General features: G+C 68.6%; 50 protein-coding genes and 2 tRNA genes. 22 read left to right on the top strand and 30 right to left on the bottom strand.

The annotated features are described in order from the left end of the window. Positions 1-1,127 precede the first annotated feature (1,127 nt). The 10 genes from OXS27_RS15225 to OXS27_RS15270 form a co-directional block, all read right to left on the bottom strand. Positions 1,128-1,361 (bottom strand): hypothetical protein, encoded by a 234-nt coding sequence (locus tag OXS27_RS15225; protein WP_267357148.1) that lies wholly within the window; start codon positions 1,359-1,361, stop codon positions 1,128-1,130. Further along, positions 1,354-1,533 carry a hypothetical protein gene (locus tag OXS27_RS15230; RefSeq protein ID WP_267357150.1) on the bottom strand — a complete coding sequence of 60 codons (180 nt, stop codon included), beginning with the start codon at positions 1,531-1,533 and terminating at the stop codon, positions 1,354-1,356. The genes OXS27_RS15225 and OXS27_RS15230 overlap by 8 nt, the downstream gene beginning before the upstream one ends. Further along, positions 1,530-1,727 carry a hypothetical protein gene (locus OXS27_RS15235; RefSeq protein WP_267357155.1) on the bottom strand — a complete coding sequence of 66 codons (198 nt, stop codon included), beginning with the start codon at positions 1,725-1,727 and terminating at the stop codon, positions 1,530-1,532. The genes OXS27_RS15230 and OXS27_RS15235 overlap by 4 nt, the downstream gene beginning before the upstream one ends. Positions 1,728-2,070: 343 nt before the next feature. Then, positions 2,071-2,146 (bottom strand) — tRNA-Val (locus tag OXS27_RS15240). 58 nt (positions 2,147-2,204) lie between these two features. After that, the gene (locus OXS27_RS15245) at positions 2,205-2,930 is read right to left on the bottom strand and encodes an aspartate/glutamate racemase family protein (RefSeq protein ID WP_267357156.1); all 726 of its coding nucleotides are present in this window, start codon (positions 2,928-2,930) and stop codon (positions 2,205-2,207) included. Positions 2,931-3,002: 72 nt separating this feature from the next. Continuing rightward, on the bottom strand, positions 3,003-5,429 hold the full coding sequence (lon, locus tag OXS27_RS15250; RefSeq protein WP_243918198.1) for an endopeptidase La: 2,427 nt from the start codon (positions 5,427-5,429) through the stop codon (positions 3,003-3,005). 248 nt (positions 5,430-5,677) lie between these two features. Beyond that, complete coding sequence (gene clpX / locus OXS27_RS15255; RefSeq protein WP_243918200.1) at positions 5,678-6,949, bottom strand: ATP-dependent Clp protease ATP-binding subunit ClpX; 1,272 nt, start codon at positions 6,947-6,949, stop codon at positions 5,678-5,680. A gap of 185 nt (positions 6,950-7,134) precedes the next feature. Continuing rightward, positions 7,135-7,761: an ATP-dependent Clp protease proteolytic subunit gene (locus OXS27_RS15260; RefSeq protein WP_243918202.1), complete on the bottom strand. Its 627-nt coding sequence runs from the start codon at positions 7,759-7,761 to the stop codon at positions 7,135-7,137. 125 nt (positions 7,762-7,886) lie between these two features. Then, complete coding sequence (gene tig / locus OXS27_RS15265) at positions 7,887-9,323, bottom strand: trigger factor (RefSeq protein ID WP_243918211.1); 1,437 nt, start codon at positions 9,321-9,323, stop codon at positions 7,887-7,889. A gap of 133 nt (positions 9,324-9,456) precedes the next feature. After that, a tRNA-Leu gene (locus OXS27_RS15270) sits at positions 9,457-9,541 on the bottom strand. A 147-nt stretch (positions 9,542-9,688) separates the two neighbouring features. Here OXS27_RS15270 and OXS27_RS15275 point away from each other — a divergent pair. Further along, positions 9,689-11,173: a multicopper oxidase family protein gene (locus OXS27_RS15275; protein WP_267357159.1), complete on the top strand. Its 1,485-nt coding sequence runs from the start codon at positions 9,689-9,691 to the stop codon at positions 11,171-11,173. Positions 11,174-11,189: 16 nt separating this feature from the next. Here the strand turns inward: OXS27_RS15275 and OXS27_RS15280 are convergent, their stop codons facing one another. Next, complete coding sequence (locus OXS27_RS15280) at positions 11,190-12,701, bottom strand: NAD(P)H-hydrate dehydratase (RefSeq protein ID WP_267357161.1); 1,512 nt, start codon at positions 12,699-12,701, stop codon at positions 11,190-11,192. A gap of 193 nt (positions 12,702-12,894) precedes the next feature. Between OXS27_RS15280 and OXS27_RS15285 the strand changes: the two genes are divergently transcribed. Both OXS27_RS15285 and OXS27_RS15290 read left to right on the top strand, forming a co-directional pair. Continuing rightward, positions 12,895-13,233, top strand: coding sequence for a P-II family nitrogen regulator (locus OXS27_RS15285; RefSeq protein ID WP_003600526.1), 339 nt, complete (start codon positions 12,895-12,897; stop codon positions 13,231-13,233). A gap of 172 nt (positions 13,234-13,405) precedes the next feature. Then, the gene (locus OXS27_RS15290) at positions 13,406-13,585 is read left to right on the top strand and encodes a DUF2735 domain-containing protein (RefSeq protein ID WP_243918217.1); all 180 of its coding nucleotides are present in this window, start codon (positions 13,406-13,408) and stop codon (positions 13,583-13,585) included. A 165-nt stretch (positions 13,586-13,750) separates the two neighbouring features. Here OXS27_RS15290 and OXS27_RS15295 read toward each other — a convergent pair whose 3' ends face one another. Continuing rightward, positions 13,751-14,785, bottom strand: a complete 1,035-nt coding sequence (locus OXS27_RS15295; RefSeq protein ID WP_243918226.1) for a glutamine synthetase beta-grasp domain-containing protein — start codon at positions 14,783-14,785, stop codon at positions 13,751-13,753. A gap of 337 nt (positions 14,786-15,122) precedes the next feature. Here OXS27_RS15295 and glnA point away from each other — a divergent pair, with 337 nt between their 5' ends. Both glnA and OXS27_RS15305 read left to right on the top strand, forming a co-directional pair. Beyond that, positions 15,123-16,532, top strand: a complete 1,410-nt coding sequence (gene glnA, locus OXS27_RS15300; RefSeq protein ID WP_243918229.1) for a type I glutamate--ammonia ligase — start codon at positions 15,123-15,125, stop codon at positions 16,530-16,532. A 139-nt stretch (positions 16,533-16,671) separates the two neighbouring features. Next, positions 16,672-17,310, top strand: coding sequence for a VOC family protein (locus OXS27_RS15305; protein WP_243918230.1), 639 nt, complete (start codon positions 16,672-16,674; stop codon positions 17,308-17,310). Positions 17,311-17,335: 25 nt separating this feature from the next. Here OXS27_RS15305 and OXS27_RS15310 read toward each other — a convergent pair whose 3' ends face one another. Continuing rightward, on the bottom strand, positions 17,336-17,959 hold the full coding sequence (locus OXS27_RS15310; protein WP_267357202.1) for a ribonuclease D: 624 nt from the start codon (positions 17,957-17,959) through the stop codon (positions 17,336-17,338). Between the two features lie 84 nt (positions 17,960-18,043). Between OXS27_RS15310 and OXS27_RS15315 the strand changes: the two genes are divergently transcribed. Next, positions 18,044-18,472 (top strand): cupin domain-containing protein, encoded by a 429-nt coding sequence (locus tag OXS27_RS15315; protein WP_267357203.1) that lies wholly within the window; start codon positions 18,044-18,046, stop codon positions 18,470-18,472. On the opposite strand, the gene OXS27_RS15320 is transcribed toward OXS27_RS15315, so the two are convergent. The 5 genes from OXS27_RS15320 to OXS27_RS15340 form a co-directional block, all read right to left on the bottom strand. Continuing rightward, positions 18,469-19,350, bottom strand: coding sequence for an EamA family transporter (locus tag OXS27_RS15320; protein WP_267357205.1), 882 nt, complete (start codon positions 19,348-19,350; stop codon positions 18,469-18,471). The two genes, OXS27_RS15315 and OXS27_RS15320, sit on opposite strands and share 4 nt — an antisense overlap. 474 nt (positions 19,351-19,824) lie before the next feature. Then, positions 19,825-20,064: a hypothetical protein gene (locus OXS27_RS15325; protein ID WP_267357207.1), complete on the bottom strand. Its 240-nt coding sequence runs from the start codon at positions 20,062-20,064 to the stop codon at positions 19,825-19,827. Positions 20,065-20,085: 21 nt separating this feature from the next. Then, positions 20,086-20,379: a hypothetical protein gene (locus OXS27_RS15330; protein WP_267357209.1), complete on the bottom strand. Its 294-nt coding sequence runs from the start codon at positions 20,377-20,379 to the stop codon at positions 20,086-20,088. A gap of 685 nt (positions 20,380-21,064) precedes the next feature. After that, on the bottom strand, positions 21,065-21,793 hold the full coding sequence (gene phbB, locus OXS27_RS15335) for an acetoacetyl-CoA reductase (RefSeq protein WP_267357211.1): 729 nt from the start codon (positions 21,791-21,793) through the stop codon (positions 21,065-21,067). A 115-nt stretch (positions 21,794-21,908) separates the two neighbouring features. After that, positions 21,909-23,093 (bottom strand): acetyl-CoA C-acetyltransferase, encoded by a 1,185-nt coding sequence (locus OXS27_RS15340; RefSeq protein WP_243918244.1) that lies wholly within the window; start codon positions 23,091-23,093, stop codon positions 21,909-21,911. Positions 23,094-23,411: 318 nt separating this feature from the next. Here OXS27_RS15340 and phaR point away from each other — a divergent pair, with 318 nt between their 5' ends. Beyond that, a complete protein-coding gene (phaR, locus tag OXS27_RS15345; RefSeq protein WP_243918246.1) occupies positions 23,412-23,999 on the top strand; it encodes a polyhydroxyalkanoate synthesis repressor PhaR in 588 nt (195 codons plus the stop codon). Positions 24,000-24,094: 95 nt separating this feature from the next. After that, positions 24,095-24,409 (top strand): hypothetical protein, encoded by a 315-nt coding sequence (locus OXS27_RS15350; RefSeq protein WP_243918248.1) that lies wholly within the window; start codon positions 24,095-24,097, stop codon positions 24,407-24,409. A gap of 16 nt (positions 24,410-24,425) precedes the next feature. Here OXS27_RS15350 and rpmF read toward each other — a convergent pair whose 3' ends face one another. After that, positions 24,426-24,614 carry a 50S ribosomal protein L32 gene (gene rpmF / locus OXS27_RS15355; protein WP_147910024.1) on the bottom strand — a complete coding sequence of 63 codons (189 nt, stop codon included), beginning with the start codon at positions 24,612-24,614 and terminating at the stop codon, positions 24,426-24,428. A 311-nt stretch (positions 24,615-24,925) separates the two neighbouring features. Here rpmF and OXS27_RS15360 point away from each other — a divergent pair, with 311 nt between their 5' ends. Further along, positions 24,926-25,291, top strand: coding sequence for a helix-hairpin-helix domain-containing protein (locus OXS27_RS15360; RefSeq protein ID WP_267357217.1), 366 nt, complete (start codon positions 24,926-24,928; stop codon positions 25,289-25,291). A gap of 106 nt (positions 25,292-25,397) precedes the next feature. Here the strand turns inward: OXS27_RS15360 and OXS27_RS15365 are convergent, their stop codons facing one another. Together OXS27_RS15365 and OXS27_RS15370 are read right to left on the bottom strand one after the other, a co-directional pair. Next, positions 25,398-26,069 carry a hypothetical protein gene (locus OXS27_RS15365; protein WP_267357219.1) on the bottom strand — a complete coding sequence of 224 codons (672 nt, stop codon included), beginning with the start codon at positions 26,067-26,069 and terminating at the stop codon, positions 25,398-25,400. Next, positions 26,066-26,383 carry a hypothetical protein gene (locus OXS27_RS15370; RefSeq protein WP_243918255.1) on the bottom strand — a complete coding sequence of 106 codons (318 nt, stop codon included), beginning with the start codon at positions 26,381-26,383 and terminating at the stop codon, positions 26,066-26,068. Before OXS27_RS15370 ends, OXS27_RS15365 begins: the two co-directional genes overlap by 4 nt. Before the next feature lie 117 nt (positions 26,384-26,500). Between OXS27_RS15370 and OXS27_RS15375 the strand changes: the two genes are divergently transcribed. Further along, entirely contained in the window at positions 26,501-29,380 is a 2,880-nt protein-coding gene (locus tag OXS27_RS15375) for a phosphoenolpyruvate carboxylase (protein ID WP_267357221.1), read from the top strand. 283 nt (positions 29,381-29,663) lie between these two features. Here OXS27_RS15375 and OXS27_RS15380 read toward each other — a convergent pair whose 3' ends face one another. From OXS27_RS15380 to OXS27_RS15395, 4 genes are all read right to left on the bottom strand, one after another. Then, positions 29,664-31,373, bottom strand: coding sequence for an ATP-binding protein (locus OXS27_RS15380; RefSeq protein WP_346733010.1), 1,710 nt, complete (start codon positions 31,371-31,373; stop codon positions 29,664-29,666). Further along, positions 31,370-32,887, bottom strand: a complete 1,518-nt coding sequence (locus OXS27_RS15385) for an ATPase domain-containing protein (RefSeq protein ID WP_267357223.1) — start codon at positions 32,885-32,887, stop codon at positions 31,370-31,372. Before OXS27_RS15385 ends, OXS27_RS15380 begins: the two co-directional genes overlap by 4 nt. Positions 32,888-33,158: 271 nt before the next feature. Continuing rightward, positions 33,159-33,608, bottom strand: coding sequence for an NfeD family protein (locus OXS27_RS15390; protein ID WP_243918260.1), 450 nt, complete (start codon positions 33,606-33,608; stop codon positions 33,159-33,161). A gap of 3 nt (positions 33,609-33,611) precedes the next feature. Continuing rightward, positions 33,612-34,586 carry an SPFH domain-containing protein gene (locus OXS27_RS15395; RefSeq protein WP_267357226.1) on the bottom strand — a complete coding sequence of 325 codons (975 nt, stop codon included), beginning with the start codon at positions 34,584-34,586 and terminating at the stop codon, positions 33,612-33,614. 297 nt (positions 34,587-34,883) lie between these two features. On the opposite strand from OXS27_RS15395, the gene OXS27_RS15400 reads away from it, so the two are divergent. From OXS27_RS15400 to OXS27_RS15410, 3 genes are read left to right on the top strand one after another with little or no spacing between them, the layout of a single operon-like run. After that, on the top strand, positions 34,884-35,978 hold the full coding sequence (locus OXS27_RS15400) for a glycosyltransferase family 4 protein (RefSeq protein ID WP_267357228.1): 1,095 nt from the start codon (positions 34,884-34,886) through the stop codon (positions 35,976-35,978). Position 35,979: 1 nt separating this feature from the next. Then, positions 35,980-37,059 (top strand): glycosyltransferase, encoded by a 1,080-nt coding sequence (locus OXS27_RS15405; RefSeq protein WP_267357230.1) that lies wholly within the window; start codon positions 35,980-35,982, stop codon positions 37,057-37,059. Beyond that, positions 37,056-38,099: a glycosyltransferase gene (locus tag OXS27_RS15410; RefSeq protein ID WP_267357232.1), complete on the top strand. Its 1,044-nt coding sequence runs from the start codon at positions 37,056-37,058 to the stop codon at positions 38,097-38,099. The genes OXS27_RS15405 and OXS27_RS15410 overlap by 4 nt, the downstream gene beginning before the upstream one ends. A 60-nt stretch (positions 38,100-38,159) precedes the next feature. On the opposite strand, the gene OXS27_RS15415 is transcribed toward OXS27_RS15410, so the two are convergent. Continuing rightward, positions 38,160-38,342, bottom strand: coding sequence for a hypothetical protein (locus OXS27_RS15415; protein WP_244007172.1), 183 nt, complete (start codon positions 38,340-38,342; stop codon positions 38,160-38,162). Between the two features lie 176 nt (positions 38,343-38,518). On the opposite strand from OXS27_RS15415, the gene OXS27_RS15420 reads away from it, so the two are divergent. From OXS27_RS15420 to OXS27_RS15440, 5 genes are all read left to right on the top strand, one after another. Beyond that, complete coding sequence (locus OXS27_RS15420) at positions 38,519-39,814, top strand: efflux RND transporter periplasmic adaptor subunit (RefSeq protein ID WP_267357237.1); 1,296 nt, start codon at positions 38,519-38,521, stop codon at positions 39,812-39,814. A gap of 9 nt (positions 39,815-39,823) precedes the next feature. Then, positions 39,824-42,961 (top strand): efflux RND transporter permease subunit, encoded by a 3,138-nt coding sequence (locus OXS27_RS15425; protein ID WP_267357238.1) that lies wholly within the window; start codon positions 39,824-39,826, stop codon positions 42,959-42,961. A 74-nt stretch (positions 42,962-43,035) separates the two neighbouring features. Next, positions 43,036-43,593 carry a DUF4337 domain-containing protein gene (locus OXS27_RS15430; RefSeq protein WP_243918284.1) on the top strand — a complete coding sequence of 186 codons (558 nt, stop codon included), beginning with the start codon at positions 43,036-43,038 and terminating at the stop codon, positions 43,591-43,593. A 120-nt stretch (positions 43,594-43,713) separates the two neighbouring features. Further along, the gene (locus OXS27_RS15435) at positions 43,714-44,241 is read left to right on the top strand and encodes a phosphate-starvation-inducible PsiE family protein (RefSeq protein WP_243918287.1); all 528 of its coding nucleotides are present in this window, start codon (positions 43,714-43,716) and stop codon (positions 44,239-44,241) included. A 51-nt stretch (positions 44,242-44,292) separates the two neighbouring features. Continuing rightward, the gene (locus OXS27_RS15440; protein WP_267357242.1) at positions 44,293-44,766 is read left to right on the top strand and encodes a coiled-coil domain-containing protein; all 474 of its coding nucleotides are present in this window, start codon (positions 44,293-44,295) and stop codon (positions 44,764-44,766) included. A 19-nt stretch (positions 44,767-44,785) separates the two neighbouring features. Here OXS27_RS15440 and OXS27_RS15445 read toward each other — a convergent pair whose 3' ends face one another. Then, positions 44,786-45,307 carry a TspO/MBR family protein gene (locus OXS27_RS15445; protein WP_267357355.1) on the bottom strand — a complete coding sequence of 174 codons (522 nt, stop codon included), beginning with the start codon at positions 45,305-45,307 and terminating at the stop codon, positions 44,786-44,788. An 82-nt stretch (positions 45,308-45,389) separates the two neighbouring features. On the opposite strand from OXS27_RS15445, the gene OXS27_RS15450 reads away from it, so the two are divergent. Continuing rightward, positions 45,390-46,595 carry an aminotransferase class V-fold PLP-dependent enzyme gene (locus tag OXS27_RS15450; protein ID WP_267357244.1) on the top strand — a complete coding sequence of 402 codons (1,206 nt, stop codon included), beginning with the start codon at positions 45,390-45,392 and terminating at the stop codon, positions 46,593-46,595. A gap of 344 nt (positions 46,596-46,939) precedes the next feature. On the opposite strand, the gene OXS27_RS15455 is transcribed toward OXS27_RS15450, so the two are convergent. Continuing rightward, on the bottom strand, positions 46,940-48,613 hold the full coding sequence (locus tag OXS27_RS15455; RefSeq protein ID WP_267357246.1) for a methyl-accepting chemotaxis protein: 1,674 nt from the start codon (positions 48,611-48,613) through the stop codon (positions 46,940-46,942). Between the two features lie 366 nt (positions 48,614-48,979). Between OXS27_RS15455 and OXS27_RS15460 the strand changes: the two genes are divergently transcribed. The 3 genes from OXS27_RS15460 to OXS27_RS15470 all read left to right on the top strand — a co-directional run bounded on the left by OXS27_RS15460 (position 48,980) and on the right by OXS27_RS15470 (position 51,810). Beyond that, the gene (locus OXS27_RS15460) at positions 48,980-49,444 is read left to right on the top strand and encodes a hypothetical protein (RefSeq protein WP_267357248.1); all 465 of its coding nucleotides are present in this window, start codon (positions 48,980-48,982) and stop codon (positions 49,442-49,444) included. A 95-nt stretch (positions 49,445-49,539) separates the two neighbouring features. Next, a complete protein-coding gene (locus tag OXS27_RS15465; RefSeq protein WP_267357357.1) occupies positions 49,540-50,469 on the top strand; it encodes an AEC family transporter in 930 nt (309 codons plus the stop codon). A 111-nt stretch (positions 50,470-50,580) separates the two neighbouring features. Beyond that, on the top strand, positions 50,581-51,810 hold the full coding sequence (locus tag OXS27_RS15470) for an acyl-CoA dehydrogenase (RefSeq protein ID WP_267357250.1): 1,230 nt from the start codon (positions 50,581-50,583) through the stop codon (positions 51,808-51,810). 268 nt (positions 51,811-52,078) lie between these two features. Here the strand turns inward: OXS27_RS15470 and OXS27_RS15475 are convergent, their stop codons facing one another. Next, on the bottom strand, positions 52,079-52,570 hold the full coding sequence (locus OXS27_RS15475; protein WP_267357252.1) for a VOC family protein: 492 nt from the start codon (positions 52,568-52,570) through the stop codon (positions 52,079-52,081). 109 nt (positions 52,571-52,679) lie between these two features. Then, a complete protein-coding gene (gene addB / locus OXS27_RS15480; RefSeq protein WP_267357254.1) occupies positions 52,680-55,844 on the bottom strand; it encodes a double-strand break repair protein AddB in 3,165 nt (1,054 codons plus the stop codon). Positions 55,845-56,066 lie beyond the last annotated feature (222 nt).

Below are 56,066 nucleotides of genomic sequence, written 5' to 3' on the forward strand. Positions count from 1 at the left end.
GCTAGGCTGGGTCGATAGCAGCCGTTATAGGTGTCGATCCGAGGGGCTGGACCATCACGGCTTACGCTTGTCGCGCTGAACCCGTTGATGCTCCGGCTCACTCCTAGGCCGCGTGCGCTTCTTCGCGGCAATCACCTCGTCGAGCCAAGCGATGGCGGAATCAAGCACTGACCTCTAATAGACGTCCGATCCCTCAGGGGCATCGGGCCGGCCTACGTCCGGCTGATCGTCCGGCACATCTTGCTGAAGTGGCCTCGACTTCGAGCGCAGTTTGCTCGCCGGCGACTCGATAGAATGCGTCGGATCTCCGCGCTTCGCAGCTACGACTGAGATATCCATCGGCCGTGGTGGCGGTAGCGGCGGATGAGGGATCGGTATTGCTGCGCTCGTCGCAACCGACTGCGGAGCGGCTGGCGTTGGTGATGTCAGCGCATTAGTCGTCTCTGGCAACTGTGGAGCTGTGAGGGCCATGTCGTCTGTACCGACGGGCGGAGCTGGCGCTGTTAAATTCTGTCTGGGCGGCCGCTTACCGGGGCTGAAATTTGATACGGCTGGAATTGATGTCGGTGCCTTCGACGTCGGTTCACAGATCTCGCCGCACTGCTCAACCTTCGCGGTAATCGTCCGATCGCCGATTGTCGCTCGAACGACGCAGCCCACGGGGTAGTAGGCCAATTCAAACTGAAACTTGCCCTTATCGTCCGACTCAGTCGTGAAATGACCCTCAAGGGACACGCTTGTATGAGGCTGGTCGGTAGTGCCGAAAACGTAGAGGCGACCGATTGCGATAGCTGCGCTGGCTGATGCCGCGTGCGCAGAGCCGTTGAGGACCGATGCGAGAAGTCCGCCAACGGTGAGAACCCAGTGTCTTACGGCCAATCGATCAATCCCGAAGCTGTGTCGCCTGACGCTTGGCGGTCGGCCACCCGCGACAGGCCTAAGTAGTCGTTTTACGAGGAGTGACCGGGATTGGCGAGGATCGCGCGGGGTCAGCAGCACGTCGAGCCAGGCTTAAGCAGACTCGTGCACCTGGATCGTCTGGACGTCGCCGAGTGCCTGACCAATCTGCCAACTATGATAGGAGCGCACGTCGGACAGCGCCTGGATGTAGACCTGCTGCTCGGCGGTCACGATGAGCCGCCCATGATCGCGGCCGTCAACGCCCGGGCGATCACCTTGGCGGCCTCGACGCCCTCTGCCGGCGAGAGACGCCTCGTCTGGACCTGCCGCTCTCGCCCGGCAGCGACGTAGATGTAGGCCGCGACTCGGTCACCTGTGTCCATCACCTTCACGGCTTCCTCCAGCTGCACGATCCGCAGCGGCAGCGCGAGGCCGAACGGGTTGGGCGCTTCGTCAGCCATCGCAGGCCTCGACGAGCCCGCGGCTCTCGGCCAGTCGGAGCAGCTCCGCGTCGGAGAACGTGAAGCAGCCGATCTGCCAGCGGTCCAGTTCCTCGCCGATCGGCACCACGGTGATGCCGGAGGCCCGCAGCGCGTCGACGGCATCAAGGATAGGGTCTGTGTCGTCGATCATGCCGACGCCATCAGCATCCAGTTGCGGGCTCGTGCCAGCCGGTCATCGTCCGGAGCGAGCGGCATGTCCTCGATTACGCGGTTGACGATGTCACGGGTGGTCGGCTCGTCCAGCCCGAGCCCCTGCGCGAACCCGTAGAGCTGTCGCATCAGGCGAGCGACGACGACCTCGTGGTTCTGGTCGGCCGCGTTCATCCCTGAACCGGGAAACCCATGATGACGGCGGTCTTCACCATCGTCCGGCGCAGGCCCGGCTTGGTCGCCTTGTCGGCCAGGAGCCCTTTCGCCTGCGGGTGCATCTCAATCGCCTTGGCGACGTCGATGGTGTGGCCGGACTTGAAGGCGAACGGCTTGGCCGATTCGTCCGCGAGATAAGGCGGCTGTGGCGGCCTCGATCTCCTCGTCCGTCACCTCGGACTTGCGGCGCAGGTCACCGACAGAAGGGATCTCTTTCGCCATGATGCTTACTATGGGCTTACCGGTGAACTACGCTGGTAAGCAGAACATCTGCGAAACGAGCGTAAGTCCCTGATACTATTGGTGGGCGGTGAGGGACTCGAACCCCCGACCCTCTCCGTGTAAAGGAGACGCTCTACCAACTGAGCTAACCGCCCCGTGACCGACCGTTACGGCATGCGGCCGGTCAGGCGCAAGATCCGCTGCCCGGGAGCGCTACCCACGATCGGCCATCCGTGCCGCCAGGGCCGGCGCGAGACCCGTAGTCTCGACCGGTGCCGGAGCCTGTCGCAGTTGCGCAGACCCACGCGCTGCCGCCAAGACAGACCGGGTCCCGGCCTCGATTGAGCAGATCAACGGGCACGGGACGCGCGATGCCAGGCGCGACGCGAGGCCGGCGAGCCCGGCGCCCCCCAGGATCACGGTGGCGGCGCCAGCCTCCGCACAGGACCCACAGGCCTCGGCCAGCCCGGCCAGCGCGGCATCCGGATCACGGGCGATCGCAGCGCCGCTCGCGGCGACGGTGCGGATCGCGGCGAGGCGATCGGCGAGCCCCAGCGCGGCAACGAACTCCCGCAGCATCGGCTCCCAGGCGGCCCCGCCGGTGACGATCCCGAACGGGCCCCGCGCCGCAGCCTCCTGACAGGCAGCTTCCGCCATGCCGACCACCGGTACCCGGGCGATGTCGCGCAGGGCGAACAGGCCGGGATCGCCGAAGCACGCGAGATAGACGGCGTCGCACCCCGCCTCGTGCTCGGAAAGAGCGTCGAGGGCCGCATGACCCGCGATCGCCGCGGCGCTGCGGCTCGCGATGTAGCGGGCCCCGAAACGCCCGGTGACGGCGCGCAATGCGGCCTGGTCCCCGAGCTGAGCACGGACATGCCCGGCGACCAGATCGGTGATCGCCGCGCTGGTGTTCGGGTTGATCAGCAGGATGCGCATCCGGCCCTCGCACACGAAAAAGCCCCCAGGGACGATCCCCGGGGGCTTTCTTGACACGTCAGGCTGAGAGGGTCAGTGGGCCACGAAGGTGGCACCGTCCTCCTCGGTCCGGGCGGGCTTGGCCACGGGCAGCGGCTCCTCCCACTCGATCGCCACCGGAACACGCACCAGCGCCTTCTCCAGCACCTGATCCATCCGCGCGACCGGGATGATCTCAAGCCCGTTCTTCACGCTGTCGGGCACCTCGGCGATATCCTTGGCGTTCTCCTCGGGGATCAGCACCGTCTTGATGCCGCCGCGGAGCGCCGCGAGCAGCTTCTCCTTCAAGCCACCGATCGGCAGGATCCGACCGCGGAGCGTGACCTCGCCGGTCATCGCGACCTCGCGGCGGACCGGGATCCCGGTCAGCGTCGAGATGATCGCGGTGGCCATGGCGATGCCAGCCGACGGACCGTCCTTCGGGGTCGCCCCCTCCGGAACGTGAACGTGGATGTCGCGCCGGTCGAACAGCGGCGGCTCGATCCCGAAGTCGATGGCCCGGGAGCGGACGTAGCTCGCCGCCGCCGAGATCGACTCCTTCATCACGTCCTTCAGGTTGCCGGTGACCGTCATCTTGCCCTTGCCCGGCATCATGACGCCCTCGATCGTCAGCAACTCGCCGCCAACCTCGGTCCAGGCCAGACCCGTCACCACGCCGACCTGATCGTCCGCATCGATCTCGCCGTAGCGGAACTTCGGCGGGCCGAGGAAGACCTGCAGCGTCTCGACCGTCACCGCGACCACCTTGGTCTTGGTGATCAGGATCTCCTTCACCGCCTTGCGGATCAGGTTGGACAGCTCGCGCTCCAGGTTACGAACGCCGGCCTCCCGCGTGTAGCGGCGGACCAGCATCATCAAGCCGTCGTCGTCGATCGACCATTCATGCGTCCCGAGGCCGTGCTTCTTCAGGGCGTTCGGGATCAGGTGCTTGCGCGCGATCTCGACCTTCTCCTCCTCGGTGTATCCGGCGATGCGGATCACCTCCATCCGGTCCATGAGCGGGCCCGGGATGTTGAGGGTGTTGGCCGTGGTCACGAACATCACGTTCGAGAGGTCGTAATCCACCTCCAGGTAGTGGTCGTTGAAGGTGCTGTTCTGCTCAGGGTCGAGCACCTCGAGGAGCGCCGCCGACGGATCGCCGCGGAAATCCATGCCCATCTTGTCGATCTCGTCGAGCAGGATGAGCGGGTTCGAGGTCTTGGCCTTGCGCATCGACTGCACGATCTTGCCGGGCATCGAGCCGATATAGGTCCGGCGGTGACCGCGGATCTCGGCCTCGTCGCGCACGCCGCCGAGCGACATACGGACGAACTCGCGACCCGTCGCCTTGGCGATCGACTTGCCGAGCGAGGTCTTGCCGACGCCGGGGGGACCGACGAGGCACAGGATCGGGCCGGTGAGCTTGTTCGCGCGCTGCTGCACCGCGAGGTACTCGACGATCCGCTCCTTGACCTTGTCGAGACCGAAATGGTCATCGTCGAGCAGCGCCTGGGCGCCGAGCAGGTCCTTCTTGATCTTCGAGCGCTTGCCCCACGGGATGCCGAGCATCCAATCGAGGTAGTTGCGCACGACGGTCGCCTCGGCCGACATCGGCGACATCTGGCGGAGCTTCTTCAGCTCGGCGGTGGCCTTGTCGCGGGCCTCCTTGGTGAACTTGGTCTTCTCGATCTTCTCTTCGAGCTCGGCCAGTTCGTCACGCCCATCCTCGGAGTCGCCCAGCTCCTTCTGGATCGCCTTCATTTGCTCGTTCAGGTAGTACTCGCGCTGGGTCTTCTCCATCTGCCGCTTGACGCGGGTCCGGATGCGCTTCTCCACCTGGAGCACGGAGATCTCGCTCTCCATCAGCGACAGCACGCGCTCCAGGCGCTGCGCCACCGTGGGGGTCTCGAGGATGCCCTGCTTGTCGGAGATCTTGACGAGCAGATGCGAGCCGATCGTGTCGGCGAGCTTGGACGGCTCGTCGATCTGGGTCACGGCGGAGACGACCTCGGGGGAGATCTTCTTGTTCAGCTTGACGTAATTCTCGAACTCCGAGAGCACGGAGCGCGCGAGCGCCTCGGCCTCGACGCTGTCGCCGAGCTCGTCGTGCAGGGCTTCCGCGGTCGCCTCGTAATACTCGTCCGAGCGGGTGAAGCCCGTGACCTTCGCGCGGCCGACGCCCTCGACCAGCACCTTCACGGTGCCGTCGGGCAGCTTCAGCAGCTGGAGCACGGAAGCGAGGGTGCCGATCTTGTAGATCGCATCGGTGGCCGGATCGTCGTCGCCCGCGTTGATCTGGGTGGCGAGCAGGATATGACGATCGGTGCGGACGGCCTCCTCAAGGGCGCGGATCGACTTCTCGCGGCCCACGAACAAGGGCACGATCATATGCGGGAAGACGACGATGTCGCGCAGGGGGAGAACGGCGTAGGTGCCCGTCGAACCCGGGACCACCGGCTGGCGCGATTTCGACTGTGACATGCTGACTTCCTCTCAGGACACCCGGCTTCGTCGCCTCCATGCACGGAGCGCGCCTACAGCCAGGGGCCGACCGGGCCGCGAGGGTCGGGGCTTTTTGGGACTTTGCGGCTGGTAACGCGGACCGCGCCTCGAAGGAGCGAGCGGCCACCGCGCTGAGCCTGAAGTGGCTGCGAGGGAGCGCGTTTTCAAGGCTATCCCCACAGCGCGCCCGGCCGGAGCCGGGCGCTTAATGCAACCCTACCAAGCGCTTATGCGCTGACGCTGGCGGGTGCGTCCTTGTTGCGGTCGCCATGGATGTAGAGCGGGCGCGACTTGCCTTCGACCACCTCGGGACCGATCACGACCTGCTCCACGGACTCGAGGCCCGGCAGGTCGTACATCGTGTCGAGCAGGATCGTCTCCAGGATGGAGCGCAGGCCGCGGGCGCCGGTCTTGCGCTCGATCGCCTTGCGGGCGACCAGCGACAGGGCGTCGTCCTGGAAGGTCAGGTCCACGTTCTCCATCTCGAACAGCCGCTGGTACTGCTTGACCAGGGCGTTCTTCGGCTCCTGCAGGATCTTCTTCAGCGCGGCCTCGTCGAGGTCCTCGAGCGTCGCCAGAACCGGCAGACGGCCGACGAACTCGGGGATGAGGCCGAACTTCAGCAGATCCTCGGGCTCGACCGAGCGGAAGATCTCGCCGGTGCGGCGGTCGTCCGGTGCCTGCACGGTCGCGCCGAAGCCGATCGAGGTCCCCTTGCCGCGCTGGGAGATGATCCGCTCCAGCCCCGCGAAGGCGCCGCCGCAGATGAACAGGATGTTGGTGGTGTCGACCTGCAGGAACTCCTGCTGCGGGTGCTTCCGGCCACCCTGGGGCGGGACGGAGGCGACCGTGCCCTCCATGATCTTCAGGAGCGCCTGCTGCACGCCCTCGCCCGACACGTCGCGGGTGATCGACGGGTTGTCGGACTTGCGCGAGATCTTGTCGATCTCGTCGATGTAGACGATGCCGCGCTGCGCCCGCTCGACGTTGTAGTCCGACGCCTGGAGCAGCTTGAGGATGATGTTCTCGACGTCCTCACCGACATAGCCGGCCTCGGTGAGGGTCGTGGCGTCCGCCATGGTGAACGGCACGTCGAGGATCCGGGCGAGCGTCTGCGCGAGCAGCGTCTTGCCGGAACCGGTCGGCCCGATCAGCATGATGTTGGACTTGGCCAGCTCGACGTCGTTGTGCTTCGTCGCGTGGGCCAGCCGCTTGTAGTGGTTATGGACCGCGACCGAGAGGACCTTCTTGGCGAAGTCCTGGCCGATGACGTAATCGTCGAGGACGCGGCGGATTTCCTTCGGGGTCGGCACGCCGTCGCGGCTCTTCACCAGCGAGGATTTCGACTCCTCGCGGATGATGTCCATGCACAGCTCGACGCATTCGTCGCAGATGAACACCGTCGGGCCGGCGATCAGCTTGCGGACCTCGTGCTGGCTCTTGCCGCAGAACGAGCAATACAGCGTGCTCTTGGAGTCGGTGCCGCCAGTCTTGCTCATATCGGTCTCCGGATTCCTCGCGTCCGCGGCCGGCTAGGGGCGAACGCGCGACTTATGAATGTAGGGGGCCCGTTTAAAGAAACAGTATGCTGTGCGTCTTTGACCGAAGGGCCCAATCTCGGATGCAAACACGCTGCCGCGGCGGGATCAAGGCCGCGCCGCGGCTCTCGGGGAACGCGTTACGCTCAGGCGGCCGCCGGCTCGGGGCGCTTCTCGATCACCTCGTCGATGAGCCCGAACTCCTTGGCCGCGTCGGCGGTCATGAAGTTGTCGCGCTCCAAGGCGGTGTGGATGGCGTCGTACTCACGCCCGGTGTGCTTGACGTAGATCTCGTTCAGGCGCCGCTTCAGCGCCTCGATCTCGCGGGCGTGGATCAGGATGTCGGTCGCCTGACCCTGGAAGCCGCCCGACGGCTGGTGGACCATGATCCGGGCGTTCGGCAGGGCGAAGCGATGGCCGGGCTCACCGGCGGTGAGCAGGAGCGAGCCCATCGAGGCGGCCTGGCCGACACAGAGCGTCGTCACCGGGCAGCGGATGAACTGCATCGTGTCGTAGATCGACAGGCCGGAGGTGACCACGCCGCCGGGGGAATTGATGTAGAAGGAAATTTCCTTCTTCGGATTCTCCGCCTCGAGGAACAGGAGCTGCGCCACGATCAGCGAAGCGCCGTAATCCTCCACGGGCCCGGTCAGGAAGATGATCCGCTCGCGCAGCAGGCGGGAGTAGATGTCGAAGGCGCGCTCGCCGCGGCTCGATTGCTCGACGACCATCGGCACGAGCGCGTTGTTGTAGACGTCGATCGGATCTCTCATCTCGTCCTGCCCAGAGTGAGGCCCGGGACTGCCGCGAATCAGGGCAGCCCCGGACATGTCAGCGAACACCGGCGATGCTTAACCATCGCCTAATTCTTGCCCGCCGTCCTCGGACAGGGCGGGTCTCAGTCGGCCTTGGGCTCGGTCTTGGATTCGACCTTGGCCCCGGCCTCGTCTGCCGGCTTGTCGCCGGTCGTGTCGTCGTCATCATCGTCTGCGAAAAGCGCCTCTTTCGAGACGGGCTCCTCGACGAGTTTGACCTGCCCGAGGACGTGGTCAACCACCTTTTCCTCGAACAGGGGCGCGCGGAGTTCCGCGAGCGCCTGCGCATTCTTCCGGTAGAAGTCCCAGACCTGCTGCTCCTGGCCCGGGAACTGCCGGACCCGGGCGATGAGGGCCTGGTTCACCTCGTCATCCGAGACCTTGATATCGGCGCTCTCGCCGACCTGCGCAAGCACGAGACCGAGACGGACGCGCCGTTCCGCGATCTTGCGGTATTCGGCCTGGGCCTTCTCCTCGGTGGTGTCCTCGTCCGCGAAGGTCTTGCCCCGGGTCTTGAGGTCCTGCTCGACCTGCGCCCACACCGCGGCGAATTCCTGCGCCACCAGGGAGGGGGGCAGCTCGAAGGCGTACTTGGTGTCCAGCGCGTCGAGGAGGTCCTTCTTGAGGCGGCGGCGCGAGGCCGTCTCGTAGTCCCGGCCGATCGCCTCGGACACGGCCTCACGGAGCTTCTCCAGCGACTCCATGCCCATGGTCTTGGCGAACTCGTCGTCGACCTTGGCCTCGCCCGGCGCCTGGATCTTCGTGACGGTCACGTCGAACTCGGCATCCTTGCCGGCGAGCTGCTCGGCTCCGTACTCGGCCGGGAAGGTCACCTTCACGAGGCGCTTGTCGCCGACCTTGGCGCCGACCAGCTGCTCCTCGAAGCCCGGGATGAACGAGCCCGAGCCGAGCTCCAGGTCGATGCCCTCGCCCTTGCCGCCCTGGAACTCCTCGCCGTCGATCCGGCCGATGAAGTCGATCGTGGCACGGTCGCCGGTCTGAGCCTCGGCGCCCTCATCCCGATCGGCGAACGGACGGCCCTGGCCGGCCATGCGCTCCAGCGCCTCGTCGACCTCCGTGTCGGAGGGCTTGGCGACCTGCTTGGTGAGGCTGACGTCGGACAGATCGGCGAGCTCGAAGCTCGGCATCACCTCGAGGGCCACCTTGAAGGCGAGGTCGCCCTTGGCGTCGAGCGCCTTCTCGACCTCGGCCTGATCGGTCGGGAACTCGACCTGCGGCTCGAGCGCGAGCTTGAGGCCGTTATCGGTCACGATCTTGCGGTTGGCCTCGTTGACGGCGTTCTGCACCACCTCGGCCATCACGGAGCGGCCGTAGACCTTGCGCAGGTGCGCGACCGGCACCTTGCCGGGGCGGAAGCCCTTCAGCTGCACCTTGTCCTTCATGCCGGACAGCTCTGTAGTCAGGCGCTCCTCGAGTTCCTGGGCGGCCAGATGAACCTGAAACTCGCGCTTCAGGCCATGGGTGGCGGTCCCTTGGGCGTTGATCTCGGTCACCTGCATCGTCGTCGTCGCTCTTCAAAAAAACCTGGGTTCGCCGACCGGGCCGGCGTCGTGCTCGCGCGGACCGGGATGCCGAGATGTCGGGTGACGGGATCGGGGCGGTCCGCTGGGACCACACCTTCAGGAAAGGCCCTGGTGCGGGCGGAGGGGCTCGAACCCCCACGTCTTGCGACACTGGAACCTAAATCCAGCGCGTCTACCAGTTCCGCCACGCCCGCGCGCGCCGACATCCGGCGCATCGCCGGCCGCCGGAAGCGGGCCCTATAGCATGGGCCGGCGGGGCCGCAGCAAAAAACTTGTGCTGTGGCGCCCGGGCCGCCGCACCGCTATGGAGCGGGTCCGTCGCGAGAAGCAGCCGAGACTTCATGCCGCCATCCCGCCCCGTGCCGCCAGCCGATTCGCAGGCCGGCGCCCCGTCGCGAAGGACCCTGCTGGCGGCTGCCGCCGCCTTCGGGCTCGCGCCCGAACCGGGGCAAGCCCAGCCCCCTGCACCTGCGCCCGCCGCACCTGCGCCCGCCGCACCTGCGGCGGCCCAGGCGGAGCCCCCTGCCCTGCCGGCGGCTCCCGGGAAGGCGCGGTTCCGGCCGGAGCCCGCGCCGGAGACGCCAATCTGGTGCTTCGACGGCAAGGCCCAGCCCCCGACCATCCGGGTGAAGCTCGGCCAGGCGGTGCGGTTGAAGGTCGAGAACCGGACCGACAAGCCCCTGTCGCTGCACTGGCACGGGGTGCGCAACATCAACGCCATGGACGGCGTCGGCGGCGTGACCCAGGCGCCGATCCCGCCCGGCGGCGACTTCCTCTACGCATTCACGCCGCCCGACGCCGGCTCCTTCCTGATCCGGCCCCTGGTGGTCGGCGGCGCGAGCGAGCCCTCGGGCCGCGGGCTCGCCGGCATGTTGGTCGTCGAGGAGATGAACCCGCCGGCGATCGACGCGGATGTCGCCGTCATCCTGCAGGATTGGCGGCTCCAGGACGACGGCACGCTGATGCCGTTCGGGCAGGTGCCGCTCGCCGCGAGCAACGGGCGGCTCGGCAACCTCGTCACGGTCAACGGCAAACCGGTGCCCGATACCTTCGAGGCGCGCCCCGGCGCCCGGGTCCGCCTGCGGCTGGGCAATGCCTGCAACGCCCGGGCGACGCGCATCAAGTTCGAGGGCGTGAAGGTCTATGTGGCGGCGGTCGACGGGCAGCCGACCGACACGTTCGAGCCGCTGCGGGCCACCCTGCCCTTCCCGCCCGGCACCCGCTACGACCTGATGGTCGACTTGCCGGACAATGAGGGCGCCACCTGCGAGATCCAGGCGCTGATCGGCAAGGGCCTGACGCTGGCGAGCGTCACCACGAAGGGCCCCCGGATCACCGAGAAGCGGCCGCCGATCGGACCGATCGGCGAGAACAAGCGGCTGCCGGCCGAGGTCAAGCTTCAGAACGCCCTGCGCCGCGACGTGGTGATCACCGGCGGTGCCTTCGTGCCGAAAGACAAGAAGGACGGGGCCGCCCCCGATCCGGTCTATACCGGCGACCCGCAGAAGATCTGGTCTGTGAACGGGATCAGCGGCACCACCGTCCTTCCGCCGATCTTTACGGTGAAGCGCGGCCAGGTCGTGGTGCTGGCCCTGCGCAACGAGACCGCCTTTCCGCAGGCGCTCCACCTGCACGGGCACTGCTTCCGCCTGCTGCACCCCCTGGATGACGGTTGGGAGCCCTACTGGCTCGACACGTTCCAGTTGCTGGAGGGCCGCACCGCCCGGATCAGCTTCCTGGCCGACAATCCCGGCCGCTGGCTGATCAGCGCCACCGTGCTGGAGCGGTTCGACACCGGCCTCTGGACGTGCTTCGAAGTCACGTAGCGCCGGTTCTTCGCGATCAATCCGCCGAACCAGCCGCAACTTCGAGATCGTTCAGCACCGCCGGCATCAGCTCCGGAATGTCCTCGGCGATCAGCCCCGGCCCGTGACGCAGGCCGGCATCCCCGTGGAGCCAGACGGCGGCGGCGGCGGCCTCGAACGGCTCCATGCCCTGCGCCATCAGGCCGGCGATCAGTCCAGCCAGGACATCGCCCGACCCTGCGGTCCCGAGATAGGGGCTGCCATGATCGTTGATCGCCGCCCGCCCATCCGGGCTGGCGATGACGGTATCGGCACCTTTGTAGACCACGACGGCGCCGGTGAGGGATGCCGCGGCGCGGGCCCGGGCGACCTTGTCGGCCCCCTCGTCCATGGCTGGCGTGCCGTCGAACAGCCGCGCGAACTCGCCGGCATGCGGCGTCAGCACGGCCCGCGCCGCACCGTCCTCCAGATGCGCGGCAAGGAGCCGCGCCTGACCAGAAAAGCTCGTCAGCGCGTCGGCATCGAGGACGAGGCCGCGTCCCGCAGAGGCCGCCACCGCGACGCGTTCCCGGGTCGGCTCGCCGGCGCCGAGACCGGGCCCCGCCAGCACCACGTTGAGGCGCTCGTCGGTGAGCAGGTCATCGAGGTCGTCGGCGGTCTCGCAGGGACGCAGCATGATCGCCGTGAGGTGAGCGGCGTTCTCGGCCAGCGCGCCGGCCGGTGAGGCGATCGTGACGAGGCCGGCCCCGATCCGCAGGGCGCCCCGGGCGGCCAGCCGGGCGGCGCCGGTCTTCGTGGCGGGGCCCGACAGCACCAGTGCGTGGCCACGGGTATATTTGTGGCTGGCTCCGGTGAGCCGCGGAAACGCCGTCGCCCACAGGTCGGGGCCGCTCCGGTCGAGCGGCGCCCCGCAGGCGGCCAGACCCGCCTCCAGGGCCGCCGGTCCCGTGCCGATATCGGCGACGCTCAATCGACCGCAAAGGCTTCGCCCCGGCTGCAGCAGGTGGCCCGGCTTGAGTGTCACGAACGTCACGGTCTCGGTCGCCCGGATCGCCGCACCGCGGACGGCCCCGGTATCGCCGTCGATGCCGCTCGGAATGTCGACGGCAAGGATGGGATGTCCGCTGGCGTTCACGGCCTCGACCAGCGCGCGGGCATCCCCGTCGAGGTCCCGCGACAGACCCGCACCGAACAGCGCGTCGATCACGAGATCGCAGGGCGGGAGTTCCTCGGAAAAGATCGGTCGGACCGGCCCGGTCCAGGTATTCGCTGCCAGGGCGGCATCGCCCGTGAGCGCCCCGCGATCGCCAAGCAGCCGCAGATCGACCGCGTAGCCGTCCTCGGCCAGGAGGCGCGCGGCCACGAAGCCGTCGCCGCCGTTGTTGCCGGGTCCGCACAGGACGAGGGCGCACCCGCCCGCCGGCAACAGAGCCCGGGCCCGGTCCGCCACCGCGGCGCCGGCCGCCTCCATGAGCGTGCGCCCCGGGATCCCGCCGGCGATAGCCGCGGCATCGACCTGTCTCATGGCCGCAACCGTCAGCAACCGCATGTTGGCCTCCTGTTTGCCCGTGCGCCGACCAGACTTGGCGAAAAGCGCGCCAGAAAACCAGGAAACGCCCGCATGATATGCAAGATTCGCACAGAGATTGGGCATTCTGGTTGGACACGCCGTCAAATCGGCATGGCGAACCCGTCACGGGGATGTTAGAAATACTCCGCATCGTAGCGCGGGCCCGGGCGGCATGAAGAAGATCGAAGCGATCATCAAGCCTTTCAAGCTCGACGAGGTGAAGGAGGCGCTCCAGGAGGTCGGCCTCCAGGGCATCACCGTCATCGAGGCGAAGGGTTTCGGCCGCCAGAAGGGCCACACGGAGCTCTATCGGGGCGCCGAATACGTGGTCGACTTCCTACCGAAGGTGAAGCTCGAGATCGTGCTGTCGGACGCGCTGGTCGAGGGCGCCGTGGAAGCGATCCGCAAGTCGGCCCAGACCGGTCGGATCGGCGACGGCAAGATCTTCGTGTCGACCATCGAGGAAGCGATCCGCATCCGCACCGGTGAGACCGGGACCGACGCGATCTGACGGCGACCGGCGCGCACATCCGTAGCCGCCGCTCCCGATCTGCCTAAGAATGCACACTGCGCGAATGTCCGGCATCGGCGCGCTTCGCCCTGGAGCGCAGCCTCCGGCACCCCACATCCTCGGGAACGGCCGGCACGATCGGTCGCTTGAATCCCGTGCAGGAGGATGTGCAATGGCCGATATGGACCTACGCGAGACGGCCAAGATCTACGATCTGACCGCTTTCCGCCGCGCCCGGGCGTTACCGCGGGTGACCGCGGCGATCAAGCCGGCTGCTGTGCCGAGCTTCGGAGGCGGCGCGTGGTATCATGATGCTGCGATCCGCGAGGACGAGCGGCCGCGCCGATCCTGAGCCATCCGCTCCCGGCACAGCAGGTGACGCGTCCCGTCGGCTCACAGAGCGCGCTCGGCGTCATCCTCGATCGATCGGTTTCGAACTGTCCCTCTGCAGGGTCCGAAAACGGCGAAGCCGGACCCGAGGGCCCGGCTTCGTTGATGGTAGGGTGGGCTCCGCGTCTTACGCGGCTGCAGCGGCCTCGGTCGGCACGGAAGCGACGGTCTTCAGCACCTGCGAGGCGATCTGGTAGGGGTCGCCCTGAGAGTTCGGACGGCGGTCTTCCAAGTATCCCTTGTAGCCGTTGTTGACGAACGAGTGCGGCACGCGGATCGAGGCACCGCGGTCGGCCACGCCGTATGTGAACTCGTGGATCGAGGCGGTCTCGTGCTTGCCGGTCAGGCGCATGTGGTTGTCCGGACCGTAGACAGCGATGTGCTCCTCACGGGCGCTCTTGAACGCCTCCATGAGCTTCTCGAAATACGCCTTCCCGCCATGCTCGCGCAGAAAGGAGGTCGAGAAGTTGCAGTGCATGCCCGAGCCGTTCCAGTCGGTGTCGCCGAGCGGCTTGCAGTGGTACTCGACGTCGATGCCGTACTTCTCGCAAAGGCGCTGCAGCAGGTAGCGGGCCATCCACATCTCGTCGGCGGCCTTCTTGGAGCCCTTGCCGAAAATCTGGAATTCCCACTGCCCCTTGGCCACCTCGGCGTTGATGCCCTCGTGGTTGATGCCGGCATCCAGGCAAAGGTCGAGGTGCTCCTCGACGATCTGGCGGGCGACGTCGCCGACGTTCGAATAACCGACGCCGGTGTAGTACGGGCCCTGCGGAGCCGGGTAGCCCGAGGTCGGGAAGCCGAGCGGGCGGCCGTCCTTGTACAGGAAGTACTCCTGCTCGAAGCCAAACCAGGCGCCGGCATCATCCAGGATGGTGGCGCGCTTGTTGGATGCGTGCGGGGTCGTGCCATCCGGCATCATCACTTCGCACATCACCAGCACGCCGTTCTTCCGGGCCGGATCAGGGAAGTGGCGCACGGGCTTGAGCATGCAGTCGGAGCTGCCGCCCTCGGCCTGCTTCGTGGACGAGCCATCGAAGCCCCACATCGGGAGCTGCTCGAGGGTCGGGAAGCTGTCGAATTCCTTGATCTGCGTCTTACCGCGGAGATTCGGGGTCGGCGTGTACCCGTCGAGCCATATGTACTCGAGCTTGTATTTGGTCATTCCGGTTCTCTCGTCCGTATCGATGCGCGACCGGGGTACCCCTGGGCAACGCGAACGGCTTGCCGCCTCTCCGACGGCCGCCGTCGCGCACGCATAGGTCGTGCCAAACGGACGACCACGCGCTGCGGGTACCGCCTTCGATGTTGGTTTTCGCGATCACGGACGCGAGAGTGCGCCACCATCGAGCCCGATCGTCCCACCACCGCGCCGATTCCCGCGCCCTGCGGGTGGCAACACGCGCCCGTGACGGATATCAAGCGCCGCTCGCTGGTGCTGCCCGACTGAGATCGGGTGCGTCGCGAGCGCGTTTCCGAGCAATCCCTGGAGGATGCCCACGATGACCACTGCGGCCGAGGTGCTGAAGACGATCCGGGACAACGACGTGCGCTACGTGGACTTCCGGTTCACCGATCCGCGCGGCAAGTGGCAGCACGTCACGTTCGACGTGTCGCTCATCGATGAGGAGATCTTCGACGAGGGCACCATGTTCGATGGCTCCTCGATCGCCGGCTGGAAGGCGATCAACGAGTCCGACATGCTGCTCATGCCGGATCCGGCCACCGCCACCCTGGACCCGTTCTTCTCGGCCGCGACCCTGTCGATCGTCTGCGACGTGCTGGAGCCGGCCACCGGCGAGCCCTATTCCCGCGATCCGCGCGGCACCGCCAAGCGCGCCGAGGCCTACCTGCAGCAGACAGGCATCGGCGACACGATCTATGTCGGCCCCGAGGCCGAGTTCTTCGTGTTCGACGACGTGAAGTTCGCCGCCGACCCGTACCGCACCGGCTTCGAGCTCGACTCGACCGAGCTGCCGACCAACGGCTTCACCGATTACGAGGGCGGCAACCTCGGCCACCGGGTGCAGACCAAGGGCGGCTACTTCCCGGTCCCGCCGCAGGATTCGGCGCAGGACATGCGCGGCGAGATGCTGGCCGCCATGCAGTCGATGGGCGTGAAGGTCGAGAAGCATCACCACGAGGTGGCGAGCGCCCAGCACGAGCTCGGCATGAAGTTCGACACCCTGACCCTGCTCGCCGACCACATGCAGATCTACAAGTACTGCATCCACAACGTCGCGCAGAGCTACGGCAAGTCGGCGACCTTCATGCCCAAGCCCGTCTACGGCGACAACGGCTCGGGCATGCACGTCCACCAGTCGATCTGGAAGGACGGCCAGCCGGTCTTCGCCGGCGACAAGTATGCCGGCCTCAGCCAAGAATGCCTCTGGTACATCGGCGGCATCATCCGCCACGCCAAGGCGCTCAACGCCTTCACCAATCCGTCGACCAACTCGTACAAGCGTCTGGTGCCGGGCTACGAGGCACCGGTGCTGCTCGCCTACTCGGCCCGCAACCGCTCGGCGTCCTGCCGCATCCCGTGGACCAAAAGCCCGAAGGCCAAGCGCGTCGAGGTCCGCTTCCCCGACCCGATGGCGAACCCCTACCTCGCCTTCTCGGCGCTGCTGATGGCCGGACTCGACGGCATCCGCAACAAGATCGACCCGGGCCCGGCCATGGACAAGGATCTCTACGAGCTGCCCCCGCGGGAGCTGAAAAAGATCCCGACCGTGTGCGGCTCCCTGCGCGAGGCCCTGACCAGCCTCGACAAGGACCGGGCCTTCCTCAAGGAGGGCGGCGTGTTCTCGGATGACCAGATCGACTCGTTCATTGAGCTGAAGATGGCCGAGGTGCTGCGCTACGAGATGACCCCGCACCCGATCGAGTTCGTCCAGTACTACTCGCTGTAAGATATGAGGAGCCGGGCGCGACGCCCGGCCTGACATTGTCATGGGCCGGGGCCTTTTAAGAGCTCCGGCCTTTTGTTTGGGCTTCGCGCCAATCGATTACCCGCGGGTCGGGGCAGCAACCCGTTCAGAGGATGGCCGCATGCTCACCCTCGACCATCTCGTCATCGTCGCGCCGGATCTCGCGGAGGGCGTGGCGCATGTCCGCGACAGCCTTGGTCTGTCGATGCCGGAAGGCGGGCGCCATCGCGAGATGGGCACCCGCAACCATCTGCTACGTCTCGGCGATGCGGTTTTCCTGGAGGTGATCGCCGTCGATTCCGAGGCGCCCACCCCATCCCGCGCCCGCTGGTTCGGCCTGAGCGGCCCGGCACGCGTGCGGGCGGACTGGGAAGCAGGCCGGCGGCTGCGGGGCTTCGTCGCCCGCACAGACGATCTCGTCGGCGTGCTCGCCGCCCAGGGCAACTTGCTGGGACAAGCCGCCACGATGACCCGCGGCGCCCTGTCGTGGCGTTTCGGCGTGCGACCGGACGGGGCTTGGCCGGCGGATGGCGCCGCGCCGCACGTGATGGATTGGGGACTCAGCAGCAACCCCGCTCGGACGATGCCGGATTTCGGGGCCCGGCTCGATGCGCTGATCCTGACGCATCCGGATCCGGACGCTGCGCGAGAGCTTCATACTGCGCTCGGACTCGTGGAGCCTCCGGAGATCGTACGGGGCGACGGCCCGCGCTGGACCGCCCGGATCACGACGCCATCCGGCTTCCGGACGCTGACCTGACCGTCCGGTAGTCCGGCACGGCTTCTCAACTGTGCGAAAAGATGTCCACCTCGGGCCAGCCTTCGAGGTCAAGGCGCGCGCGGGTCGGCAAGAAGGCGAAGCAGGCGGCGGCGAGATCGGTGCGGCCTTCGCGGGCGAGCATCGCGTCGAGCCGATCGCGGGCGGCGTGGAGATGGAGCACGTCGGACGCCGCGTAATCGAGCTGCGCCTGCGACAGGGTCTCGGCGCCCCAGTCGGAGGATTGCTGCTGCTTCGACAGGTCGACGCCCACGAGTTCGCGCACCACGTCCTTGAGCCCGTGGCGGTCGGTATAGGTGCGGGCGAGCTTCGAAGCGATCTTGGTGCAGTAGACCGGCTGCGGCATCACGCCGAGGGCCTTGTAGAGCACCGCGACGTCGAACCGCGCGAAGTGGAAGATCTTCAGCACACCCGGATCCGCCAGGACGCGCTTGAGCACCACGGGCTCCAGGCCGCCCTGCGGGACCTGCACCACGTCGGCCGTGCCGTCGCCGGTGGAGATCTGCACCACGCAGAGCCGGTCGCGGTGGGGGTTGAGGCCGAGCGTCTCGGTGTCGATGGCCACCGCCCGGCCTGCATCGTAATCGGCGGGCAGGTCGCCGCGATGAAGGCGTACGGTCGGGCTCGGCATCTTTTTGGACCTTGAGGGTTTTCGGCCGGTAGCATCGGTGCCAAGTGGCGGCAAGCGAATGGGGTCAGCGGCGGGGAGACAGATATGACGGCAGCCGAGGTGATCGCGACCCTGGGGCTCAAACCCCATCCCGAGGGCGGCCACTACCGCGAGACCTTTCGCGATCCGCGCACCGTCGACGGCCGCTCGGTCGGCACGGCGATCTACTTCCTGCTCGACCTCGGCGAGGTCTCGACGTGGCACCGGGTCGACGCCACCGAGATCTGGCATTGGCACGCCGGCGCGCCGCTGGTGATCACTACGAGCCCGAACGGGCACGATGCCGAAGCTCGGCATCTCGGACCGGATCTCGCCGCCGGCCAGCGCCCGCAATGCGTGGTGCCGGCGGGCCATTGGCAGACCGCCACCAGCCTTGGCGCCTGGACGCTCGTCGGCTGCACGGTCTCACCGGGCTTCGACTTTTCGGGGTTCGAGATGGCGCCGCCGGATTGGCGGCCGACGCCGCGGAGTTAGACCTGTTTCGGTGCCGCCCGCGAAGCCCGCACCGCCGTCAGCGCGCCAGCCACAATCAGCAGGCAGGCGAGCGCAAGGGCCGGCCCGGGGCTGGCATAGCCCGTGACCACGAGGATCAGCGTCGAGAGAACCGGCGCCGCGTAGGCCGTGACGCCGAGCAGCCGGACGTCGCCGCGCTTGCAGCCGATATCCCAGAGATAGAAAGCAGCCCCGACCGGTCCCAGGCCGAGCAGCAGGACCGCACCCCACTGGATCGCGTCGGCCGGCCAGACCGTCGTCTCGAAACCGAGGTGGCAGACGAGGCTGAGCGCGGCCGTCGCGAGGCAGAAACCCGCGACCGCGTCGGTCGGCACCTGTCCGACCCGGGCCGAGAGAACCGAATAGCCGGCCCATACGAAGGCTGCCGCGAAGGAGGCCGCGTAGCCGGGCAGCGCCCCGGCGGGGAAGTCGAGATCGCCCCGCCCGGTGAACAGGGCCGCGACGCCGGCGAGACCCAGGAGCGCACCGGCGAGGTGGCCCGGACGCAGCCCCTCGGATCCCGGCAGGCGGGCGGAGAACAGCACGATCAGCAGCGGCCAGAGATAGTTGATCAGCCCGGCCTCGGCCGGCGGCGCGAGGCGCAGGGCGCTGAAGTAGAGGGCGTGATAGCCGAACAGGCCGCCGACCCCGAGCAGCCAGACCGGCCATGGCTGGAGCAGGGCGCGGGCGCGGGCCGGACGCTCGATCCAGACGGCACAGCCGCACAAGCCGCCGAGCAGGAACGTCATGGCGGCGAGCTGGAACGGGGGCACGGCGCCCGACGCCGCCGTGAGCAGGGCGAGGAGCGACCAGAGCGCGATCGCGCCGAAGCCCGCCAGAGTCGCGGCGGAGCGGCTCATCGGGCGGGACGATATCGGCGCGGATCCACTCATGACCGGCCGCTACCATGCGGGGCTCTGAGTCGGCGAGACCGCGGGTCAAGCGGGCTTGGCTCGGCCTGATCGCCTCGTCCCTGGGGCACTCCGGCCCGCGGAAGGATTGCGGCTACGATCATCGAGCGATCGAGCCGGTCGTGACCGGGGACGGTGCCATCCTCCGCCTGCCCCACCAGCTGTGCGGGCAGGTTGGCATCACGGGCGTATTGTAGGACCCGCTCAGGACGGCCTTCTTGTGGTGGCCGCCAGCGCGGCTCAGTCGGCCCACAGCGCCACCAGGGAGAAAAAACCGGCCATCAGGACGTTGACGACGAGGATACCGGCGATGATCAGGGCGAGCGTCATGGTGGCCTCCGAAGCGGGGCGATCGGGCGAGACATGTGGATTCGAGCGCGGCCCGATCTTCTCGGACCTGCGCCGCATGTGTCGGTTGCCGCTTCAGTGCGGGCTGATCACCCGCATGAGATCGGCGAGGTAATCGATGTTCAGCGGCGTCCAGCCGAGCCGGCGCCGGATCAGGCTGTAGGCCGTGCACAGCGCGGCAACCGAGCCGATGACGGCCAGCGTGAACCAGCGGATGTCGCCGGCGCAAAAGCCGACCGCGACGCCGATCAGCGCCGTCGTCACGAAGATGATCCGGCTCGGGTTGGCCGGGCCGCGCGGCATCAGGTCAGACATGGGAACCTCCCTCGATCCGGATCAGCGGGCGCGGCAGTTGGGGCCGAACCAAGTCATGGTCCGGTGATCCATGCCGCCGTCAGACGATGCGCTGCAGACGGGAAAGCGCGTGTCGCCGCTCCGCTGGAGGCTCATCACCTTGTAGAAGTCACGCTTGGCCTCGCTGCGTCGGTTCTGCTCGGCGCGCTGGGCCTGCCAGTACCGGCCGCTGGCGGCCTCCGCGGCCGCGCGGTCCTGGTGGAGGCCCATCATGCACTCCGCGAACGCATCGGTGCCGGGCTCGAAGCCGAAGCCGAAGCATTGGTTCTGATCCATCGCGTGCCGCTCCTGCGGCGTGACGCAGGCTGCGAGACCCAGGGTGCAGGCGGCGGCCAGCGCGATCTTCGCGGCGGTCGGGAGCCGCCACGCGTGCCGGCCACGCGTTTCATCGCAGCACCGCACAGACGAAGCGTTGTTCTCAAAAACAGATTGAACGGAAAATTTACCGTAAAATCGTTGCGTCATCACCCTCGCGGCCCCCTTTCTACTATCGGCGCGAACATCCGCGGCGCGATGGAACGAGACCTATACGGGCGCGCCCGGCTTGTTCGTGCCCCAGAGCACGTGAACAATCTGTTCTCCGACAACCCGTCGTGCGCATCCACCCGATATGTAGATGACCGTGAGACCAAGATGCGACAGGGGTCACAGAACCCAAGGCATAATCAATTTACATAAACTTGTAACGAAAGGTTAAGCCGCAATTATTGTTATTGAGCCGATAAATATTATCTCGATAATATAAATGCGTGAGATATACCGACAATCCTAGGTCCAGAAACAAGAACGCGCGCATCAAGCCCGCAGGCGAACGTGCAGGGTCGCGCCGTAAGGCGGGGATGGACGGACGGGTCCGAATCAAGCGGGCGTCGGCACCTTTAGGGCCGGCCGTAGCGCACAGTCTGGCGCGGCTTCGCCGGAAGCGGGCGCGCCAGCGTGATGGCGGCGCGCCCGGGTACGGTCAGACGAAGTGCTGACCGCCGTTGATGGTCAGCGTCGAGCCGTTCACGAAGCCGGCCTCGTCGCTCGCCAGATACTCGACCGCATGCGCGATCTCGTCGGCCTCGCCAAGACGGCCGGTGGGGATCGTGGAGATGATCTTGTTGCGGATCTCCTCCGCCACAGCCATCACCATCTCGGTGGCGATGTAGCCCGGCGCCACCACGTTGACGGTGATGCCCTTCGACGCGCTCTCCTGCGCGAGCGCCTTGGCGAAGCCGATCACGCCGGCCTTGGCGGCCGAGTAGTTGGTCTGACCGGCCTGGCCCTTCTGACCGTTGATCGACGAGATGATGATGATGCGGCCGAAGTTGCGGCTGCGCATGCCCTCGATCAGCGGACGCGTGCAGGTGAACATCGAGTCGAGGTTGGTCTTGATGACCTGCTGCCACTTCTCGAAGGTCATCTTGTGGAAGGCGCCGTCCCGGGTGATGCCGGCGTTGTTGACGAGGATGTCGATCGGGCCGACCTCGGCCTCGATCGCCTTGATCCCGGCCTCGCAGCTCGCGAGATCACCCACGTCGAACTTGAAGACCGGAATACCGGTCTCGGCCTTGAAGGCGTTGGCGGCTTCGTCGTTGCCGGCGTAATTGGCGGCGACCTTGTAGCCCTTGTCCTTCAGCCGTTTCGAGATCGCCGCGCCGATACCGCGGGTGCCGCCTGTGACGAGGGCGACGTGTCCTTGAGCCATTCTTGTTTCCTCCTGTTCGCATCCCGTGATGCCGCGTGCGGATGGCGTCCGCACGCGAATTTTTCTGATCTTGGCTTTAAGTCTTAGTTGTCGAGAAACCGACGTTACAGATCGATCAGGTCCGCTCGACGCACATCGCCACGCCCATACCACCGCCGATACACAGGGTGGCGAGGCCCTTCTTGGCGTCGCGCCGCTTCATCTCGTGCAGCAGCGTGACGAGGACGCGGGCGCCCGAGGCACCGATCGGATGGCCGATGGCGATGGCGCCGCCATTGACGTTCACCTTCGCGTCGTCCCAGCCCATGTCCTTGTTCACTGCGAGCGCCTGGGCCGCGAAGGCCTCGTTGGCCTCGATGAGGTCGAGGTCGGACGGCTTCCAGCCGGCCTTCTCCAGGGCCTTGCGGGAAGCCGGGATCGGGCCGGTGCCCATCACCTTGGGATCGACACCCGCCGTCGCCCAGGACTTGATCCGGGCGAGCGGGGTGAGACCGCGGCGCTCGGCCTCCGAGGCCGACATCAGCACGAGGGCAGCCGCGCCGTCGTTGAGGCCGGACGCGTTGGCGGCCGTCACGGTGCCCTCCTTGGAGAAGGCGGGCTTCAGCTTGGCCATCGCCTCAACGGTGGCACCCTCGCGGATGTACTCGTCGGCGTCGACGATCGTGTCGCCCTTCCGGCCCGGCACGGTCACGGGGACGATCTCGTCCTTGAACCGGCCTTCCTTACGGGCGGCCTCGGCCTTGTTCTGCGAGCGGGTCGCGAACTGGTCCTGCTGCTCACGGGTGAGCTGGAAGGCCTGAGCAACGTTCTCGGCGGTCTGACCCATATGGTAGCCGTTGAAGGCGTCCCAGAGCCCGTCCTTGATCATGGTATCGACGAGCTTCACATCGCCCATCTTCTGGCCGGCCCGCAGGTACTGGGCGTGCGGCGACAGTGACATCGACTCCTGGCCACCGGCCACGATGATCTTGGCGTCGCCGTTGGCGATCTGCTGCATGCCGATCGCGACCGTGCGCAGCCCTGAGCCGCAGACCTGATTGAGGCCCCAGGCGGTGGCCGCTTCGGGGATGCCGGCCTTGATGGCGGCCTGGCGCGCCGGGTTCTGGCCGGCGCCGGCGGTGAGCACCTGACCGAAGATCACCTCGTCGACCTCGTCGGGCGAAACCTTGGCGCGCTCGAGGGCGGCCTTGATTGCAGTCGCACCGAGCTCGTGAGCCGGCACCGCCCCGAAGGCGCCGCCGAACGAGCCGACGGGCGTGCGCGCCGCCCCGACGATGACGATCTCTTCGCTGGCTGCCATGTTGCGTTCTCCTCTCGCGAGCCGGCGCGCCTTCCGGGGCGCGCTCTGTGCTGGCACTGGGATGAAGGGCGTGACATCGGCGAAGTCAAGATTGCGCATCGGACCTTGAAATGATGCCGATGACGCGTCCGCGAGACTGAAATGCCGCCTGGCGGCGGCGAGGCCTGCATTATTCTGCGTTGAACAGATGCAGTTTGCTGTTTTCTGCGCCGGGGGAAGGCTTTAAGGATCGTGCTGCGGGCGCGAAGATGATCCCGCAGGGCCGCATCGCGCGGACCCTCAAGTCCCGAGATCGCAAGTCGAGAAAGGCCGTTCCCGATGGCGGATACCGTCAAGGCCACACAGACCGTCATCAAAAAGTATGCGAACCGGCGCCTCTACCACACCGGCACCTCGACCTACGTGACGCTGGAGGACCTCTCCACGATGGTCCAGAACGGCGAAGACTTCATCGTGTATGACGCCCGCACCGGCGACGACATCACCCGCTCGGTGCTCACGCAGATCATCTTCGAGCAGGAGAACAAGGCCGGCGCCGAGAATTTGCTGCCGGTGGCGTTCCTGCGCCAGCTGATCCGCTTCTACGGCGACAGCATGCGCACCATGGTGCCGAGCTTCCTGGAATTTTCCATGGCGAATTTCGCCAAGGATCAAGACGGACTGCGCGAAAAATTTGCGCACAGCTTCGGCCCGGCCGCGTTCCAGAACGCGATCGAGCAGTCGGTCCGCACCAATATGAACTTCTTCGGCGACGCCATGAAGATGTTCACGGGCTTCGCACCGCCCGCCGGGGCACAGCCCGCTCCGTCGCCCGCTCCTGCGCCCTACGGTGGCGGCGAGCTCGACGACCTGAAGCGGCAGATGCTGGAGATGCAGCAGCGCCTGGAGGCGTTGGCGAAGAAATAATCGCTCGCCCGGCGGGGCCGGATAGAAGTTGACGAACTCTTAATATCGGTATCACCCTTGCGACACCGGCATGGAAACGTGCGGAGCGTGTCGCGATGGTGCGAGTCGAAGCAGGCAATCGTCTCGGCCCGGCACAGGTTAGGCCTGTGCGGGCAGCGCCGGGCGCCACGGAGGGCGTCAGGTCTGAGACCACGCGCCCGGTTGGACGCTCGCTCGTCGTGATCGATGGGGGACGCCCGGAGGGGCGTGAGAGGGCCGTGCCGGTGGAGCGCACGGCCCTGGGTCAGTCCCGGGCCGGCTTCATCACGCAGTTGCTGACGGCCGATGACCCGACGCTACATCCGTCGCGCCTGGAAAGGACCCGGATGGCCGCCGCGTGTTACGCGGAGGCCGCGCGGCGCCTCGCCTGAGGCACCGCGAAAGATCTCAGGCCTCGACGGACTTCACCTTGAGGACCTGACGGCCACGGTACATGCCGGTCTTCAGGTCGATGTGGTGCGGACGGCGCAGCTCGCCCGAATCCTTGTCCTCGACATAGGTCGGCGCCTTGAGGGCGTCGGCCGAGCGGCGCATGCCGCGGCGGGAGGGGGAGGTCTTGCGCTTCGGGACGGCCATGGTGTGATCCTTCGTGACGCCGCGGACAAAGCGGCGCCCTGGCGGCTCCCCAATCGAGGATCGCCACGCGCACCGCGGGATACGGATGAGGGCGCGCTTATAGCTGCGGCGTCAGCCCGTGGCTAGAGCATCGTCCCGAAAGGTTGTGTCCGGTTCCCGGAAAACGACGATGCGGATCAAAAAGCCGTTATCCCGACCGGACTTCCGGACCGGGATGCGGGACACAACCGTTAAGCGCGGGTTCAAATGCGGCGGCGCAGATCTGCGTTGCCGGTGCCGCGCAGCGGGCCGTGACTTTTCGGGAGAACGCCATGGCTTCCTCCACCAAGACCCTTGCTCTGCTCGCTCTCCTCTCGAGCCTCGTGGCCGGACCCGTCCTAGCCCAGGCCCCCGCTCCGCAGACGCCCACCACGGCGGCTCCGACCGCCCCTGCCCGGCCCACGGCGCCGAGCGCTCCGGTCGCCGGCTCGCCGAACGCTGCCAAGACGGCTTTGATCGACCTCAACAGTGCCAGCACCGAGGAACTCGATACCCTGCCCGGCATCGGTGCGGCCCGCGCAGCCGCGATCATCAAGGGCCGTCCCTATCGGGGCAAGGACGATCTCGTCACGAAGAAGATCATCCCGAAGAACGTCTATGACGGCATCAAGGACAAGGTCATCGCCAAGCAAAAATAGCCAACTCCGGCCGTGTCCGATCGCGTTGCGATCGCGCACGGCCCTGAGCCTTTGATGCGACGCGCTCTCTCGCGCCGAACCGGTAACGACTTCGGCGGAGGACGCTCTACTCGGCGATCGCCCCCTGGGGCATGGAAAATCCCGGGGGCGTCTTCTCGGCCGCCGCTTTGGGCGGCGCACGCTTGGCGGGAGCCTTCTTCCGGGCTTCTGCCTTCGGCGGAGCCTTCACGACGGGCGGCGTCTCGCAGGCGCGGAACGTGAGCTGCGCCAGCGGCGCCCCCTCCTCGCTGACGATCGTCATCGAATCGGGCAGGGTCGGCAGTGTCGGCTGCCACTTGATCGGACCGCCCAGCATCGCCTCGATTGCCGCCGGGGCACTCCCGCGCCGCAACGCCGTGAAATCCGGGCCATACGCGGTGGCGACCTTCCCGGCGATCACGACCAGCAACACCTCGTTCACCTCGGGCGTCAGCGGCCTCAGCGGGTTGGTGGTCTGGACCTGCCCGGCCCGGGCGACCACCATCTTGAAGGCCTTGCCGTTCTCGAACCGCGCTGCGCTGGCCCCGCAGGGCTGCCCGGGCGGGAGACCGGCCGACGGCGTCGGATCGTTCATCGCCGGGGCCGCAGGCGCTTGAGCAGGCTGCACCGGGATCGTCGGCACCGGGGCCGGCGCGGCCGGAACTTGCTGCGCCGGCGCGGCCCAGACCGCGGGTCCGAGCGACAGGGGAAACGACGCGGCGAGCAACAGGGCGGTGCCCCGACGGACTGGCGACCTCATCGTCCGGATTCCGGCGAATCGTGCCGGGCCGGTTGGTCGCGCCCGGGTCTCGTCAGGGCTCTGATCGGTTCCAATTCGAACGCCTCCAAATCGAGCACGTGCGGATCGGGCAGCCTCTGATCGAGGACCTGCGCCGTCCGATCGATCGGAGTGCTGCGCGGGCCGACCGCGCCGAGGAACAGGTCTTCATCCTCCGAATCAAGCTCGGAGCGCATGCGCAGGGGTTCGCGCCGGCCCCGGGCCGCCATCGCGGCGACGGCCACGATGGCGGCGACGAAGATCAGTATCGCCAGGATGATGATCAGGCGCTCCATGAGGCCGGCAGCTCTAACCCGGTCACTCGGTCGCCGCCAGCCCAGGCTACGCGGAACGCTCCTTGCGTGGCCGATCGGACCGGGTCAATGCGGTTTGACCGGAGCCGGAATCGATCGATGCAGCACGAGCCGAGCCGCAAGCCCGAGGATCTTGAGGATCACCTCCTCGGACTGATCGAGGCCGCCCGGGACCAAGCGCGGGAGGACCCGTTCCGCAACCCCGTCCTGGCCGTGACCCTGGCGATCACCCGCCGGTTCGACCGGGGCGAGATCTCGGCGGACGATCTCGGGCCCCTGTTCGCCCGGTTGCGCGCGGAATCCCTGACGGCGCGAGCGGCGCGTCTGCGCAGCTATGTCGGGCTCGCGACCGGGCCCGTCGACCCTGCGGCCTCGGTCCCGGCCCGCTTGGTGACGGCCGCGGCTGAGGGGCTCGACGGCTTCGACCGCTTCGCGGCCTTCATCCATCGCACCGCCTTCGCGGTGGTGTTCACGGCGCACCCGACCTTCGGCATGCCGCGGGTCGTGGCGAACCTTCTCGCCGAGGCCGCCAGCCTGCCCGATGCGGCTGCCGGAGCCGCGCTGATCGAGCGTGCCGCCGCCCTGTCCACCCGGCCCGACGCGCCCATCACCCTGGATGTCGAGTTCGAGCAGGCCTGCGCGGCGGCCAATAACGGGCGTCTGGCGCTCGACGCTTTCAACGGCGCCCTGCTCGATGCCGCCCGCGCCCGCTGGCCGGAGCGCTGGGCCGAGCTGACGCCCCGCCCGTTCGCGATCGCGAGTTGGGTCGGCTGCGATACGGACGGACGCACCGATATCGGCTGGTGGGATACCCTGCGCTACCGGCTGATCTCGAAGCGGATGCAGTTCGACCGGGTGATGCGCGAGCTCCCCGGGACCGCCGGCTGCCGGACGGTTCGGGCGCTCGCCGAGGACGCGCTGGCGGCGGTGAACCGCCAGCTCGCGGTGGCGCCGCGGCTCGGCGAAAAGCCGTCCCTCGAATCCGTGCATCGCTTCGCCCTGGCGCTGATCATCGAGCGCGAGCGCGCCCAGACCGATGCGGGCGCCCTGGTGGCGGGCCTCACGGCGGCGCTGGAGACCGCCGACGACGCGGACGACAAGCGCCGGATCGCCATCCTGCGCGCCGGCGTCGCGACGCATGGGCTCTCGAACGCCCTGCCGCACTTCCGGCTCAACGCCAGCCAGATCCACAACGCGGTGCGCCGGGTGATCGACCTCGAGGGCGAGCCCGCCGACGCGGCCCGCCGCCGCTCGCACCTCGCGACCATCCACGCGCTCCTGAACGACGTGCGGCCGGTGGCGGTGGATTTCGGCGCGCTCGCCGCCGAGCGGGCCTCGGCCGCCCGGCTGATGATGACGATCGCGCAGATCCTCAAGCACGTGGACGGCACCCATCCGGTGCGCTTCCTCATCGCCGAGACCGAGACCGGCTACACGCTGCTCGCGGCCCTCTGGCTGGCGCGCCACTACGGCATCGCCGACAAGCTCGAGATCACGCCGCTGTTCGAGACGGCGAGCGCCCTGGAGCAGGGCATCCGGGTGCTCGACGACGCGCTGCGCAATCCGCACTGGCGCCAGTACCTGAAGCGCATCGGCCGGCTGACCGTGCAGTTCGGCTACTCGGATTCGGGGCGTTACGTCGGCCAGCTCGCCGCCACCTTCTGGATCGAGCGGCTGCGCCTGCGCATCACCGAGATGCTGGTTCAGAACGGCCTCGCCGATATCGAACTCGCGATCTTCGACACGCACGGCGAATCGATCGGACGCGGCGCGCATCCGACCTCCTTGCGCGACCGCCTCGCCTATCTCGCGCCCGAGGATGCCCGGGATCGCGCCCGCAAGGCCGGCATCAAGGTCCGGCTCGAATCGAGCTTCCAGGGCACCGACGGCTACCTGTTGTTCGGGACCGAAGCTCTGGCCGAGGCCAGCGTCGCGCGCATCAGTGAGCACGTCTACGCCCTCGACATCGCGGAGGACGATTCCTTCGCGGACTACGCCCTGGGCGACGAGGATTCGGGGGCCGACGCGAAGGACGACCCGATCTATTCCGAGCCCGACTTCGCCCTCGAATTCTTCACCGCAGCCCGCCAGGACATGGAGGCGCTGGTGGACGATCCGGGCTACGCGGCCCTGCTCGGCACCTTCGGCCCGAGCCTGATCGACCGCACCGGCTCGCGTCCGGTGGCCCGCCAGAGCGACAATGGCGGCCCGGCCCGCATCACCCACCCGCGCCAGATGCGGGCGATCCCCAACAACGCGATCCTGCACCAGCTCGGCTTCCTGGCGAACTCCCTCCACGGGATCGGCCGGGCCGCCCAGCGCGGGCCCGACCTGTTCCGCGACCTGCGCCGAGACTCGGTGCGCTTCTCACGGGCCTTCCGGCTGGTGCAGCACGCTGCCTCGGTGGGCGATCTCGACGTGATGCGCGCTTATATCGACACCCTCGACCCGGCCGTGTGGCTGGAGCGGGCGCGGCGCACGCAGAAGGATTTCCGCCGGGACGAGCTGGTGGTGATCGCGGGCGCCCTAGAACGCCTCGATCTCGCCTCCGCGCTTCGCAGCCTGTTCGGGCGCCTGACCCGCGACTGGCTGGACCTGACGGCGGCGGCGCCGGACCTGCCCGTCATGTCGGCGCGGCTGACGCTGCTCCACGCCCTGCGGCTGGCGCTGATCCACCGGATCTGGTTCCTGGCGGTGCACATCCCCGGCTTCCGGCCGCAGGCTGGCATCTCCCGCGAGCAGTTGCTGGAGCGCTTCCTGCGCCTCGACATCGACGGCTGCCTGAAGCTCCTCGACGAAATCTTCCCGGTCACGCCGGATCCGACGCTGGGTCTGAACTTCGGCGAGCCGGCGGGCCCGCGGGATGTCGGCACCTACGAGGCCGAGCACGCCAACCTGTTCCAGCCGATCCGCCGGATGTTCGATCAGGTGCGGGAGATCTCAGGGATGATCCAGCACGAGGTGGGGGCGTTCGGGTAGGTCCGAGCGGGTGAAAAGCCGATCGCCGGGGCAGGGCCGGCGATCATCAACTGGGGCGGTTCATCGATGCCGCACGCAGGTCCCGGCGTTTGGTCGAGGCCCCGGGCCGTCGGTTTTGGTTTGAAGGCAGCTTCGGGCGGTTTGCTGCCGGTCCGCTGATCAACCACAAAGCATGGTCGCAGACGTCGCCTTCACGTCCGCCTGCGACTTGTCTCAGACGGCGCGTTGCTTGCCGTGCGGGGTCGGCGGCCTCGGAGGAGGAGGCGCTCGGCGGATGCCCGCATCACGAGCGGCGAGGCTGAGCGGGTCGAAAACGGGTTGCTGGCGATTTTGCGTCGGGCTGACTGCCGATCCGGCGGAGCACGCGACAGAGCTGCTCCGCGGAGTAGGGCTTGTGCAGCAACTCGAAGCCGTGGCTGCCCTCCGCGGCGAGAACGTGGCTGTACCCGGAGGTAAGCACGACCGGCAGGTGCGGCAGGCGGCTGCGCAGCGCCTCCGCCAACGCGATCCCGCCCATGCCGGGCATCACCACGTCCGAGAACACGGCATCGAACCCGTCGCCGTCTGCCCCAAGACGGTCCAGCGCCGCCTCGGCGTTGGCCGCCCATTCGGTCGCATAGCCGAGATCGTGCAGGATCTGGGTGGCAAAGCGGCCAACCTCGACGTTGTCCTCGACCACCAGGATGCGGCGGCCCGCCCCATCGATCGAGGCGTCGAGACTCTGCGGCTCGCGGGTCGGCTGGGCCGGCGCGACGACCTGAGGCAGGTACAGCGTGAAGGTGGTGCCTGTCCCCAACGCACTGACCACGTCGATGTCGCCGCCGGATTGCTTGGCGAACCCGAACACCTGGGACAGGCCCAGCCCCGTTCCCTTCCCGACCTCCTTGGTCGTGAAGAACGGCTCGAAGATCCGGTCGATCTGCTCCGTCGGGATGCCCGTACCGGTGTCGGTAAGCGACACCGCGGTGAAGTGACTGCGTGAGCCGGCATGGCCGCGGATCCCCGGCATCGGCGCGTCGCAAGCCAACCGCAGCGTCAGGGACCCCTCGCCATCCATCGCGTCGCGGGCATTGACGGCCATGTTCACCAGCGCCGTCTCGAACTGGCTACGGTCGCAATGGATGAAGCATGGGCCGTCGGGCAGCTCGACGGCGACGTGGATGCGGGCCCCGGTGATGGTGTCGAGCATGTCGGCGACGCCGCGCAGGCAGTCACCCACCTCGAAGGTCTCGGGCTTGAGTGCCTGCCGCCGGGCGAAGGCAAGGAGCTGACCGGTGAGCTTGGCCGCGCGATCCACGGTGTCGGAAACCGCGTCCATGTAGCGTCGGCGCCGATCCTCGGCGAGATCCGGACGACGCAGGAAGTCCACCGACGAGCGGATGATGGTGAGCAGGTTGTTGAAGTCGTGCGCCACACCGCCGGTGAGCTGGCCGACCGCCTCCATCTTCTGGGACTGCCGCAGGGCCTCTTCGGCGATAGCGCGCTCGTCAACCGCCTCGGCGATCCGGCTCTCCAGCGTCGCGTTCAGCTCGCGCAGCTGCGCTTCGCGCGTGTGCAGCTCGTCGAGCCGCCCCCGTGCCTCGTACTGGCGCCGCCGGCCGCGCAGGGCGGTCGCTGCGACGCTGATCAGTGTCGTGGGATGGAACGGCCGCTCCAGGAAGCTGACGTTGCCGAGGATGCGCGACAACCGGGTCGCGGTCGGGTTCCGGTCCACACCACCCTGACGGGTGAGCATGATGAACGGCATGTCCGACCATGCCGGCTGCCCGGAAATCCATTGGTCGAGCCCGGTAAGGTCGGCGGTCCGGACCGCCTCCTCGGTGATCAGCACCGCCCCGGCGGTCTCGCCGAGTGCGTGCACCAACTCGGGTAGGCCAGGGACGATCACCGCGGTGAGGCCGGCCCCTTCGAGCAATGCCCGGGCCAGTCCAGCGTCACGTCCGTGCGGTGCCAGGATGAGAATGTGCTCGGATGATGCCTCGTGCGGCGTCACGACAGGTCGCTGCCCTGCAGCACCGTGTCACCATCGCGCTGGATCATCTCCGGCGTACCGCGCAGGACGCCTTGAAAACCCTGCAGCGGCTCGCCGACCCGCAGGCCGGTGTTGGTGATGCGGTACTCGCGGATCGTGTCCTCGTGCGCGCCGGTGCGCTTCTTCACCACCGAGATCGCGCGGCGAACCTTCCCGACTGCCTCGAAGTAGCGCAACAGCACGACGGTGTCGGCGAGGTAGGTGATGTCGACCGGGCTCTTCATATCGCCGACCAGCCCGTGCTGGGCGACCGTCAGGAAGGTCGTGGCACCCTGGCGGTTGAGGTACTGCAGCAACTCGTGGACGTGCAGGATCAGCGCGCCTTCGTCGAGCATCGCAGCCCGGTAGCCATTGAGGCTATCGATCACCACGGTCTTGGCCTGCGCTTCGTCGACCTGCCGACGCACGAGGTGGGCAAACTCACCCGGCGACAGCTCGGCGGCGTCGACCTGCTCGATCGTCAGCAGACCCTGGTCACGCAGGCCGGCGAGATCGAAGCCCATCGCCTTGGTGCGCTCCAGCAGAAGCCCGAGTTCCTCGTCGAACACGAACATCGCCGCCTTCTCGCCCCGTGCGGCCGCGGCGGCGACGTACTGGACCGTGAGCAGGGATTTACCTGCACCGGCCGGCCCGAGGAGCAGGGTGCTCGACCCGGTCTCGACGCCGCCGCCGAGCAGGGCGTCGAGTTCGGGGATGCCGCTGTGCACCGTATCGCGGGTGAACGTGGTCTTGTGCTCCAGGGCGATGAGGCGCGGAAAAACCTCCACGCCGCCGGTGGCGATGTTGAAATCGTGGTAGCCGCCGCGGAAGCGTTGCCCGCGGTACTTCATCACCCGTAGCCGCCGGCGCTCGGCGCCGTAATCGGGCGCCAGCTCCTCCAGGCGGATCACCGCGTGGGCGACGCTGTGGACGGTTTTGTCCAAAGCATCCGCGGTGAGATCGTCGAGCAGCAGCATGGTCGTGTTTTGTTTGGCGAAGTAGTGCTTCAGCGCCAGGATCTGCCGTCGGTAACGCAGCGAGCTGCCGGCGAGCAGGCGGATCTCCGATAAGCTGTCGAGCACGACGCGGGCGGGCTTCACTGCATCGACCTGCTCGAAGACCGCCCGTGTCGCCTCGCCGAGTTCGAGGTCTGCGGCGTACAGCAGGGTCTGCTGCTGCTCGGGATCGAGCAGGCTCTCGGGCGGGATCAGCTCGTAGATCGTGACCGCGTTGGGCAAGCTCCAGCCGTGCGAGCGGGCGGTCTCGTGCAGCTCGTCGGTCGTCTCCGACAGGCTGATGTACAGGCCCCGCTCGCCCCGACGGGCACCCTCCAGCAGAAACCCCAAAGCGATCGTGGTCTTGCCAGTGCCGGGGTTGCCCTCCAGCAGGTAAAGGCGGTTCCGCGCGAGGCCACCCCCGATCACGTCGTCGAGGCCGGTGATACCGAACCTCGCCTTGTCCACGGACACGGCCTTCTGATCGGCATCAGCGGACATGGACGGTCAGCTCTTTCTTCAGGGCGGGCGACAGCCCGGAACAACCTTCGCCATGATGGCACCAAGCTGGATTTTCCGGCCTGGATCACCAACACAGATTAGTATGCTGCCTCAGCGTCAGCGGACCATGTGATCGTCCACCGTAGCGGTTACACCCCCCGACCTGATGTTGACGAAGGGGTGACGAGCGGCCGCTTCGGGCAGGCGCTGACACTGTTCCGAGCAGCCGATTGGGTCCGAAGCAGTCCCCGCCAGCAGCGCCCAGCGCCCCTCAAACCGCCTCCACCCGCAACACCGTCCCCGACAGCCCCACCACCCGAACGCGCCGGCCGACCGGCAGATCCGGCCCTTCGATCCGCCACAGCGTGTCGTCGAAGCGGATGCGCCCCGCCCCCTGCACGATCGGTTCGGCGAGCACGCCCTCGCGCCCGATCAGGCCGCGGTCGGCGCGGTTCAGAACCGCATCGTGGGGTCCGGCCCGGCGGTGCAGGTGGGTGGCCAGCGCGACCAGGGCGACGGCCAGGGCCGAGAACAGCAGCGTCTGGCCCTGCCAGGGGACGGGGATCACCACGGTCGCGAGTCCGGTCGCCACGGCTGCCAGCCCGAGCCAGATCAGGAACACGCCGGGCACCAGGATCTCGGCGCCCGCCAGCACCAGACCGGCGATCACCCAGCTCCAGGCCGGCCCGAGCGCCGCGACGACCGCCAGCGGATCGGCCATGGCTCAGCTCCGCGGCGCGACGTCGGGCGGGGTCCCCGCCCGGCGTGGTGGCGTCCCCTCGCCGAACACCGCGCGGGTGAGCTCGCCGATGCCACCGAGCGTGCCGGCCAAAGCCGCCGCCTCGATCGGCACCACCACGACCCGCTGATTCGGCGCGGTGGCGAGCGCCCGCACCGCGTCGACATACTTCTCGGCCACCAGAAAGTTCGCCGCCGCGATGTCGCCCTCGGCGATGGCGCGGCTGACCAGCCCGGTCGCCTGCGCCTCGGCCTCGGCGGAGCGCTCGCGCGCCTCGGCGTCGCGGAACGCGGCCTCCTTGCGGCCCTCCGATTCGAGGATCGCCGATTGCTTGCGCCCCTCTGCCCGAAGGATCTCGGCGGCGCGCTGGCCCTCGGCCTCCAGGATCGAGGCACGCTTCTCGCGCTCGGCCTTCATCTGGCGGGCCATCGCCCCCGCGAGGTCGGGCGGGAGCAGGATGTCCTTGATCTCGATCCGGTTGATCTTCACGCCCCAGGGCGCGGCGGCGGCATCCATCACCCGGAGCAGGCGTTCATTGATCTCGTCGCGGTGGGCGAGGAGTTGATCGAGATCCATGCCGCCGACCACCGTGCGGATGTTGGTCATGGTCAGGGTCGTGGCCGCGAGGTCGAGATTCGAGACCTCGTAGGAGGCGCGGGCCGCGTCGAGCACTTGGTAGAAGACCACCGCGTCGATCGTCACCCCGGCATTGTCGCGCGTGAAGGCCTGCTGGCTCGGCACGTCGATCACCTGCTCCATCACGTTGACCCGGCGGCCGACGCGCTCGACGAACGGGATGATCAGCGCGAGGCCGGCCCCGAGGGTGCGGGCGTAGCGCCCGAATCGCTCCACCGTGAAGACGTAGCCCTGCGGCACGATCTTCACCCCGGCCGCGAGGGTGAGGATCACCAGAGCCGCGGCACCGACCGCGAACACGCTCAGCCCGAACGGAAGATACATCGCTCGCCCCTCCCCAACGCTGCAGACCCGGCCGCCGGAATCGCCGCGATGGCGGCTCACGCCCGCGTCGGACGAATGGTCCGGATGAACCGGTATCACATCGGCTTGATCATCTTTGGTTCAGGCCGCCGCGCTTAGGAAGGCTGGCAGCGTCGCCCCCGTCGTCGCCTCGGCCCGTCGATGCAACGCTTGCTGAAGAAACCTGCGACATGATAGCCGCAGCCGCGAAGCGGAAATTAGTCCTTCCAGTTCGCGGTGATCGGTAGATATCCCTACCCTATCAGAGTTGGTGCGCGCGTGAAGATTGCTGTCCTCGCACATCTCAAATACCCGATCGGCCAGCCTTATGCCGGCGGTCTGGAGATGCACACGCACCTGCTGACCGTCGCGCTGAAGCGGCTCGGACACGATGTGACCCTGTTCGCCAGCCGCGGTTCGGACCCGGCGCTCGACCCGGTGACGCTCTGCGACCCCACCGGGGACGCGCTGCTGGACCCCGAGCGCGAGGAGGCGATCGACCGCGCCGAGCACGATGCCTACCGGCGGATGATGGACATGGTCGCGGCCGGCGGGTTCGACCTCGTGCACAACAACGCCCTGCACGCCCTACCCCTGCAAGAGAGCGCCCGGCTCGGCCTGCCCTGGCTCACGGTGCTGCACACGCCCCCCTTCGAGGCCTTGGTGCGCGGCATCGTCCAGGCCGATCCCAACATGGCGTTCCTGGCGGTCTCGCCGTCCCTGGCGCAGGAATGGGCAACGCTCGTCCCCGACGCGCAGGTGGTCGATAACGGCGTCGATCTCTCGAACTTTGCCTACAACGCGGCGGCCGACGCGCCGCCCTACGCCTTCTGGTCCGGCCGGATCGTGCCCGAGAAGGGGCTGCACCTCGCCATCGACGCCGCACGGGCGGCCAGCCTGCCGCTGGTCTTCGCCGGGCCGAAACTCAACCCGGCCTATTGGGACGCCGAGATCGCGCCGCGGCTCGGGCCGGACCTGACGCATCTCGGCCATCTCTCGCACCGGGATCTCGCCCATCATCTCGGCCGGGCCCGGGTGGCGATCGTGTCGCCGCGCTGGGAGGAGCCGTTCGGCCTCGTGGTGGCGGAAGCGCTGGCCTGCGGCACGCCGGTGGCCGCCTTCCGCCGGGGCGCGATGCCCGACATCCTCGATGCGCAATGTGGCCGCCTGGCCGATCCGGACGACGCGCAGGATCTCTCCGTGGCGATCCGGGAGGCCGCCCGCCTGTCGCGGCGCGCCTGCCGGGACCGGGCCGAGGCGCTCTACGACGCCACCGCCATGACCGCGCGCTATCTCGAAGCCTACGAGGCGGTCATGGCGCGCTGCGCCGAGCGGGCCCGGCCGACCCTGCGCGTCGCGGGCGGGCGAGGCTGAGATGAGCGGCCGGCCCGATCTCTCCCGCTGCGTCGTCTGCATCCCGGCGCGGAACGAGGCGGAGCGCCTGCCGCTCCTGCTCGCGTCGCTCGACGGTCAGACCGGGCTGGCGACGCGGCTGCGCGTCGTCGTCCTGGCCAACAACTGCACGGATGGGACAATCGCGGCTCTCCGGGCCGGGCAGGCCTCGGGCGCTTGGGCGGCGCTGGAGATCCGGCTGATCGAGGCGGTTCTCTCCGGGGCGGACGCCCATGTCGGCACCGCGCGCCGCATGGCGCTCGAGACGGGCGCGGACTGGCTCACACACGATGGCGTCCGGGACGGGGTTCTGCTCACCACCGACGCGGATGCCCGCCTGCCGGCCGACTGGGTTGCGGCGAACCTGCGGGCGCTCGAACACGCGGACGTCGTCGGCGGCCGCCTCGTGATCGACGAAGACGGCGATGCGGATCCCCGGCTTGCCGATCTCCACGCCCGGATCGAGCGTTACTGGTCCGGGGTCCGGCGCCTGGAGGATCTGCTCGATCCGCCGCCCTACGACCCCGCCCCGCGCCACGGCGACCATACCGGCGCCAGCCTCGCCGTTCCGGTGGCGCTCTACCGCGCGGTCGGCGGTCTGCCGCCGCTCCCCTGCGGCGAGGACAACGCGCTGGTCGGGCTGCTGCGCGCCCACGGTGCCCGCCTGCGCCACTCTCCGGATGTACGCGTGCTGGTCTCGGCCCGGCACCAGGGCCGGGTTTCGGGCGGGATGGCCACCGAGATGGCCCGCCGCGCCCGCGTTCTCAACGGCGAGGCCTATCTGCTGCCGGAGGCCGCCCACTGGCAGGCGCTGATCCTGCGCCGGGCGGCCCTGCGCCGGGCCTTCCATCTCCAGCCACCGGCCCGCGCCGCCGCCTGCGCGCGCCTCGGCCTCGGCGCCGACGACCTCGCGGCGATCGGCGAATGCCCCAACGACATCGCCTTCGTCGAGCGCGCCGACCGGATCCTCGAATCACGCAGTCCGCCGGCGCGGGAATGCCCCCTCGACCGGGCGCTCGCCGACCTCGACAGCCTGGCCCTGTCGCTGAAGGACGCCGCGTGACCCGCGGCATCGGTTGGTACGTCCACCATCAGGGCGCCGGCCATCTCCAGCGGGCGCGGGCCGTGGCCGCCGCCCTGCCCCGGCCCTGCACGATCCTCGGCACCCTCGCCGGCTTCGACACCGCCGGGCTCGACAGCCTCGACCTGCCCGACGACCGGCCGCTCGGCGCCGCAACCTTCGAGGGCCGGGACGGCGCGGCCGAACGGCCGGGGGCATTCCATTACGCACCCCTGAACCATCCCGGGCTCCGGACCCGCATGGCGCGGATCGCCGAGTGGGCGGCGCGAACCGACCCGGCACTCCTCGTGGTCGATGTCTCGGTGGAGGTCGCATTGTTTGCGCGCCTGCTCTCGGTGCCGACGCTGGTGGTGCGGCTCGCCGGAACCCGGACCGACCAGCCACATCTCGAAGCGTTTCGGAGTGCAAACCGGCTGCTCGCACCGTTTCCCGCGGCGCTGGACGGCGCGAGCGTGCCCGACTGGGTCCGCGCCAAGACGGACTATGCGGGTTTCCTCGGCGGATCGGCCCAGGCCGCCCCCGCGGCGAGCCGCGACATCGTGGTGGTGTTCGGGCGCGGTGGCGCGGGGGGCGACCTGTCCGCCCTCGCCGCGGCAGCGCGGTCCGTGCCCGACCGATTCTGGCACGTCCTCGGACCGGTCTCGGGCACCGGCCCGACCCCCGCCAACCTGTACCTGCACGGCTGGGTCTCGGACGTCGAACACTGGATCGCCCGAGCGGACCTGCTGATCGGCGGCGGCGGCGACGGCGTCGTGGCCCTGGCGGCGGCCCATGCCCGACGGTTCCTCTGCCTGCCGGAGATGCGGGCCTACGGCGAGCAGATCGAAAAGGCTGCCGCCCTCGCCCGGCTCGGCGCCGCCATCGTGCACGAGGGCTGGCCGCCGGCCTCGGCATGGCCGGATCTGATCCGGGCGGGGCTCGCCCTCGATCCGACGGCGATCGGCCGATTGCACGCTTCGACCGCTGTGGCCGACTGTGCCGCAGCAATCAATGCGCTGGCTGCGTCGTTCGAGCGCGCATGAAAAAGGCGCCTGCCGGATCGGCAGACGCCTGTTCGGCGCGACGGGGCTCGATGCCGGATCTTACGAGATCAGGTCGAGCTTGGACGCCTCGATCCCGTCGGCCCGGATCGTGTCCGGAACCGCAGAGAAATCCCGGTATCCGGCCTCACGCGCCATGGCGTCGAGGGCCGTCTGCTCGTCGTTGGCAGCGCCGGTCCAGAGCACCGCGCCGCTCTTCGTCTGCTTGATCTGAAAGATACTCATCGAACCTTCTCCGGCGACGAGAGAACCATTGTTGAGACAACGCCGCGGTTCGCGGCGGGTTGCAGGCAATCCGTTGGAAAAGCGCTAGGTCTCGTCGCCCCACCTCATGCGGCGCGTGGTCCGGCGACGGCCTCTTGAGCAGGCGCTATACTCGCCTGCGTCGAAGACCCTGCGCCATGAAATCGCCGACCTACTCAGCGAGGGAGTGGCGTAACCAATCGAGCGCCGACCGTGAGGCCCCCGTCGTGACATCTTTCCGTTGGCGTGCGTATCGCCTCGGCCTCCTGTGCGGGCTCGCGGTTCTCGCCTCGGCACCGGCTTTGGCCGTCGAGAGCGCCGCCGTTCCCGATGCCGCCGCCATTGCCCCCGCGGTCACCGTCGTTCCGGCCGAGAGCCGCGAGATCGTCGAGCGGGCCATCGTCACCGGCACGCTGGTGCCCCGGGACGAGATCCTGGTCTCCCCCGAGGTCGAAGGGCTGCGCATCACCGAGTTGCTCGTCGAGGAGGGCGACCGCGTCACCAAGGGCCAAGTGCTCGCCCGGCTGTCCCTGGAGATGCTCGCCACCCAGGAAGCCTCGAACGCGGCGGCGATCGCCCGGGCCCAGGCGGCGATCGTCCAGGCTCAGAGCCAGATCGTCCAGGCGGAGGCCGCCAATGTCGAGGCCAAGCAGGCCTTGGAACGCGCTCAGTCGCTCGCCAAGACCGGCAACGCCACCGCGGCCGTGCTGGAGCAGCGCGTCTCGGCGGCGCAGGGGGCGGAGGGCCGCCTCGCCGCCGCAAAGGGTGGGGTGCAATCGGCCCAGGCCGACCTCGCCACCGCCCGGGCCGCCGGCTCCGAGATCGCTCTGCGGCGTGCCCGCGCCGATATCCGGGCCCCGGAGGCCGGGGTCGTCAACCGTCGCACCGCCCGGATCGGCGCCACCGCCACGGCGGTCGGCGAGCCCCTGTTCCGGCTGATTGCCCGCGGCGAGATCGAACTGGAGGGCGAGGTGCCTGAAACCTCGCTGGCGCGAATCCAGGTCGGCAACCCGGCGAGCCTCGATCTGGATGATGGCCGGCATCTCCAGGGCAAGGTGCGCCGCGTCTATCCGGAGGTCGACCGCGCGACCCGCCTCGGCAAGGTCCGCATCCGCCTCGGCGACGATCCGGCCCTGCGCATCGGTGCGTTTGCTCGCGGCAGCGTCGAGGTGGCGCGCCGCACGGGTATCGCGGTCCCGGTTTCCAGCCTGCTTTACGCAGTTGACGGCCGGGCCAGCGTGCTGGTGGTGAAGGACGGCCGCGTCGAAGCGCGGACGGTCGCCCCGGGCCTGTCGGCGGATGGGTTCACGGAACTCCGCTCGGGCGTCGCCGCGGGCGAGAGCGTGGTGGCCCGCGCCGGCAGCTTCCTGCGCGACGGCGACCGGGTGCGCGCCGTTCCGTCGCCGAGCAATACCCCCATGGCCGCCCCGATGGCCGACGCGGACCCGCGGTAGGACCGATCCATGCGCCTCAACGTCTCCGCCTGGGCGATCCGCAAGCCGCTGCCCTCGGTGGTGCTGTTCCTCGTCCTGATGATCCTCGGGCTGGTGAGCTTCCGCGCCCTGCCGATCACCCGGTTCCCGAACATCGACATCCCGATTGTCTCGGTGACGATCACCCAATCGGGCGCCGCGCCGGCCGAGCTTCAGACCCAGGTCACCAAGTGGGTGGAGGACTCGATCGCGGGCGTGAAGGGCGTCAAGCACATCCTGTCGACGATCACGGAGGGCATCTCCACCACCACGATCGAGTTCCGGCTGGAGGTGAACCAGGATCGCGCGACGAACGACGTCAAGGACGCCATCGCCAAGATCCGCCAGAACCTGCCGCGGACCATCGACGAGCCGATCGTCTCGCGCGTCGAGATCGCCGGCCTGCCGATCATGGTCTACGGCGCCTCCGCGCCCGCCATGACGCCGGAGGACCTGTCGTGGTTCGTGGACGACGTGGTCGCCCGGGGCTTGCAGAGCGTGAAGGGCGTAGGCGGCGTCGAGCGCCTCGGCGGCGTCGCCCGCGAGATCCGCGTCACCCTGAAGCCCGACCGGCTGCTGGCGCTGGGCATCACCGCAGCCGATGTGAACCGGCAGCTCCGCTTGACCTCGGCCGACATGGCCGGCGGCCGGGCCGAGGTCGGCGGCCAGGAGCAGTCGATCCGCGCGCTCGCCGCCTCGGGGAGCCTCGACACGCTGGCCAAGACCTCCATCGTGGTGCCGGGTAACCGCAAGGTCCGCCTCGATGAGCTCGCGACCCTGTCGGACACCGCCGAGGAGCCCCGCACCTTCGCACGCTTCAACGGCGAGCCGGTGGTGGCCTTCGCGATTTCCCGGGCGAGCGGTGCCAGCGACGCCGTTGTCGCGGAGGGTGTGGCCAAGAAGATCGCGGCGCTGCATGCGGCCAATCCCGACGTCCGCTTCGACCTGATCGACACCAGCGTCGTCAACACGATCGGCAATTACCACTCGGCCATGATGGGCCTGATCGAGGGCTCCATCCTCGCGGTCGTGGTGGTGCTGCTGTTCCTGCGCGACTGGCGCGCGACGCTGATCGCCGCGGTTGCGCTGCCGCTCTCGGTCCTGCCGACCTTCTGGGTGATGAGCGCGCTGGGCTTCTCGCTGAATGCGGTCAGCCTCCTGGCGATCACCCTGGTCACCGGCATCCTGGTGGACGACGCGATCGTCGAGATCGAGAACATCGTCCGCCACATGCGGATGGGGAAATCGCCCTATCGCGCCGCCCTGGAGGCCGCCGACGAGATCGGGCTCGCGGTCATCGCGATCACGGCGACCATCATGGCGATCTTCTCGCCCGTGTCGTTCATGGGCGGCATCGCCGGGCAGTATTTCAAGCAGTTCGGCCTGACCATCGCGGCGGCGGTGTTCATGTCGCTGCTGGTCGCGCGGCTGATCACGCCGCTGCTGGCCGCCTACTTCCTGCGCGACCACGGGCCGGACCACGAGCGGGACGGGGTCGTGATGCGCGGCTACACGCGCCTCGTGGCGTGGTCGGTGCGACACAAGTTCATCACGCTGGTGCTCGGCATCGCGTGCTTCGCCGCGTCCATCGCCTCCACGGGTCTCCTGCCCGCGGGCTTCCTGCCGGCCGAGGATCAGGCACGCACGCTGTTCGTCCTCGAACTGCCGCCCGGCGCCCGGCTCCCCGATACGGTGAGGCTGAGCGACGCGATCGAGCAGAAGATCCGGGCGCTGCCCGAGGTGAAGAGCGTGTTCGTGGATGGCGGCCGGCAATTGCCCGGCAAGAAGGAGGTGCGGCTCGCGACGCTGACCATCAACCTCACGCCGAAGAACACCCGCCACCGCACGCAGAAGCAGGTCGACGCCGAGATCGCCGTGATCCTGCGTGAGGAACCGGATCTCCGCTTCTGGGCGCTGCGTGAGAATGGGCAGCGCGATCTGGCGTTGATCATCGCGGGCCCCGACAAGGCGGTCGTCGCCGATGTCGCCGCGCGGCTTCAGCGCGAGGCGGCGCAGATTCCGCACCTCGTCAACGTCATGTCGACGGCGCCGCTCGATCGCACCGAAGTTCGCATCCGGCCGAAGCCGGCGGTGGCGGCCGATCTGGGCGTCTCCACCGACACGATCGCCGAGACCGTGCGGGTCGGCACGATCGGCGACATCGGCATGAACCTCGCCAAGTTCAACGCCACCGACCGGCAGATCCCCATCCGCGTGCAGCTCCCCGAGAGCCTGCGCGGCCGGCTCTCCGAGTTCGAGACGCTGAAGGTTCCGGTGAAGGGCGGGGCCGCCGTGCCGCTCGCCACCGTTGCCGATATCAGCCTCGGCCAGGGGCCGACCGGCATCGACCGCTACGACCGCGCGGTGCGTGTCGCCCTCGAAGGCGACATGCAGGGCACGGACGCGCTGGCCGAGCTGATCAGCCAAGTGATGAATCTCCCCGCTGCGAAGAACCTGCCCCCCGGGGTGACGATCAGCCAGACCGGCGACGCCGAGGTGATGGGCGAGGTCTTCGAGGGCTTCGCGCTGGCCATGGGCGCCGGGCTGATGATGGTGTTCGGCGTGCTGATCCTGCTGTTCGGCAACTTCCTGCAGCCGCTGACCATCCTGTTCTCGCTGCCGCTCTCCATCGGCGGCGCGATCCTGGCGCTGCTGATCTGCCACATGCCGATCTCGATGCCGGTGGTGATCGGCATCCTGATGCTGATGGGCGTGGTCACCAAGAACGCCATCATGCTGGTGGATTTCGCCGTGGAGCAGATCCGCGCCGGGGTCGATCGCAACGAGGCGATCGTGGACGCCGGCCGCAAGCGCGCCCGGCCGATCGTGATGACCACGATCGCCATGGCGGCCGGGATGGTGCCCTCCGCGCTGGCCTACGGGATCGGCGGCGAGTTCCGCGCGCCCATGGCGGTGGCGGTGATCGGCGGGCTGATCGTCTCCACGGTGCTGTCGTTGGTCTTCGTGCCGGCGATCTTCGTGCTGATGGACGATCTCTCGCGCTTGCTGAAGCGGCTGTTCGGCCGCTTCGTGGGCGAGCGGGACGATCCGGAGGATGCAATGGCGTTCGATCCGGCGCATCCGGCCAATGACGGGCGTCCCGCGCCGCCGCGGATCGCCGCGGAATAGGCGATCCGCATTGCGCACCGCGCCGCGATGCGCTGTGACTCCCGCCGGCGAATCGAACACGGAACGGGGTAGCGATGTCGGGTGGTCATGGGGCGGTCGAGGGTTCGAACAAGCGTGTCGCGCTGCTGATCTCGATCCTGGCTTTGTTCCTCGCCTTCAGCGAGACCCTGGGCAAGGCATCGCAGACGGACTCGATCGGGTCCAATGTCGAGGCCGCCAATCAATGGGCCTATTTCCAGGCCCGCACGATCCGCTCGACGGTGCTCAAGACCGCCGACGAGGCGCTGGCGCTCGTGCCACCCGGTCCGAACCAGGACGCCATCGCGGCCAAGCGCGCCGAATGGGCCAAGACCTTGGCACGCTGGGATTCCGAGCCGTCGACCGGCGAGGGTCGCAAGGAACTGTCCGAGAAGGCCAAGGCCTCCGAAGGCCGGCGCGATCTCGCCTTGCTGCGCTATCACCATTACGAGCTCGCCTCCGCGGCGTTCCAGATCGGTATCGTGCTGGCCTCCGCGGAGGTGATCACCGGGATCGCGATCCTGGTCTTCGCCGGCGGCTTCCTGGGGCTGGCCGGTGCGGCGCTCCTCGGCTTCGGCTATCTCGCGCCGCACGCGCTGCCGTTCTTCCACTGAACACCGACCACCCGGAACGGCGGCCCGAGGCCGTGATCGATCACGATTGATCCGTCCGACACTCACGCACTGGACGCGCGCGCCAGAAGCTTATGTTGTCGGCATCTTCCAGGGGGAACGATGTCAGACCATTCCGAAGACCAAGGTCGCCTGACGCGCGTCGCCAGCGCGATCTTCATGCACACCGAACATGCGATTTACGCGGCGCTCGGGCTCTTGCTGGCGCTCACGGCCCTGGTGGCGCTGATCGACGCCGCCGGCCTGACCTGGGAAGCCCTGCGCGCGCTCGGCGGCGCACAGCAGATCCTGGAGGTGGTCGACCGGCTGCTGTTCCTGCTGATGCTGATCGAGATCCTGCATACGGTGCGCGTCTCGATGCAGTCGGGCACGCTGACCTGCGAGCCGTTCCTGATCGTCGGGCTGATCGCTTCGATCCGGCGGGTTCTGGTCATCACCCTCCAATCGTCGGAGATCATGCACGCCAAGGATTGGTCCCCCGAAAAACAGGCGCTGTTCCAGGCCTCAATGATCGAGCTGGGTGTGCTGGCGGGGCTGATCCTCACGATGGTGTTCGCGATCTTCCTGCTCCACCGCGCCCGCGACGACGGCCGGCCGGCCGGTGAGGAAAACCCAAGCGGCGAAGCCTGACAGCATCGCGGCTCGGCGGCAAAGCACCTGCCAAGCAGAGCCGCGCGTGCTATGCTCGATTCCATGAGCCTCGTCTCGCTCGATACTCTGGCGATCGCACGGAAGCTGCAGGCGGCCGGGTTTTCCGACGTCCAGGTCGACGCGGTCACGGGTGTGATTCGCGATGCGCGCGAGGGCGACCTGACGACCCTCGTGACGAAGTCCGATCTCAGCGCTGAGACCGCTTTGATCCGGTCCGATCTCAGTGCCGAAACCGCTTTGATCCGATCCGATCTGAAAGCGGAGACCGCTCTTGTCCGGTCCGATCTGACCGCTGAGATTGCCCTCGTTCGATCCGATCTCAGCACCGAAATGGCTCTGGTCCGGTCCGATCTGAAGGCGGAGATTGCCCTCGTCAGGTCTGAAATCAGAACCGAGATCGCCGACACGCGGTACGAGATCCTGAAATGGGTACTCTCCGCGATCGGCTTTCAGACCATCGTGGTCGTCGGCGCAATCGTAGCGCTGACCAAGGGGCTGCACTGATTAGGCGCGCAGGCATCGCTCAATTCATCCGCAGGATCGCGGCGTTGAGCAGCGTCGCGAAGGCGACCCAGACGGCGTAGGGCACGAGGAGCCAGGCCGCGAGCCGGTCGAACCGCCACGTCAGCCGGATGGTCCAGAGCACCATCACCAGCAGCATCGCAACCACGATCAGCCCGGCGCCGATCGCGTGGGCGGAGAAGAAGACCGGCGTCCACGCGGCGTTGAGCGCGATCTGGACCAGGAAGGCCGCGAGCGCCAGCCACCAGCCCTTGCAGCTCGGCCCGGTGCGCGGCATCGCGCCGAGCAGCCGCCAGAGCGCGATCGCGATCATCGTGTACAGGATCGTCCAGGCCACCGGGAAAACCCAGTCCGGCGGGTTGAACACCGGCTTGTTCAGGCTCGCGTACCAGCCGGGGATCTCGGCCTGGGTCGAGACCGAGCCGATCACCGCAGTCACCGCGATCGGCAGGATCGCCGCCGCGAGCCTGAGCCAGCGCGGCAGGGCGGAGCCTTCGGGGACCTGTGTGGCGGCGGCTGTCATCGTGTGGGTCTCCGGGGCGTGCGGCTTGTCGAAGGCGGCGGCCCGTGGCACGCGCCCCACTCCATCCGCCGAGAATCGCCAGATGACACAGCCTTACGCGCCGCAGGCACCGACGGATACACAGCCCGACGGAACGCCGGCTTTCGCGCGAAAGAGCCTCGCCGCCCAGGCTATGGGCCGGATCGAGCCCGAGACCCGGGCCGTGGTGATGCCGCTCCACGTCGCAACGACTTTCATCCGCGACCCCGACAACGGCTACAGCTCGGGCTACTGCTACGCCCGTCCCGACAACGCCACGGTGCGCGAGGCCGAATCCGTCTTGGCGATGCTGGAGGGGGCCGAAGCCGGCGCCCTGCTGTTCGGTTCCGGAATGGCGGCGGCGACCGCGGTGTTCGGCGCCCTCGAACCGGGTGATCACGTGGTCGCCGGCACCGTCATGTACTGGGCGCTGAAGCGCTGGCTGCGCGAGGAGGCGCCCCGGCGCGGGCTGAGCCTGACCTTCGTGGACACGGACGATACCGAAGCGCTTCGCGGCGCGGTCCAGCCGGGACAGACCAAGCTCGTCTGGATCGAGACGCCCGGCAACCCGCTCTGGACGGTCACCGACATCGCCGCCGCCGCCGAGATCGCCCATGCGGCCGGCGCCCGACTGGCGGTCGATTCCACCGCGGCCTCGCCGGTGCACACGCGCCCGCTCGAACTCGGCGCCGACTTCGTGATGCATTCGGCCACCAAGATCCTCAACGGTCATTCCGACGTGGTGGCGGGCGTGCTGGCGGCTGCGCGGGACGACGCGTTCTGGGCGCGGATTCGCGGGATCCGCGCCGGCAGCGGCGGCATCCTCGGGCCGTTCGAGGCCTACTTGCTGATGCGCTCGCTGCGCACCCTGCACCTGCGGGCGGCGGCGCAGTCCGCCGGCGCCCTGCGGCTCGCCGAGCGCCTGCGCGGGCACCCACTAGTTACCCACGTCCTCTACCCGGGCTTGGCCGACGATCCCGGGCATGCGGTCGCCCGCCGCCAGATGCGGGACGGGTTCGGCTTCATGCTGTCGATCCGGATCGCGGGCGGCGAGGCCGGCGCCATCGCGACGGCGGCGCGCGTGCGGCTGTGGAAGCGCGCCACCTCGCTCGGAGGCGTCGAGAGCCTGATCGAGCATCGCGCCTCGGTCGAGGGTCCGGGCAGCCCCTGCCCGACGGACCTGCTGCGCCTGTCCACCGGCATCGAGGATACCGACGACCTGTACGCGGATCTGGATCAGGCGCTGCGCGCGGGTCACACGGGTCTCTGATCAGCCTGGACGCAACACTTCTTGAGCCGGAGACGGAGTGGATGGCAGCGCCGTCCCAGTGTTTGAGGCCAAGCGTTCCACGACATCGGCCTCACAAAGCGCGCCGCTTTCCCGGACGCCGGGATCGCAGTGGAAGGCGATCCGGGACCCAGCACCCAAAGCGCAGCGCAGCGGCACCGAATATCGACGCTTCACGCCGTCTCACGCTGGATCCCAGGTCACATTCCGCCCACGCTCCATGTGCCCGGGACAGGGATGCGCCAGGATGACCCCGGTAAGTCGCCTCTGATTCGCCGAACATCCCAGGAGCGCAGGATCTGGCAGATCCCTCCCGCCCCGCTCGCTCAGGCAGCCTTCACGCTGCCGAGGAAGGTGCCGACCTCCTGCGTCAGACTTTCGGAATGCCGCGACAGGCCCTGCGCGGCGCTCAGAACCTGGGCGGCGGCCTCGCCGGTCCGGCTCGCCCCCTCGCGGACACCCGCGATGTTCCGGGTCACGTCCTCGGTGCCGCAGGACGCCTCCTGCACGTTGCGGGTGATCTCCCGGGTCGCCGCGCCCTGCTCATCCATCGCTGCGGCGACAGCGGTCGCGTAGCTCGACATCTCGCCGATGATCCGGCTGATCGCCTCGATCTCAACGACCGCCTCGTCGGTGGCGCTCTGGATCTCACCAATCCGCTCACCGATCTCACCAGTGGCCTTCGCGGTCTGCTCGGCCAGTTCCTTGACCTCGCCGGCGACCACCGCGAAGCCCCGCCCGGCGTCGCCCGCCCGCGCCGCCTCGATCGTCGCGTTCAGCGCCAGCAGGTTGGTCTGGCTGGCGATGTTGGCGATCACGTCCACGAAGGTGGCGATGCGGCCAGCCGTGGAGGCCAGCCGGCGGACCGTGGCACCGCTGCGCGTCGCGCCCTCGACCGCCTGCTCGGCGATCTGCGCCGAGCGGGTCACCTGCTCGACGATCTCCTGCACGGAGGCGACCATCTCCTCGGTCGCGGATGCCACGGTCTGCATGTTGCCGGAGGTTTGCTCGGCCGCGCCCGCCACCGTCACGGCCTGCTGCGTGGCTTGATCCGCCACGCCCGCCATGGTCCGGGCAGTGACCTCCATGTCGCCGGCGGCCTCCGCCAAGCTCCGGGTCAAAGCCGAAATCGTATCCTCGAAGCGCGTGGTGATCTGATCGAGCAAAGCGGCCCGACGCGTCTTGGCTTCGGTCTCGACGGCGGCGGCTTCGTCGGCCGCCTGTCTGGCCAGCATCGCATCCTTGAAGATCTGCACGGACCGGATCATCGCGCCGACCTCATCCCGCCGCTGTCCTCCGGTGACGGTCGCGGTCAAATCACCGGCCGCCAGCCGGCCCATCAGGGCAGTGGTGTGATCGAGGGGACGGATCACCCGGATCAGCACGGTGTGCAGGCCGAAGAGGAGGGCAAGGGCCGCCGCCGCCAGGAAGGCGATCAGGATCAGTCTGGCCCGAGACGCCGCCTCCCGCGCCTCCTCGTACCCGGCGCGCGCCGCCCGGAGTTGCAGGTCCGTCAGCTTCGACAGGGCCGCGACGGTCGGCGCCATCATCTGGTTGAGGCCGAGATGTGCCGCACTGTAGCCGTCGAGGTTCCCTGCGCGAAGCCGCTCCAGGATTCCGGCAACGATCACCGCGTTCCGATCGATCTGCGCCTGCATGGCGGCAGCCCGCCGCTTCTCCTCCGGCGTGAGCTTGGTTGCGAGATAAGCGGCCCATTGCTGGTTGAGGTTGGCCAAGCCGGCCTCGATGCGGCCCGCGGCCTCTTGGGGTTTAGCGGCCTGTTCCCGCGCCTCACGCGAAGCGTCGACGATCCGGTCGTAGGCCTCACGGATGCCCAGAAACTGGCTGAGCGGCACCACGCGATCCTCGTACGCCGACCGGAGACTGTCGTTGCTGCTGGACAGGGCCAGCTGACCGATCACGACGGAAGCCAGCAGGAGGGTTCCGAGCAGGGTCAGCAGAACAATCAGCCGCCCCTTGATCGTATTGACCCTCATCATGTTCGCTCCCCTGACATTCACGTGATGCCATAGGGCAATACCGGCCTGCGTTCCAGTTTTTTGCAACATGAAAGCTCATATTTTATCGAACGATTTCTTTAAGATCATGCCATCGCATCGCTCAATGATTGATCTCGATTGACTGATATCTACATTACAAGCTAGATTGATTATTGATGCATCCGGCATCTCCGCCGGCTGGCATCGGTCCAGATGGGACAGCATCGCCGGATTCCGGTGCGTCGGACGATCAGACACGGACATCCGCGCGGCGCCGTTGCCGCTGGCGGGTGCCGAAAGGCAGATTGGCGCGTTCTGAACGGGTAGCCTTCCGCGGGCCTCCCTCTCTCGCGAGTCACGACCACCATGAAGCCGACGTCCTCCGCCCTTGCCGCCCTCCTGCTCGGCGTCATCGCCGGACCTGCCCGAGCCGACGCTGTCCCGGATCTCGATGTCGAGCAAACCTGCCGTTCGGCGCAGGTCGCCAACACGTCGATCAGCGATCAGGCCAATTACGACGGCTGCCTTCGCTCGGAGCGGGAGGCCAAGAAGGAGGCCGCGCGGCACTGGGGCAACTACACCCCGGCGGCCAAGCGGCAGTGCCAGAACCAGTTCAAGGCAGGCGGCTATCCCTCCTACGTCGAGATGGTGACCTGCCTGGAACTCGCCTCCGGCACGGTCCCGACCCAGAGCAACGACGGCGGCGCGGCCGTCGGCGGCCCCGGGTCACCGCGGGACGTGAAGGCGCAGCGGGAAGGCGGCGCCAACCTCACCAAGGAGCCGCCGGCGACCCAGCGCACGAACCCCCTGAAGGTGCTGGACGGCAAGTAGGCCGCACACCCGCGCATGCATCAGGCGCCGACGCGCAAGCCGGTGAACGCGTGCTATGGGCCGAAGTCCAGCCCCTCAACGCGCCGCCCGCATCCGTGAACGCCCTCGCCATCATCGCCCCGATCTTCGGGATCGTCCTGATCGGCTGGATCGCGGCGCTCGCGGGACTGCTCTCCGACAAGGTCAGCGATGGCCTGTCGGAATACGTCTTCGCGGTCGCCGTGCCGGCGCTGATCATCGCGACGCTGACGAAGCCGGGCATGAGCGGCACCGTGGCGTGGTCCTACTGGGTCTCGTATTTCGGCGGGGCCGGCCTGTCGTGGTTCGTCGGCACGCTGATCGCCCGGCGGCGGGCCGGGATCGAGCGGCGGGGCGCGATCCTGCACGGCTTCGCGGCCAGCCAATCGAACACCGTGTTCGTCGGCGTGCCGATGATCCTCCAGGCCTACGGCGACGACGGCGCGTTCCCGCTGTTCATGCTGCTCGCCGTCCATTTGCCGCTGATGATGGGCAGCGCGACGTTCCTGATCGAGTCCGATTCCGGCCTGCCGATCCTGGCGCGGATCCGGGGCCTCGCCCTGGTGCTGCTGAAGAATCCGATCTTCGTGGCGCTCCTCGTCGGCATGGCCATGAAGAGCCTGGGTGTCACCCCCGCCGGGATGGTCCGATCCCTGATCGATGCCTTCGCGGGCACCGCCTCGACCTGCGCGCTGGTGGCGCTCGGCGCCGGATTGAAGCGCTACCGGGTTCTGTTCGATCTCAAGGGGGCGCTGGTGATCGCGCTGCTGAAGAACATCCTGCACCCGCTGGCGGTGTGGGTGCTGGCCTTCCACGTCTTCAACATGCCGCCGGCCTATGCCGGGGTCGCCACGCTGTTCGCCGCCATGCCGGTTGGGATCAACGCCTACCTGCTGGCGGCCCGCTACCGGACCGAGACCGGAATGGTGGCGGCCTCCGTGCTGGTGTCCACCCTGCTGGCGCCGCTCACGACCCTGGCCTGGCTGATGCTCCTCGGCCGGGCGTGACGGCGGCGCCCCGGCGTCACCGCGCGCGTTGGACGACGGCCGGTGCGGGTCTACTGTGTCGCCAAGCGCGAGCCCGAGAGGCTCCACGCAACCCTGCAGGCGAGGATCCCCATGAACGCTCCGATGCGCCCCCCGGGCAGCGCCTCCCCCTCGGCCCCGGCCTCGGCGGCCTTCGTCTGGGACGATCCCTTCCTGCTGGAGGACCAGCTCACCGAGGATGAGCGGGCGATCCGCGACGTCGCCCAGAGCTTCGCGCAGGAACAGCTCCTGCCCGGGATCGTCGAGGCCTACGCCACCGAGAAAACAGATCCGGGCCTGTTCCGGAAGATGGGTGAACTCGGCCTGCTGGGCGTCACCCTGCCAGAGGAATACGGCTGTGCGGGCGCCTCCTACGTGGCCTACGGTCTCGTGGCGCGGGCGGTCGAGGCGGTGGATTCCGGCTACCGCTCGATGATGAGCGTGCAATCCTCCCTCGTGATGTACCCGATCCACGCCTACGGCTCGGAGGCGCAGCGCCAGAAATTCCTGCCGAAGCTCGCCTCGGGCGAATGGATCGGCTGCTTCGGCTTGACCGAGCCCGATGCCGGATCGGATCCGGCCGGCATGAAGACCAAGGCGGAGAAGATCGACGGCGGCTACCGGATCTCGGGCGCCAAGATGTGGATCTCGAACGCGCCCTTCGCGGACGTGTTCGTGGTCTGGGCCAAGTCCGAGGCCCATGAGGGCGCGATCCGCGGCTTCGTCCTGGAAAAGGGCATGAAGGGCCTCTCCACCCCGACCCTCAAGGGCAAGCTCTCCCTGCGCGCCTCCACCACCGGCGAGATCGTCATGGAGGGGGTCGAGGTCGGCGAAGACGCGCTGCTGCCCAACGTCTCCGGGCTGAAGGGGCCGTTCGGCTGCCTCAACCGGGCGCGCTACGGCATCTCCTGGGGCGCGATGGGCGCCGCCGAGGATTGCTGGCACCGGGCGCGTAGCTACACGCTGGAGCGCAAGCAGTTCGGCCGGCCCCTGGCGCAGACGCAGTTGGTCCAGAAGAAGCTCGCCGACATGCAGACCGAGATCGCACTCGGCCTCCAGGCCTCGCTCCGGGTCGGGCGGCTGATGGACGAGGGCAGGATGGCCCCGGAGATGATCTCACTGGTCAAGCGCAACAATTGCGGCAAGGCGCTCGATATCGCCCGCACGGCCCGCGACATGCACGGCGGCAACGGCATCATGGGCGAGTACCACGTGATGCGCCACGCCCAGAACCTCGAGACGGTCAACACCTACGAGGGCACGCACGACGTCCACGCGCTGATCCTGGGCCGGGCGCAGACGGGGTTGCAGGCGTTCTTTTGAGGAGCGGATGGGCTCTTCTCTCGTGCGAGCTCGGCGTTGACGCATCGCCGGCCGACACGCGCTCACCGCGCCTGAGAAGGGTGAGGTCGACACAGGTTTGATGTCTCAGCGGCCTCGACCTTCGGCAGAATGAGACACGGGTCCCCTCTCCCGTGCGGGAGAGGGAGACTGTCGCGCTCCGTCATCAGCGGGGTGCCTCGGATCCGTGTAGCTCAGACCGACAGGGAAGAAGGTCGTGAGTGCCGGCCGGACCCGCGGCGTGAACGCCTCATCCCCGTGCCGATGCGCGAGTGCCAAGATTCTCCGCGAGGCGGACGAGATACCCGTCGGGATCCTGCACGAGGCATTCCCGCTGGCCGTGTTCCGCGTCTCCGACCCTGTACCAAGCCTCGCTCGGCGCCTCGAACAGCGGCCAGATCGCGGCTTCAAGCGCAGCGAGGACCGGATCCAGCGGCTCGATCATCGTCTGCAGATTCATGCCTCGGCCAAGCGGATAGTCCAGCGCGGCGGTTTCCCAGCTGCCGTTGCGTTGGCACAGCATGATCTGCGCGGCGCCGCGCGTCAGGAAGGCGAAGCGCGCGGCCGGGCGATCGTAGGCGATCGCGAAGCCGAGCAATCCGCACCAGAAACGCAGGCTCGCATCGAGATCCGTCACATACAGCTCCGGGACGAGGGCCCCGAACCCGCCCTGCGGCGCGGCGCCCGTCCCGGAGGATCGCGCCCGGGCGGTGGGATCGGTCAGGGGGTTCACCTCGGTCATCGAACCGCTCCGGCGTGCATCGGGTGGCCAGGAGCAGCGCCGGGCCAGCCTTCCCGCAACCGCAACCCGGGCCGACCCTGATCCTACCGCGATTCGGGGGAACGGCGGCTCATTCCCCGCTCTCATCCCCGGCGAGCGACCATTCCAGCACCCGGACGAGATGGTCGTAGGACCCGTACTTGCTCGCGTATTGCGGATAGGGCCGGGCCGTGTAGGCCGCGTCCCCGGTCATGAACCGCGCGATCAGGTCCCGCAGCCGCTCGGCATGCTCGGTGACGATCGCGGCGACGTCGCGCGCCTCGCCGCGCGGCGGCTTGACCGGCAACGGAAGGAAGGGTTTCCGGCCACCCGAGGCGTGGATGTAGAGCAGGTCGGGCGGCGTCTTGACCTTCGGCAGATCCGCGAAGGCGCCGTGCATCAGCATCGCCGCCTCCAGGGTCAGCTGCGGCGAGAACCCCGAAAAGATCATCTTCGCCGAGGGCGGGGCGCCGGTCTTGTAGTCAACGATGCAGGCGCTGCCGTCCGGGCGCAGCTCGATCCGGTCGGCCCGGGCGCGCAGCGTGAAGCTCTCGCGACCCATCGGGATCACCCAGCGGCCCGACACCTCCGGATGGATCTGGGTCAGGCCGGGCCGGCGCTGCGCCTCCCAGTCCAGATAGGCGCCGGCCATACGCTGGTAGCGCGGCCACCACTCGGCGTAGAGGTTCGGATACTCCGCCTCAATCTCCGCGAAGGCGTTCAACGCGAGAGCGAACAGCCGCTCCGTGGCATCGCGGGGCAGGTCCCGCGGATGGCGGCGGGCGAACTCGGCGAAGACCTCGTGGACCAGGGAGCCGCGGGTGGCGACGCCCGGCGCCGCCGCCAGCGGGTCCAGGGGATCGAGCCCGAGGACGTGGCGGGCGAAGATGCTGTAGGGGTCGCGCACCAGCGTTTCGATCTCGGTGACGCTGAGCGAACGCGGGAACAGGGCCGGATCCGGCTTCGGCGCGGGCCGCTTCAACCTCGGCTGCACCGGCGCTGCGTCGAGCCGGGCGGCGAGGCCGGCGAGACGGCGGCCCGCCACGAGCACCGCGTCCCAGTTCGTATCCCCGGCCAGCGCGCGCAGACGCTGGATCAGTCGCGACGGCACGGTCGGCGCGCCTTCGCGCTTCAGCGCCCGCGTGATCACTGCATCCCGGCAGCCCAAAGCCTGCACGAAGTCGTGCGCCATCTGGCCGATCCGCCGCTCGGGCGGGTTGAGGCCGACCCGCTCGCGCATCGGCCGGTTGAGGAACGCGTCGGTCAGGGTGCGCACCGGCCAGACCCCCTCGTCGAGCCCGCCGAGCACCACGCGGTCCACCGAGAGCAGGCGCGCCTCCAGCAGGCCGAGGATGCGCAGCCGCGGATGAGGCGCCTCGCCCGAACAGGCGACCACCCGCTCCCGGGCGAGCGACGTGAAGAAGGTCGCGTAATCGTCGAACCGGCCAGGCATCAAACCGGGCTCGGCCAGTTCCAGGTCGTCGAACAGGGCGTCGAGGCAGGACAGGGAGCCATCCGACTCCGTCTGCGGGGCATCCTCCGGCCCGGACACCAGACGGTCGCACGCCTCGCGGTGGCGGGCGGCCGTGGTCACCAGATCGCAATCCCCCGCGCCGTCCGGCCCCGGGAAATCCTCGAACACGTGGTCGAGCCGATCGAGCAGGTCGGCGGCGAGGTCCCAGTCGATGTCCTTGAGGCGTCGCTTGGCCCGGGGCCGGTGCTCCGGCGGCCCGGCGCGCTCCGCCGCGAGCGCATTGCGCAACCCCGAGAAACCCGGCGCCGGGACCGGGCCACGCAGCAGGCCGATCTCCAGGGCCGCCGCGCCCCGGACCACGTCGGCGCGCGGCAGGCCGAGCTGAACCATGGGATGCGAGAGCAGCGCGATCAGTCGGGCCGGGATCGCGTCCGCCTGCTTGCGTGCGAGGTCGGCGGCGAGTTCGGCGGCCAGCCGCGCCAGGCGTCCGGCCGGGCTTCCGGCCAGCGCCAGGCCCGCCGAATCCTCCGCCACGATGCCCCAGCGCAGCAGTTCCACCGCCACCCGGCCGGCGAGGCCCCGGTCCGGCGTGACCAGGGCCGCGGTGGCACCGGGCGTCTGGAGGGCCTCGCGCAACGCCACGGCGGCGATCAGCGCCTCTTCCCGCTCGTCGGCGGCCTCGACCAGCGCCAGCCCGTCGAGGCCGAGGCGGGCGTTGGTGTCGCGCTCGGACGGATCGAGCGCCGCCCAGGCGTCGGTGGTGTCGGCCGGCCGCAGCGCCTGCGACAACAGGGCGGCCCGGGCCGCCTGCCCGGGATCGGGTTCGCCGAGGGCGACGATCTCGCTGCGGGCGAGGTTCAGATTGTCCGGCCCGAGCAGCCGGTGCGGCACCGCCTGCGGGTGGCCGTGGGCGATGATCCGCGAAAACCCCTCGCCGGTGTCGATACCGTCCCAGCCGGCCACGTCGAGGTCGAGGTCGAGACCGGGCAGCACCACGGCACCCCGGGGCAGCTTCGCCACGGCGGCGATCAGCCGGGCGGTGGCGGGGACAGAGCCCAGCGACCCGGCCACGATCACCGGATCCTGCGTGACGCCGCGCGACAGGCGCCGCTCTTCCGCCAGGATCAGGCCGCGGGCACGCGCGACGGGATCGGCGAGACCCCGCTCGGCGAGCAGCTTCGGCCAGTTCTCGGCGGCGATCTTCACGAAATCGAGGGTCAGGCCGAAGTAGCGGGAATACTCGGCCTCCACGGCGGCGCCGATCTCCGACCAGGGCAAGCCCTCGACGGTGAGCGCGTCCATCAGCCGTTCGAGGTCGCCCGCGAGACCAATGGCGTCGGCCGGGGAGGACGGGACGAGGAACGGCACCTCGGCGTCCAGCGGCAGCAGGGTGCGATCCACCGTCCTGGCCCAGGCCTGGACAAGGCGAGCGAGGATCAGCCGGCGCTCCAGCGGGGCCATCGGCGCGCTGAGCGGATCGGCGTTCGCCTCCAGCAGCGGCTCGGCGGCGAGGTCGAGTTCCGCCTCGTCGGCCTCGCCGAGCGGGATCATCCGGGGCAGCAGCGTAGCCTGCCCGGGGGCATCGCGGCCGAGTCGTTCGGCCAGGATGGCTGACAGCGCCCGGGTGGCGCGGCGGGTCGGCAGGTAGAGGGTGACGGCAGCCAGCGCCAGCGGATCGCTCGCCACCGGCCCGACGAGTTGGCCGGAGAGCAGCGCCTCGGCCAACGTCGGCAGGAACGGGACACCGCGGGTGATGGTGAAGACGGCCTGTCGAGCGGGCATGGGCGGAGTTCTACGCCCCCGGCGGGGTTCCGGACAGGGGGCGATGGGCCGCTGCGTGTGCCGGGCCGTTCGTTTCGCGCGCCTCCCCCCGCAGACGGTACGACATTCACGCTTCGCTGGCCGAGAGGCCCTCTCCTCCCCCTTGCGGGGAGGAGTTGGAGGTGGGGGTGTCGCAGGAGGCACCATTGCGCCTCATCCTGAGCCACCCCCACCCCTGACCCC

The sequence above is a fragment of the Methylobacterium sp. GC_Met_3 genome, assembly GCF_026540775.1.
GTDB lineage: Bacteria > Pseudomonadota > Alphaproteobacteria > Rhizobiales > Beijerinckiaceae > Methylobacterium.

What these genes read in the sequence shown, in the direction of transcription:
- phbB (WP_267357211.1), bottom strand. Translation starts at nt 21,793, where the DNA reads ATGGCTCAAGGACACGTCGCCCTCGTCACAGGCGGCACCCGCGGTATC.
- OXS27_RS15455 (WP_267357246.1), bottom strand. Translation starts at nt 48,613, where the DNA reads ATGATGAGGGTCAATACGATCAAGGGGCGGCTGATTGTTCTGCTGACC.
- tig (WP_243918211.1), bottom strand. Translation starts at nt 9,323, where the DNA reads ATGCAGGTGACCGAGATCAACGCCCAAGGGACCGCCACCCATGGCCTG.
- clpX (WP_243918200.1), bottom strand. Translation starts at nt 6,949, where the DNA reads ATGAGCAAGACTGGCGGCACCGACTCCAAGAGCACGCTGTATTGCTCG.
- OXS27_RS15405 (WP_267357230.1), top strand. Translation starts at nt 35,980, where the DNA reads ATGAGCGGCCGGCCCGATCTCTCCCGCTGCGTCGTCTGCATCCCGGCG.
- OXS27_RS15420 (WP_267357237.1), top strand. Translation starts at nt 38,519, where the DNA reads ATGAAATCGCCGACCTACTCAGCGAGGGAGTGGCGTAACCAATCGAGC.
- OXS27_RS15350 (WP_243918248.1), top strand. Translation starts at nt 24,095, where the DNA reads ATGGTGCGAGTCGAAGCAGGCAATCGTCTCGGCCCGGCACAGGTTAGG.
- OXS27_RS15230 (WP_267357150.1), bottom strand. Translation starts at nt 1,533, where the DNA reads ATGATCGACGACACAGACCCTATCCTTGATGCCGTCGACGCGCTGCGG.
- phaR (WP_243918246.1), top strand. Translation starts at nt 23,412, where the DNA reads ATGGCGGATACCGTCAAGGCCACACAGACCGTCATCAAAAAGTATGCG.
- OXS27_RS15310 (WP_267357202.1), bottom strand. Translation starts at nt 17,959, where the DNA reads ATGCCGAGCCCGACCGTACGCCTTCATCGCGGCGACCTGCCCGCCGAT.
- lon (WP_243918198.1), bottom strand. Translation starts at nt 5,429, where the DNA reads ATGTCACAGTCGAAATCGCGCCAGCCGGTGGTCCCGGGTTCGACGGGC.
- OXS27_RS15275 (WP_267357159.1), top strand. Translation starts at nt 9,689, where the DNA reads ATGCCGCCATCCCGCCCCGTGCCGCCAGCCGATTCGCAGGCCGGCGCC.
- OXS27_RS15260 (WP_243918202.1), bottom strand. Translation starts at nt 7,761, where the DNA reads ATGAGAGATCCGATCGACGTCTACAACAACGCGCTCGTGCCGATGGTC.
- OXS27_RS15330 (WP_267357209.1), bottom strand. Translation starts at nt 20,379, where the DNA reads ATGGATCAGAACCAATGCTTCGGCTTCGGCTTCGAGCCCGGCACCGAT.
- OXS27_RS15385 (WP_267357223.1), bottom strand. Translation starts at nt 32,887, where the DNA reads ATGTCCGCTGATGCCGATCAGAAGGCCGTGTCCGTGGACAAGGCGAGG.
- OXS27_RS15290 (WP_243918217.1), top strand. Translation starts at nt 13,406, where the DNA reads ATGGCCGATATGGACCTACGCGAGACGGCCAAGATCTACGATCTGACC.
- OXS27_RS15285 (WP_003600526.1), top strand. Translation starts at nt 12,895, where the DNA reads ATGAAGAAGATCGAAGCGATCATCAAGCCTTTCAAGCTCGACGAGGTG.
- OXS27_RS15245 (WP_267357156.1), bottom strand. Translation starts at nt 2,930, where the DNA reads ATGCGCATCCTGCTGATCAACCCGAACACCAGCGCGGCGATCACCGAT.
- OXS27_RS15225 (WP_267357148.1), bottom strand. Translation starts at nt 1,361, where the DNA reads ATGGCTGACGAAGCGCCCAACCCGTTCGGCCTCGCGCTGCCGCTGCGG.
- OXS27_RS15435 (WP_243918287.1), top strand. Translation starts at nt 43,714, where the DNA reads ATGTCAGACCATTCCGAAGACCAAGGTCGCCTGACGCGCGTCGCCAGC.
- OXS27_RS15370 (WP_243918255.1), bottom strand. Translation starts at nt 26,383, where the DNA reads ATGGAGCGCCTGATCATCATCCTGGCGATACTGATCTTCGTCGCCGCC.
- OXS27_RS15415 (WP_244007172.1), bottom strand. Translation starts at nt 38,342, where the DNA reads ATGAGTATCTTTCAGATCAAGCAGACGAAGAGCGGCGCGGTGCTCTGG.
- addB (WP_267357254.1), bottom strand. Translation starts at nt 55,844, where the DNA reads ATGCCCGCTCGACAGGCCGTCTTCACCATCACCCGCGGTGTCCCGTTC.
- OXS27_RS15325 (WP_267357207.1), bottom strand. Translation starts at nt 20,064, where the DNA reads ATGTCTGACCTGATGCCGCGCGGCCCGGCCAACCCGAGCCGGATCATC.
- OXS27_RS15425 (WP_267357238.1), top strand. Translation starts at nt 39,824, where the DNA reads ATGCGCCTCAACGTCTCCGCCTGGGCGATCCGCAAGCCGCTGCCCTCG.
- OXS27_RS15395 (WP_267357226.1), bottom strand. Translation starts at nt 34,586, where the DNA reads ATGTATCTTCCGTTCGGGCTGAGCGTGTTCGCGGTCGGTGCCGCGGCT.
- OXS27_RS15340 (WP_243918244.1), bottom strand. Translation starts at nt 23,093, where the DNA reads ATGGCAGCCAGCGAAGAGATCGTCATCGTCGGGGCGGCGCGCACGCCC.
- OXS27_RS15445 (WP_267357355.1), bottom strand. Translation starts at nt 45,307, where the DNA reads ATGACAGCCGCCGCCACACAGGTCCCCGAAGGCTCCGCCCTGCCGCGC.
- OXS27_RS15375 (WP_267357221.1), top strand. Translation starts at nt 26,501, where the DNA reads ATGCAGCACGAGCCGAGCCGCAAGCCCGAGGATCTTGAGGATCACCTC.
- OXS27_RS15280 (WP_267357161.1), bottom strand. Translation starts at nt 12,701, where the DNA reads ATGCGGTTGCTGACGGTTGCGGCCATGAGACAGGTCGATGCCGCGGCT.
- glnA (WP_243918229.1), top strand. Translation starts at nt 15,123, where the DNA reads ATGACCACTGCGGCCGAGGTGCTGAAGACGATCCGGGACAACGACGTG.
- OXS27_RS15440 (WP_267357242.1), top strand. Translation starts at nt 44,293, where the DNA reads ATGCTCGATTCCATGAGCCTCGTCTCGCTCGATACTCTGGCGATCGCA.
- OXS27_RS15470 (WP_267357250.1), top strand. Translation starts at nt 50,581, where the DNA reads ATGAACGCTCCGATGCGCCCCCCGGGCAGCGCCTCCCCCTCGGCCCCG.
- OXS27_RS15390 (WP_243918260.1), bottom strand. Translation starts at nt 33,608, where the DNA reads ATGGCCGATCCGCTGGCGGTCGTCGCGGCGCTCGGGCCGGCCTGGAGC.
- OXS27_RS15305 (WP_243918230.1), top strand. Translation starts at nt 16,672, where the DNA reads ATGCTCACCCTCGACCATCTCGTCATCGTCGCGCCGGATCTCGCGGAG.
- OXS27_RS15360 (WP_267357217.1), top strand. Translation starts at nt 24,926, where the DNA reads ATGGCTTCCTCCACCAAGACCCTTGCTCTGCTCGCTCTCCTCTCGAGC.
- OXS27_RS15315 (WP_267357203.1), top strand. Translation starts at nt 18,044, where the DNA reads ATGACGGCAGCCGAGGTGATCGCGACCCTGGGGCTCAAACCCCATCCC.
- OXS27_RS15430 (WP_243918284.1), top strand. Translation starts at nt 43,036, where the DNA reads ATGTCGGGTGGTCATGGGGCGGTCGAGGGTTCGAACAAGCGTGTCGCG.
- OXS27_RS15320 (WP_267357205.1), bottom strand. Translation starts at nt 19,350, where the DNA reads ATGAGCCGCTCCGCCGCGACTCTGGCGGGCTTCGGCGCGATCGCGCTC.
- OXS27_RS15235 (WP_267357155.1), bottom strand. Translation starts at nt 1,727, where the DNA reads ATGAACGCGGCCGACCAGAACCACGAGGTCGTCGTCGCTCGCCTGATG.
- OXS27_RS15460 (WP_267357248.1), top strand. Translation starts at nt 48,980, where the DNA reads ATGAAGCCGACGTCCTCCGCCCTTGCCGCCCTCCTGCTCGGCGTCATC.
- OXS27_RS15475 (WP_267357252.1), bottom strand. Translation starts at nt 52,570, where the DNA reads ATGACCGAGGTGAACCCCCTGACCGATCCCACCGCCCGGGCGCGATCC.
- OXS27_RS15295 (WP_243918226.1), bottom strand. Translation starts at nt 14,785, where the DNA reads ATGACCAAATACAAGCTCGAGTACATATGGCTCGACGGGTACACGCCG.
- OXS27_RS15365 (WP_267357219.1), bottom strand. Translation starts at nt 26,069, where the DNA reads ATGAGGTCGCCAGTCCGTCGGGGCACCGCCCTGTTGCTCGCCGCGTCG.
- OXS27_RS15450 (WP_267357244.1), top strand. Translation starts at nt 45,390, where the DNA reads ATGACACAGCCTTACGCGCCGCAGGCACCGACGGATACACAGCCCGAC.
- rpmF (WP_147910024.1), bottom strand. Translation starts at nt 24,614, where the DNA reads ATGGCCGTCCCGAAGCGCAAGACCTCCCCCTCCCGCCGCGGCATGCGC.